We start from the raw sequence: 57671 nt of genomic DNA, 5'->3' as shown, positions 1-57671 counted from the left end.
CTAGGCTTACCTTTAGAGATAAATAATATATTAGATCCACGCATCACTTTAGGAGCTAGCAGCTATCTTGAAGTAATACATGAATTGTCAACTGGTAGGCCACCTGAGATTGATTTGGAATTAGAAAAAGTAACCCAAGCTTTTTTACGTAAAGCAATTATAGATGGTTATATTCTTTCTGCTCATGACGTCTCGGATGGAGGAATTGCTGTTGCTATTGCAGAATGTTGTATGACATCTGATCTAGGTGCTTATTGTTATCTTCCTAATAGTAAAGTACGTTTAGATAGACTGCTTTTTGCTGAAGGTGGTGCTCGTATAATTGTAAGTATTGATTCTAATAAAGAGAATGCCTGGAAGACATTTGTCAGTGAAGTTAATAAAAAGGATTCAGTATTACTTTCTGCTACTAAAATAGGAACAGTTCAATTAGAGAGTGAACTATTGATTACTCAGAGTGAACATGAGCTTATTCGCTTATCTCTCAAAGGCTTAAGAGATTCTTTTGAGAGTGCGATTCCTCGTCGAGTTAATTCTAAAAAGGAGATTTTCTCGTGATTAATTTTTTATATCTATCTTTTTTGGACTTTATTAATAATGGAGATGGATTTTAAATGTGTGGAATAGTTGGAGTTCTTGCTAAAGATCAAATTAATCAGCAAATATATGACAGTTTGCTGTTACTTCAACATCGTGGTCAAGATTCAACAGGAATTGCAACCATGGATGGCAGTGTATTTCATTTGCGTAAATCAAAAGGTCAGGTGCGTGAAGCATATCGAACTCGAGATATGCGAGCCTTAAAAGGTAATATAGGTTTAGGTCATGTCAGATATGCGACAAAAGGTGCTGCAGATAGGGAAGAAGAGGCACAACCATTTTATGTAAATGCTCCATATGGAATTATTCTTGTTCATAATGGGAACCTTACTAATACTCGAGAATTAGAAAAAGATCTTTTTATTAAAGATAGAAGACATACTAATTCTACTAGTGATACTGAAATGCTTTTAAATATATTAGCAACAGAATTACAATTACAAATTTCTGGAAGAGATATTTGTCCTGAATATATTTTTAATGCAGTTAAGTCTATGCATGAAAGAATTCAAGGTTCTTATGCAGCTATCGCCTTAATTGCAGGTCATGGAATTTTAGCTTTTAGGGATCCATATGGTATTCGCCCATTAGTGATTGGTAAAAAAGTTAATTCATCCAACAAAGTAGATTGGATTTTGGCTAGTGAATCATTAGTAATAGAGAACAATGACTATCAAATTGTTAGAGATGTAGAACCAGGAGAAGCTATATTTATAACTTCTAATGGTGAATTTTATTCTCAACAATGCTCTGATAATCCAAGGCTTTTTCCATGTTCTTTTGAGTATGTTTATTTAGCACGTCCGGATTCCATTATGAATGGAATTTCTGTTTATGAGGCAAGATTACGTATGGGTGACTCTTTAGCAGAAACTATAAAAAAACATATTTCATCTGGCGAAGTAGATGTTGTAATGCCTATACCTGATTCATCTCGACCAGCAGCGATGCAGGTTGCTCGTCAATTAGGTATTGAATATCGTGAAGGTTTTTTCAAGAATCGTTATATTGGTCGAACATTTATTATGCCTGGACAATTACAAAGAAAAAAATCAGTTCGACAAAAATTAAATGCTATGGGAACAGAATTTAAAAATAAAAATATTTTAATAGTAGATGATTCAATCGTTAGAGGAACTACTTCTAAACAAATTGTCCAAATGGCAAGGTTTTCTGGGGCGAATAAAGTGATATTTACTTCAGCAGCACCACCAGTTAGATTTCCACATGTTTATGGCATTAATATGCCTAGTAGAGCTGAGTTAATAGCCCATAATAGAACAATTTCAGAGATTGAAGAAAAATTGTCTATTGATCAAATGATTTATCAAGAAGTGCCAGACTTAAAGAACTCTATTATTAAAAAATCTATTGTATCTGAACTTGATTTATCTTGTTTTACTGGTGAATATGTTACTGGAACGGTTACAGATGAGTATTTAGACTGGGTAGAGCGAGAATATTTGTCATGATATTTTTTCTGGTTCAATGAGTGGAATAATTTTTTGAATATATTCATCTTCTTTTAATTGAATAAAATTATTAATAATTTCATTGTTCAACTGATTAGAACTTAATCTAGCATTTCTACCTTTGCTACTGATAATACTTCCTAATAGCTTGCTGTCATAGGCATCTACTACTTCGTCTATAAGATCTTTTGACTTTTTGAGATTTATGCAGATTTCACCAATATCTCCACGTTCACATTGTCTTAGATAATTAAGATTGATTTTTTTTATTTGTCCATACTTGGTTATTATAACTAATTGATTTTCAGGACTGTTTTTCCATGATACTCCTCCTATTATTACTTCCCCTGGAAAGGGTTTCATCGTTATTGGACCTTGCGCTAACTTTCCCATTAAAGGCATTGTTTTTTCATTAACTAAAAGCTTTAATATTCTTCCATAGGAAGTGCAAATTGCTATTTCACCATTTGGATGACATATAAAACCAGCTTTCAGCATTACTCCATTTTTGAGTTTTAAAACGGTCGCTGCTCTTCCAGAGAGCTCTAGTACTTCTTCTATTGGAATTCTTTTAAATCTTCCATCGCTACTTAATAAGCCGAGACTTAGGCTTTCATTTGCTGGTAAAGGAATTAAATTTATTATGGTTTCACCTTCTAAACCACCTGGTAGGAATTTCTCTAATAGGCCAGGTTGTTGGCCAGCAAATTCCCATTTAACTAATGCGACTCGTCCTGTTTTTGTGATTGCTAATATTTTTGGTTTGGCTTCTATAGGCCATATCAATCTTGCAGGTGCAGGTTCTTCGCCAAGTACGCAACTTTCATTTAAATGAAGTCTTCCAAGAATCTGGGGACTTACTATTTTTACCTGATTATCATTTTGAATGAGTAATCTTCCTTCATGTGGTAAGCCAGCATATGCTTGTTGTCTTTGGAGCTCAGCATTAGGTCTTTGATGCGCAATTTTGTCTGCTAATAGTTTATCTCCTCCTTCTACTAGTCGAGTTCGTCTTGGATTACCAAATTGTTTTTTTATTTGCTTTAACTCTTTAATTAAAGTTTCTAGAAGTTGTGTTCTGTTTTTCAGTAATAATTCTAGGCGGTTTTTATTCTCTATCAATTCTTTGATTTCTTTATAAAGACTTGCTTGTTCAAGGTTGGTTAACTTCCTGAGAGGCATTGCTAAAACAGCTTCTGCTTGCTTTTCTGTTATTTTTAATTCGATGACAAGCTTTGCTTTTGCTTCTAATGCATCTTTAGCGTTTTCTATCGTTGTTATTATAGGCCTTAAATTTTTTAATGCTTTAGTTAATCCTTCTACAATCTCTAAACGGTCTAAAGTTTTTGTAAGTAAATATTGGGTTCTTCTAATCAGTGTTAACTCTCTATATTCAAGAAATTTTTCAAGCAATAATTTGAGTGATAGTTGCTTTGGTTGTCCATCAACTAGAGCTAAAAGTATTGCTCCAAAATTACTTTGTAGTGCAGTTCTTCTTTGTAGGTCAGTTAAAACTTTGTTTGGTTCACTATCACGTCTGAGCTCAACGACTATTCTCATTCCTTCTCTATCACTTTCATCTCTAATATCTGCAATTCCATTGATTTTTCCTTCGTTAACTTGCTCTGCCAATTTTTCTATCCAACCGGCTTTACTAAGTTGATAAGGTAATTCAGTAATAATAATTGCACTTCTACGGTGTTTTCCTTTTCCAGGGTGAATTTCTTCTATATGTGCTAAGCCTCTCATGGGAATACTTCCTCTACCTTTGATATATGTTTCTCGAACACCAGTACCTAAAAGAACTTCTCCACCTGTCGGAAAGTCTGGTCCTGGAATTATTTTTAATAGCTGCTCATCTGATAGTTGAGGATTTTTAATTAACGCAATTACTCCATTGATGATTTCGTTCAGATTATGTGGAGGAATACTGGTTGCCATTCCAACAGCAATGCCTGAACAACCATTTAGGAGAAGAAAAGGTAATTGAGCAGGAAGAACGCTGGGTTCTTGTTGAGATCCATCAAAGTTAGGAGTAAAATCTACAGTTTTGGAGCCAATTTCGTTGAGTAATGCTTGATGAGCTATTGATGCCAGTCTGGTTTCTGTATATCTCATTGCTGCTGGAGGATCGTCATCTACAGATCCAAAATTTCCATGTCCATCAAGGATTGGATAACGGCTTGAAAAACTTTGAACTAGTCGGACAAGTGCGTCATAGACTGCTTGATCACCGTGTGGATGATATTTACCTAAAACATCTCCTACTACTCGAGCACATTTTCGATATGGGCGATCTGGCGTAAGTCCAAGTTCATACATCGCAAAAAGGATGCGTCTTTGAACTGGTTTAAGGCCGTCTCTCACATCAGGTAAAGCTCTCCCAACGATTACGCTCATTGCGTATTCGAGGTATGAGCGCTGCATTTCATGATGCAGGGAAATTGGCTGTAGGCGCTCCTCGGCCATCCAGATTAGGGATTAGAGGGCGAATAGCGCACAGCCTACTTAGCTATTTGACTCTTTCCAACTATTTAATCATGATCCATTCTTTTAGTTAGAGTTTGCCAAAGCTCTCTTTACGTCATCATTCAAATTTGGGTGTTTGAGAAGTTCCTGAGCAGCTTGTCTAAGCTTCTTTCCCCAAAGTTGCTCTGCTTGATGTTGAGATGAGACGTAATTTGGATTTTTACTAAGAGCTTTTTTTGCAAGATCTAATGATTCCTGACTTATGCTTTGCATTTGATTTAGTGCTGATGCAAGGGCAAGCATTGGCTCAGAATTCTCTTCTATTTTTAATACATTACGCCACATAATAATTGCTTTTTTTGTGTTTCCTAATTCATAATGCACCAAGGCTTGATTATTCAGTGCTTCCCAAAATTTTGGTTTGATTTTGGTTGCATTTTTAAATGCTTTTAGTGCAAGTATGAATTGAGACTGCATCATTCTTGCATTTCCTAGTTGGAAGTATGCGTTTGCATTATTTGGATCTATTGTTAAGCCTTTTGTGATCATTATTATTGCATTTTTTGGGTTGTTTTGTCGTAAATTTAAAGATCCATCTGCAAACCAAAGTTGTGCATTTTTAGGTTCAATTTTTTTAGCTTTTATTAGTGACTGACTAGCTTCTTTGAATAATTTGTTTCTAGCTTGAGCTTCAGCTAAAATCGACCATAGTCGTGAATCGTTTGGGTTTAACCTTACTGCTAACTTGGCTAACCGATTGGCTTCTTCTATTTGACCAAAATGAATTAATTGAGCCGCTGTTTTGCCAAAATTAATGCTTGCTTCTTCTAAATTATTAGCTTTAGGGTTGAAAACATAAGGAATAAAAGAATTAGCAGGTTTATGTATAAAGAGAGTTGCGTTGAGGCCTATCAGAGAAGCTAGTATCCAAAGTTTATTTCGAGTAAGAAAGTTATTTGTTAGCCCCATTTCATGGCTTCAAGTCTGCCTTAGCTTAGGACTAAATGTCGCTTTGTATTGCTTCGGCATTACGGCGCCACATCCAAGGTTTAATGCGCTTGAGGGCAGAACCATTAAGTTTTTCATTCCATTTGTTATCACTCCAAGAAAGTGCTTGTTCTTTTGTTAGCTTCAGCATCCAATCTTTTGGTTGCATTGCTGGATCTTTAGAACTTTGAAGTTCTTTTTGATTCCATGGGCAGACCTCCTGACATATGTCACAACCTGCGATCCAGTTCCCTAAAGATGCAGTAATTGTTTTTGGTAGTGCTGCACTTCTATTTTCAATAGTGTGATAAGCAAGACAAAGGTTGGAATTGATTACAAATGGCTCACTGATTGCCTTGGTTGGACAAGCGTCAATGCAAATTTGACATTTTCCGCAGAGAGGTTTTGTTGGCGTATCTGGTAGTAAAGGTTCTGTAGAGAGTAGATGACCTAAAACCATCCAAGAACCATGGTGTTGATTTATAAGATTGCTGTTTTTTCCAATCCAACCTAGTCCGGCTTCTTCTGCCCATGCTTTTTCAAGTAAAGGTGCTGAATCAACACAGATTTTCCAAGCTGTATTAGGTCTCTCTTTTTCGAGCCATCTTCCTATACGTTTAAGTCTTTGTTTAATTACTTTGTGGTAGTCCTTACCCCATCCATATCGTGCAATTGATAAGGCTTGAGCCTCTTTGTTTTCCTTGACGTAGTAATTCAGTCCGACTGACAAAAGGCTTTTTGCGTCTTCTAAAAGGGTTTCAATTTTTTGTCTTCGTGGAGCAGCCATCCACTTCATTTCTCCTTGATGTCCAGCATTAAGCCATCTTTGTAAGGCTGCTGTTCTGAGGGCTATGCGATCACTACCTGGAATGGTTGCAATCCCAACTAGGGTAAAGCCTTGGCTTTTTGCTTCTTTTTTAAGTGCTTTACTCAGTTCAGATGGGGTTTTGATCCTTGTCAAAACGAATCAGGGCATAAATGAAAGCTTTTGTATCTTGCCTTGTTAAAAATTCTTTGATTGAGTCTGAGGTAATTTTTTTACTTTCTCATAGCTATAAGTAGGGTTTTAAACGGTTGCTAACAGAATCAATTGCTTTTTTTTGTGTTGCTTAGCTGTACTAATGTTTTTAGAGATTTCTTTTGTAAAGAAAAATTGTTACCTTAGTTACATAAAATTGGAAAAGGCAAGAAAAGATTCTTGGTGCAATCCTCTCCCAGAACTGATCTTTCTCTGGCTTCAAGGCTGCAAGAAGATCTGAAAAATGACCTCATAGCGGGCTTGCTAGTTGTAATCCCGTTGGCCACCACTATTTGGCTCTCTACTGTTGTTAGTCGTTTCGTTTTGGCGTTTCTTACGTCAATACCCAAGCAATTAAATCCCTTTATCACGCTGAATCCACTTTTACAGGATTTAATCAATCTTGCTTTAGGGCTGACTGTGCCTTTGTTAGGAATATTGTTGATAGGACTAATGGCTCGTAATTTTGTAGGTCGTTGGTTGTTGGAGTTTGGAGAAGGAACTCTTTCTCGTATTCCTTTCGCTGGTTCGGTTTATAAAACTCTTAAGCAACTTTTGGAGACCTTCTTGAGAGATAACTCGACAAGGTTTCGGAGGGTTGTTTTGGTTGAATACCCTCGTGAAGGTTTATTTAGTGTCGGCTTTGTTACTGGTTTGGTCGGTCCTTCTCTACAACCTGAGTTGGATGAACCATTACTAAGCGTTTTTATTCCAACTGCTCCCAACCCTACGACTGGTTGGTACACACTGGTTCCAGAGTCTTCTGTTAAGGATTTAAATATTTCAGTGGAGGATGCTTTTAGAACTATTATTTCTGCTGGAATAGTTAATCCTGATGAGCGTGAGGCGTCAACAAATCGGAGTTCTTCCAGTCTGTTTGCTCAGTTGAGAGCGACTGCAGCAACCCCTTCAGCTTCATCTCAAAGTTGATTAGGTTTGTTGAATGTTTTTGTTGAGATGATTCAAACCAGGTCTATTGCTAGAGAAATGGCTCTTTTGGTTTTGGGTCAGATTCCTGAAAATAAGATTCAAGATTTAGAGTCCTTACCATTGGAAGGCCTTTTAAATAAGGCTTTAAATAGCTTGATGGAACATTGTCGTGAAGGATTGGATTCTTCTGCTGGACACCTGGAAAAAGCGCATCAACATTTGCTGGAAACTGGATTACAAGATTTGGATAAAAATTCAGTTGAACGAATACGTAATCATTTAACTACTGGTTTAAATGAGGCGGAACATGTTTTGAATGCTATTTCTGCAAGTTTGGAATTTCCACGCTTGTTAGTTCTTAGTGATCAAGAAGCAATTCGCATGAGTGCTATGCAACGAGTGAGCTTGGTCTTTGAAGAACGTATCAATATTGATGCTGGGCTTGATTCTGTGATGGAAGGGTGGAGATTAAAAAGACTGCCTCGTATTGATAGAGACATATTGAGACTTGCATTTGTAGATTTGAATCATTTGCATACACCTGCTGCTGTCGCTTGTAATGAAGCTGTGGAGCTTGCTAACCGCTATAGCGATGATCAAGGTCGGCGCATGATTAATGGTGTGTTAAGAAGATTACTAAATGCTTGCAATGTTTCTTTTCCAGAATGATTTACGACGAATTTAAGCGAAAAAATATTGAATCTGTGGATCATCCTGTTGAAAATGAAAAGGATGTTTCTAGTCCATTGATTTCTGCTGAGCAAGATTCACTGCAATGGGCAAAAGATGCTTTTGCCAAGTTGAAAGAACAGCAAGAGTTAGAAAAGAAGCTCGACTCTGATGTAATTGATGTTCATGATTTTTCAGCCCAAGTTTTTACAGAGTCATCCAAAAAAGTTTCAAAAGATTTGAATGAAGAACTTATTGATTCATCTAAAGAAATCGAGCCTTCTAATTCTTCTTTATCAACAGATAATTCAAAATCTGATGACTTTGAAGAAGTTTTTACATGGTCTGCAGAGGTGCTTGCAGCCCAAGGCCGTAAAGCAGAAGAAGTCTCTTTGGAAGAACTTGATTGGCTTGGTCGACTGCGCAAGGGATTAGAGAAGTCTCGTCAGAGTTTTGTTGCAGGTTTATTAGAAAAGCTTGGAGATGATCCTCTTACTCCTGAAGTGGTTGATGATTTAGAAACATTATTATTAAGAGCTGATGCAGGAGTTGAAGCAACTGATCAAATCCTTGAGGCTCTTCGACGGCGTTTGAATGAAGAGGTTGTAGATGCTAATGAAGGCTTACGTTTTCTTAAAGAAAAACTTTGTGAATTGCTAGATACTCCTATCAAATTAAGTGGTTCGGATTTGCTTGTTCCTGAAAAGGGGAATTTAAATATTTGGTTACTTGTAGGTGTTAATGGAGTTGGCAAAACTACGACTCTTGGAAAGTTGGCGAATCTTGCAGTTAGGAGTGGTTATTCTGCTTTGATTGCAGCAGCAGATACTTTTCGAGCTGCTGCTGTTGAGCAAGTCAAGATATGGGGTGATCGGAGTGGTATTTCAGTCATTGCAAATACAACTGCAAATGCAGATCCAGCAGCTGTGGTTTTTGATGCAATTGGTGCTGCAAAATCTAAAGGAGTTGATTTACTTTTTGTAGATACAGCTGGGCGATTACAAACAAAACATAACTTGATGGAGGAGTTGCAGAAAGTTAGGCGAATTATTGATCGTCTTGCTCCTGAAGCTAAAGTTGAATCCTTATTAGTACTTGATTCTAGTCAAGGTCAAAACGGACTTCGTCAAGCAATGGCATTTGCTAAGTCAGCAGATTTGACAGGAGTTGTTATTACCAAGCTTGATGGTACCTCTCGCGGTGGGGTTGCATTAGCAGTTTCGTCTGAAGCAAAACTACCTATTAGATTTATTGGTGCTGGAGAAGGAATAAGGGATCTGAGACCTTTTAAAAGTTTTGAATTTGTAGAAGCTTTATTAGCAAAACGGTGACTTATTTGCAGTGGGTGTCTAAAAATTTTTGCTACATTTTTACTTCTGCATTGAGGTTGCAGTGAGTAATAATCGATCAAGGTCACAATCAAAAGCGTCGATTCAAAGTAATCAGAAAGCTCATTCTGCCTCTGATTCATTTAGAGAATTGTTGGATAGTTTGTCCACTGAGCAGCGGTGTAATCAGGAATTGTTGTCTTCTTTGGGCTTTGCTCTCAGAAGTTTTACTAACTTACACAGATTTCTTGAATTGGTTCCAGTTGTAGCTTCTCGTTTGGTTGGCGTAGAAGGAGCTTTGTTGGTACCTTTTCAAGCTGATGGTCGTCTTTGGAGAGAGCAAATACAAGCGCTGCCTTTTGATCAAAATCAAGAGTTGTTGAGGCAAATTGCTTCTTTGGAAGGCGGTTTAAGCATTGGCTTTGGTTCAGATCCAACACAGTTGGTTGATTTGGATCGTTTAGTACAACGTCATATGTCTAAAGCCAACATTTTTGCAACTTCTTTAGTTGCACGCGGCAAACAAAGAGGGCGTTTATATGTTTTTGATACCCAGGGTGCTGTTTCATTAAGTGAAGTACACCGGCGCCATTTGCAATTGGTTGCAGATCTTGCGGGGGTAGCAATTGAAAATGATCAGACTCTTCAAGAAATTCGTCGCCATGAGAGTGTTGATAGGCAATTAAGTATTGGCGCTGAGATTCAAGCTCAATTGTTGCCTGATCGGTGTCCTGAAATTGAAGGAGTCCAATTAGCGGCTCGTTGTAGACCAGCCTTTCAAGTAGGTGGTGATTATTACGATTTTATGTCTACTCGACCAGAGCTGATTGGGAAGACAAGAGAAAAAGGGCGTTGGGCTTTAGTTATTGGTGATGTCATGGGCAAAGGAGTTCCAGCCGGGCTTTTAATGACAATGCTTCGTGGAATGTTGAGAGCAGAAGTTTTGAGTGGATTACCTCCAGATCGCATTCTTCATGATCTCAACCAATTAGCCCAAGTGGATTTGGAGCATTCTCATCGCTTCATAACCCTTTTTTATTCAGATTTCGATCCCTGTACGCGTAGGTTGCGTTATGCAAACGCAGCACATAATCCGCCCTTATTGTGGAGAGCGGAACAGAGAAGTATTTCTCGTTTGGATGCTCCTGGCCTTTTGATAGGTCTGCAATTTGATGCAAATTATGGGTGTGGTTCAATAACTCTTGAACCTGGTGATGTGCTTTTGTATTACACCGATGGTGTAACTGAAGCGCCTGGTATTGCTGGCGATCGCTTTGATGAACCACGTTTAATAAAAAGTTTGGAGGAATCTTGTAGAAATGGTTTAGGAGCACAAGAAATATTGAATAAGCTTTTTGCGCGACTAGATCATTTTGTTGGAATTGATCATCAGTTAGAAGATGATGCTTCGATGGTTCTTTTAAAGGTCAATGATGAATTGACTCTTCCTATTATTGAATAATTTTTTTACCTGACAATTTGGAAGCAAACTGCTTTATTAGGAAAGGTTGCTTATAGGTAAGTTGGTTAAGGCTTGGAGCGATAGGTTCTCAAATGGGTTAAACCCAGCTATTCAGCGTTTTAATGCTTCAATATTTTTTGATATCACTCTTTTAGAGGAAGATTTGGATGGATCGATTGCTCATGCAGAGATGTTGGGGGAATGTGAAGTAATTTCTCAAGACGAGACAAAAAAGCTTGTAGATGGCCTTGAAAGAATTCGTGCAGAAGCTTCTGAGGGCAAATTTAAGGTCAGCGTTGTTGATGAGGATGTTCACTTTGCAGTGGAAAGACGCCTAATAGAATTGGTTGGTTCTGTTGGTAAAAAACTTCATACTGGCCGGAGTCGTAATGATCAAGTAGGCACTGATATAAGGCTTTGGTTAAGACGCCGTATAGATGAACTTGATTTATCTTTAGAACGGTTGCAAGTTGCCTTATTGGTTCAGTCAGAAAATCATCTTGATACTTTGATTCCTGGCTACACACATCTTCAACGTGCACAACCTTTATCTCTTGCTCATCATTTACTTTCTTATATTGAAATGCTGCAAAGAGATAGAGAGCGTTTGTTAGATGTTAGAAAAAGAGTAAACATTTCTCCACTTGGGGCAGCTGCCTTGGCTGGTACTTCAATTCCAATAGACCGTCGTTCTACTGCAAAATCTTTAGGTTTTGCAAAAATTTATTTAAATAGTTTGGATGCTGTTAGTGATCGTGATTTTGCAGTTGAGTTTACGGCAGCTATTTCTTTAGTCATGGCACATTTAAGTCGTTTGGCTGAGGAAGTAATTTTTTGGGCTTCGGATGAGTTTTCATTTGTTCGTTTAACTGATCGATGTGCCACTGGAAGTAGTTTAATGCCTCAAAAAAAGAATCCTGATGTTCCAGAATTAGTTCGAGGTAAATGTGGAAGAGTGTTTGGACATCTTCAGGGTTTATTGACGATGATAAAAGGACTTCCTTTGGCGTATAACAAGGATTTTCAAGAAGATAAAGAAGCATTATTTGACACAGTTATTACAGTGAAAACATCTTTAGAAGCCATGTCAATTCTTTTTGAAGAAGGGTTAGAGTTTTGTTCCGAAAGACTTGCTTCTGCAGTTCGATCTGACTTTTCTAATGCGACTGATGTTGCAGATTATTTAGTGGCAAAAGGTGTGCCTTTTAGAGAGGCATATCAAAAGGTTGGTCGATTAGTGAAGGATTCTCTTGAGCAAGGAATTTTGTTAAAAGACCTTAGCTTTGAACAATGGCAAAAAATAGACGCTTCAATTAACGAGGATATTTTTGAAAAGCTTGCTCCAAAGCAAGTTGTAGCTTCAAGAATTAGTGAAGGAGGGACTGGCTTTGATCGGGTTCAAGAGCAGTTGGTGTATTGGCGTGATCACATTGATTCTTTAAAAGACTGAATAAATGGCTTTGGCGGGTTTACCCTACTGAGGCAGAGGTTAAATGATTCTTCTTTGAGTTATAAACTCTGAAATGTTATTTCTGGTCCAATTAGGTCCATTTCTTTAGGTCCAAAAGTCAAGTGAGTATTTTTGTTGGCAATTTGCCCTTCCGCGCTGAGCAGGAAGATGTAGCTCAATTGTTTGCTCCCTTTGGAGAGGTGGCAAACTGTTCTCTCCCTCTAGAACGAGACACAGGTCGAAAAAGAGGGTTCGCTTTTGTGGAGATGGCTGATGAGACAGCTGAAGCTGCAGCCATAGAGGCCTTACAAGGTACAGAGATGATGGGTCGTCCTCTCAGGATTAATAAGGCTGAACCACGAGGAAGTGCACCAAGAAGAGGTGGCTACGGCGGCGGCGGCGGTTACGGCGGCGGCTATGGCGGCGGTGGTCAAGGTGGCTATGGCGGTGGTGGCCAAGGTGGTTACGGCGGCGGTGGCTACGGCGGCGGTGGTCAAGGTGGCTACGGCGGCGGTGGTCAAGGTGGCTACGGCGGCGGTGGCTATGGCGGCGGTGGTCAAGGTGGTTACGGCGGCGGTGGCCAAGGTGGCTACGGCGGCGGTGGCCAAGGTGGCTACGGCGGCGGTGGTCAAGGTGGCTACGGCGGCGGTGGTCAAGGTGGCTACGGCGGCGGTGGCTATGGCGGCGGTGGCCAAGGTGGCTACGGTGGCGGCGGTCAAGGTGGCCAAGGGAGTGGAGAACGCACTTCAGGTGCTAAGGGTTGGGAGGATCGAAGTTATGGAGGTTCTTCTAATTCGGATTCTTCAGATCGTGATGATGGACGTAGTCGGAGGAGAAGGGGAACTGCGCCTGGAGCCAATGACTTTTCGGGTGATGAAAATACCGATTATGGTGGAGCAGAAGGTTAAATTTTTAAAGCCCAGCATCTTCTAGTTGTTGGGCAGCTTCTTCCAAAATATTGATTTCTGCTTTAGCTTTTTGGCCTTTAATGCCGAGCTCTCTCCTCCAAGTGCGAGCACCTGGTACGCCCTCAACTAATTGCAAGATATGTCTAGCAACATCCCAAAGTTTTCCTCCTTTATCTAGGTGGCTTTGGGTATGAGGTATAAGTGCTCGGATAACTCCTGATGCATTTATGAATCGAGGTGGCTCTTTATAGATAATTTCATCGATTTTTTTCCACAGTAAAGGGTGAGCATAAGCTGCTCTGCCAACCATTGCTCCGTCAAAAATTTTTAATGCTTTTAAGCAGTCATTTGGTGTATCTAAACCACCATTTAATTCAATTTCAAGATTAGGATTTTGCTTTTTGAGTTTGACAACTCGGTCATATTGAAGAGGTGGAATTGTTCGATTTTGCTTTGGATTTAAGCCTTTTAACCATGCTTTTCTGGCATGAACTACAAATCTAGTAGCACCTGCAGATGCGACTTTATTTACAAATCTTTTTAATAATTCATCACTATCTAAATTGTCAATTCCTATTCGATGTTTAACAGTCACTGGAATTTTGCTTCCTTTAGTCATTGCTTCAACACAACGTGCAACTTGATCAGGATTGGCCATTAAAGAAGCACCGAAATTCCCGGCTTGCACTCTTTGACTAGGACATCCCACATTGAAGTTTATTTCGTCATATCCCCAGGCTTCTCCAAGTTGGGCTGCTTCAGATAAGAGTTTTGGATCATCTCCACCAATTTGAAGCGCTAGTGGATGCTCGATTGGATTGAAATTTAGGAGCCGTTCTCTACGATTAGTGTGGTGCAAAGCATTCGCTACCACCATTTCTGTATAAAGAAATGCTTTTCTGCTGATGAGCCTCATGAGCACTCTGAAGTGACTGTCTGTACAGTCGAGCATTGGAGCAACGCTGAAGCGTTGTGCTTTGATACTTAGTAGTGAGGATTTATTAACCATCGCATTATTCTGTCTTCATAGGTGACTATTTCTTGATTAGAAAAGTACGAATAGAACTTTTCGTTTTTATGAAGCGTGTTTTGTTATTTGTTAATCGACGTTTTTTTGTGATGGGTTTATTTACCAGCATTTTTGGATTGTTATTAAAACCTTTCAATGCTTTGGCAGCATCGAAGGCAGGAGATGCTTCTTGGTCTTTGAGCAATGCAGATTGGCGAAAGCGTCTTTCGGCTCCTGTGTACAAAGTACTTCGTGAGGAAGGAACTGAGCCACCATTTTCGAGTTTGCTGAATGATGAAAAACGAGTGGGGACTTTTTTCTGTGCAGGTTGTGATGCTCCTTTGTTTTCTTCTTCTACAAAATTTGAAAGTGGTACTGGTTGGCCAAGTTTTTGGGACTCTTTACCGAATTCTATCGCTACAAAAGTAGATTACAAACTGATTGTTCCACGAACGGAGTATCACTGTCTTCGCTGTGGTGGACATCAGGGACATGTCTTCAATGACGGCCCAAGACCCACAGGTAAACGCTATTGCAATAACGGAGTTGCCCTTACTTTCCAGCCATCAAATTGATTTGATTGTTATTGGCGGCGGCCCTGCTGGTTTTATGGGTGCGATTACAGCTGCTGAAAATGGCCTTGATTCAGTGTGTGTGTTGGAATCCACTGCAAAGACACTTGAGAAAGTTCGTATTAGTGGAGGTGGCAGGTGCAATGTGACCCATGAGTGTTGGGAGCCTAATGAATTAGTGACTAATTATCCACGGGGGCATTTGCCTTTATTGGGATCTTTTAGTCGTTTTGCGACTGGTGATGTAGTTGATTGGTTTAAAAGAAAAGGCTTGGAATTAATTACTGAAGAAGATGGCAGGATGTTTCCTGTATCAAATTCTTCTTTTGAAGTGGTTTCGTGCTTAAGGAATGCTGCAGTAGCAGCTGGTGTTAATTGTTTTACTAAAAGTTCAGTTATCAGAGTTGAATATTTGCCTGAAAAAGGGTTTCTTGTTTACCTTCAAGATAGTCAGATTCTTGAAACACAAAGAGTTTTAGTTGCAACTGGTGGGCATCCAAGTGGACGAAAGATTGCTTCTTGCTTGGGCCATACAGTTTTTATGCCAGTTCCTTCTCTTTTTTCATTATCATTAGAGGAAAATTTTCTGAAAAATTGTTCAGGCCTTTCTTTAAAAAACGTTCGGTTGAAATTATTATCTGGAGGTAAATCTTTTTATCAAACTGGACCTGTTTTGATTACTCATTGGGGTTTAAGTGGCCCTGCAATTCTTAAACTATCAGCTTTTGCTGCTCACGAATTGAACAAAGACACCTATAAAGCTAGATTGCAAGTAAATTGGATAAATGAAAGTAGTGATTTTGTAAATGATTTGTTTAAGAAATTTCGATATAAGGCTGCTCGGAGCACTTTGGCGAATGCTAAACCTTTTAAAGAATTGCCAACACGCTTATGGCGAATTCTCTTGCAACAATCAAGAATTAACATAGATATTCGTTGGTCAGATGTTTCTTCTTTGCAACAACAGCGCTTATGTAATAATTTACTATTCAATTATTATTCTGTTTGTGGACGAGGCCCATATGGAGAAGAGTTTGTTACTGCTGGAGGTGTAAAATTGGCAGAAGTGAATTTTGCAACCATGGAAAGTCGTTTGCTTCCAGGTTTGTACTTTGCTGGTGAAATATTAGATGTAGATGGCGTCACTGGTGGCTTTAATTTTCAACATTGTTGGACTAGTGGTTGGTTGGCAGGTAGAGCTATTGCAAATAGTTGTTGTAATTAAATTTTTTATTAATCAAATAATATTTTGCGCTTTTTTATAATTTATTGTAATGTGATTTCAAATAAGCTTGAAGATCAAAGATTTTGATTGTTTCCATTTTCCATCATTTGCGGCTTGTCTAATTACTCAAATAGAAAGAAGGTGCGGGCTTCCGTAACTTGTCTGATAACCACTTTGCCCTTCAAGATGTATTGATAAGAATGAGTAACAGTGCCTTTCATGAGTGAAGAAGTCTCTGCCTCCTCTCAAGAATCTTCCAATCATGGCTCAGAAGCCTCAGAGGGGGCAGATATTCATTTGAATGCTGATGATGAGCCTGGAAATACTTCTGATGTGAAGATTGGGACTGAACAAGGACAACACAACAACATTCACGACTTGGGAGAGGACTCTTCCGCTGCTGATGCAGATAATTCTGACGAAAAGCTGAGTCAACCAGCTGATAACGAAGCACGTTTGCAGCAATTAGAGAAAGAGCACGACACGCTTAGAAGTCAGTACGTCAGGATTGCAGCAGATTTTGATAATTTTCGGAAGCGTCAAAGTCGTGATCAGGATGACCTTCGATTGCAGCTCACTTGTAGCACTTTGAGTGCAATCCTCCCTGTGGTTGATAATTTTGATAGAGCTAGACAGCAACTTGATCCACAAGGGGAAGAAGCACAGGCTCTTCATAGAAGTTATCAAGGTCTTTATAAGCAGCTTGTAGATGTTCTAAAGCAATTAGGAGTTGCTCCAATGAGGGTGGTTGGTCAATTGTTTGATCCCACTCTTCATGAAGCTGTTCTTAGGGAGCCCAGTGATGAGCATTCGGAAGACATAGTCGTTGAGGAGTTACAGCGCGGTTATCACCTAAATGGAAGGGTTTTGAGGCATGCTTTGGTAAAGGTTTCTATGGGTCCAGGCCCACAAGATGAAAAGCCTGATCCATCTGTTGAGACTTCCAAAGAAGTTCCGACTAGTTTGGACGAGGACTCTCAGGCTGAGGAGTCATGATTGATGCGTTTGGCCTTTACGGTGAAATGGGGTTGATGGGTTGATGGCAGATTTTTACGAGCAATTAGGTGTCAGCAGGGATGCTGATGGCGACACTCTTAAACGTGCTTATCGCCGTTTGGCACGTCAGTATCATCCCGACATCAATAAAGACCCTGGAGCTGAAGATCGTTTCAAAGAAATAGGCCGTGCATATGAAGTACTTGGGGATCCACAAACACGTGCTCGTTATGACCAGTTTGGAGAGGCTGGTTTGGGAGGAGGAGGAGGGATGCCCGATATGGGCGACATGGGTGGATTTGCTGATCTTTTTGAGACCTTTTTTAGTGGTTTTGGTGGTGCAGGCGCGAGTGGTGCTCGCTCACAGCGTAGAGGGCCTCAGCAAGGTGATGATCTTCGCTATGACTTGACAATTGAATTTCAACAAGCTGTATTTGGCCAAGAAAGGGAGATAAAAATCCCTCATCTAGAAACCTGTGATAGTTGCAGGGGGACTGGAGCGAGAGCAGGTAGCGGACCTACAAATTGCAGTACTTGTGGAGGTGCTGGTCAGGTCAGGAGAGCCACAAGGACACCTTTTGGAAGCTTTACGCAGGTAGCAGAATGTCCTGGTTGTTCTGGAACTGGCCAGGTTATTGCAGATCCATGTGGTGCTTGTGGTGGTCAAGGTGTTAAACAAGTAAGGAAAAAGTTGCGTATTAATATTCCTGCAGGAGTTGATACAGGCACGCGTTTGCGAGTTTCTGGTGAAGGAAATGCTGGAGTTAGAGGAGGTCCTTCAGGTGATCTTTATGTTTTTCTGAAAGTTAAGAACCATCCAAAGTTGAGACGTGATGGATTAACTATTCATACTGAAGTTAATATCAGTTACTTGCAAGCAATACTTGGAGATACAATTCAGGTTGATACTGTTGATGGTCCTGAAACTTTAGAAATTCCTATAGGTACTCAGCCTAATTCGGTTTTGACTTTAGAAAATAAAGGTATTCCAAAGTTAGGTAATCCTGTTGCAAGAGGCAATCAATCTGTTGTTGTTAATGTTACCTTGCCAAAACGTTTTTCAGAAGAAGAGCGGATATTGTTAGAAAAGTTGGCTGCACATTATTCAGCTAAAGGCCCACAAAATCATCATCATAACAGTGGTCTTTTTTCGAGATTATTTGGACAAAATGGATGATACCTTCAGCTCCTGCCTCTAGAGCAGTTCTTGATTTGCGTGGCACTCCTTGCCCTGTAAATTTTGTTCGCTGCAGACTTGCTATTGAAGATTTATCACCTAAAGATTGTTTGGAAGTTTTACTAGATATTGGAGAACCTGAAGAGATTGTTATGGCTGGACTTAAGAATGAAGGCCATTGTGTGGAAGTTTTACATAAGCAATCTACATGGGTAAGATTATTGGTGATTTGTGGCGCTAGATGAATTGACTCAATTTAAGGGTATTGTAGTTTCCATTAAGGCTAATTATTATATAGTTGAGATTGACTTCTCCAAACTTCAACCCTTTTCCGTTGATGGCTTGATTCTTGATCAGAATATTCGTTTACTTTGTACACTGCGTAGACGTTTAACCCATCATGGCGATACTATTTATGTTGGAGATATTGTTTTTGTTGAGTCAATTGATTGGAGTTCGCATAGAGCTGTTATTAGTAGTTTAGAGCCTAGAGAAAGTTTTTTAAGTAGGCCTGCAGTAGCGAATGTTACCGATGTTTTTGTATTTCTTTCAGTCAAAAATCCTTTATTAGATTTTGAGCAGGCTAGTAGTTTTTTGTTGACTGCTGAAAAAAGTTCTTTGCGTGTTGGATTAATTCTTTCTAAGAGCGATTTAGTCAATGCTGCTCAACTTAATCAGTTGATTATGCGTATAACAGGTTGGGGGTATAATGCAATACCAGTTTCTGTAGAAAATGGTCAAGGTCTTGATACTTTTAAAAGTCAACTTAAATCTACTAAACTGGCTGTTCTTTGTGGACCTTCTGGAGTAGGTAAAAGTAGCTTTCTGAAATATCTTTTGCCTAACGAATCAATTGTAACTGGTAAACTTTCAGTCAAATTGCAGCGTGGGAGGAATACCACTCGTAATGTTCAACTTTATGCTATAGAAAAAGATATTTTTATTGCTGATACTCCAGGCTTTAGTATGCCTAATTTATTAATTTCCCCTATTAAATTGCAAACTTTATTTCCAGAACTCCGATGTCAATTGAAAGGGACTATTTGTCGCTTTCGTGATTGTTTGCATAGAGATGAGCCTGGGTGTGGAATTGATAAGAACTGGGAAAGATATAGTCAATATAGGAAATTACTTGAGGAAATGATTAGTTCTCATCATTCATGCCGGGTAAGTTGAGGTTTAATCCTCCTGTGAGCTCTTCCATTTTAGTTTTCATGGTTGTAGTGGAATTCTCATATGCTGCTTGCAATGCTTCAAGAATTGCTTGTTCGGTGGCTTCTTGACCTTCCGTAAGAAGAGAAGGTTCTATTTGAACGCGAACTGGTTCCTGATTGCCAGATAGCCAGACACTCACCTTTCCGTTTTTACTATTGCCTTCTAATTCCAACGCTTCTAGTTCCTCTTGGAGTTTTTGTGCATCTTGCTGAATTTGTTGGGCTTTGCGAAAAGCCTCTGTTAACTGTCCGAAATTTGGAAGGCCGAATGCTGCCATGTTTTTTGTGGACCAATAGGCAGATTAGGTGTTTTTATCAAAACCGAGTTGTTTTACTTCGGGATGAAGTAAAAATCCATGTGCTTCTTGCACTGTTTTTTGGATATAAGAAATTAGCTGAGAGATATCTTGAGCTGTGGCTTCTCCTCTATTGACTATGAAGTTTGCATGAAGTTTGGATATTTCTGCACCACCAATACGGTGTCCTTTTAAACCTAAATTTTCAATAAGCTTTCCTGCTTTTAGTGGTTCTGGATTCCTAAAAACACTGCCACAACTAGGAATGTCATATGGTTGGGTTTTTGTTCTATGGTTCAGATTTGCATTGGTTCTGCGACTTAGTTCTCTTTGATCATGTCCTGGTTCCAAGTGGAAACGTGCTGCTAAAACCACTAGTTTTTCTTTTTGAAGAAGACTGTGGCGATAAGAAAATTGCAAGTCTTTTTTTTTGATTTCAAATACTTCTCCACCCTTGAGCGGAAGAACGGTCACAGATTCAAGCAAGTCCCCTGTGCAGCCCCCTTGAGCGCCTGCATTCATAACTACAGCTCCTCCAACTGTTCCAGGTATCCCTACTGCCCATTCCAGTCCTTGTAAGCCTGCTTTGGCTGAGTTTCTTGCTAAAGCAGGAAACGGCTCGCCACTGAATGCTTCTATCAATCCACTTTTTGCATTGAGATTAGAACCATGCATTTTTTTCATACATATGCTTAGTCCTGGTAGCCCGGAGTCATTGATTAAAAGATTTGATCCTGCCCCAATGACTTGGCAAGGAATTTTTGAAGTTTTAGCCCAGGAAATTAATATTTTGACCTCTTCGATGTTTTTAGGCTCTGCAAGCCACTCAGCGGCTCCTCCTACCCGTAGCGTTGTGAATTGAGATAGAGGTCTTAATGTTGTTAGCTTGAGCCCTTGTAAGGGGCTTAGGCCGCAAGAATTGAGGCCTGCCATGGATTAGGTGTTGTGTGATTTCGTAGGTTTTCCCAAAGCTGGTTTATGTCTCCCGCTCCTAGAGTCAAAACGAGGTCATCTGGGATGGTGTGGGTTTTCACGAAGTTAGTAAGTTCTTCGAGATTTTCAGCGACGAATACAGGCATGTTTGGAAAAGATTTTTTTATAGAAGTTGCAAGGGCTTGATGGTTAGCGCCTTTTATTGGCATTTCCCCGGCTGAATAAATTGGAGCGATGAAAACCAGATCTGAGTGACCAAGTGCTATTGCGAAGTCTTTTAGAAATTGGTTTGTTCGGCTATAACGATGAGGCTGGAAGATCACTACAAGTCTTTTAGGAGTTTTTGGTAAGGGACTTTGTTTGCTATCGATCATTAAACGAGCCATCTTCAGTGTTGCTTTAACTTCACTTGGGTGATGGGCATAATCATCCACAATTTGGCGTCCTTTCCAAACTCCTTGGAAATCGAATCTTCGACTAGGAGCTTTCAGATGAGAAATATTTTTTTGCAAAATGTGGAATGGAATTCCTGCCATGCGGCATGAAGCAATTGCTGAGATGGCATTGCTTAGATTGTGTAGTCCAGGTATTGGCAAGTCAATTTGGCCAATGTGTTGCCCTCTTTCGTAGATATCAGCAATTGTTTGATTGCCATTGATTTCAATTGGCAATCCTGCAAAATCAACACCTTGAGCTGTTTGTGTTGACCACCAAGTTGAGGCGTTGATGTTTTTTCTAAGAGTCGGGCAGTCGTAATTAGCCAGTAAGCGTTTGCAGTTCTTACTGAAAATTTGCATGGTTTTAATCAATGCATTTAGGTCTGGGTAATGGTCGATATGATCGAGCTCCAGATTTGTAATGACTCCAATATTTGCTTGAAATTTGATAAGGCTGCCATCAGATTCATCAGCCTCTGCTACAAGCATTTTCCCTTTACCGGCATGGCCATTGGATTTGTAGCAAGGAATAACACCACCAATGACAGCAGTTGGATCTTGATTGCTTTTAGCTAGCAAAGTTGTAATGAATGTGCTTGTGGTTGTTTTTCCATGACTGCCTGCCACTGCTATCGAAGGCTGTCTTTGAATTAGAGCAGCAAGGATGTCAGAGCGATGACAAATTTTTAATTTTGCTTCTTTGGCTGCTTGGAGTTCAGGATTACTTTTTGAGACTGCTGTACTAACAACTACAAGAGTTGGCAAGTGGTCTTTTTGACAAATTGCTTTGATATTTGAGGCATTTTGCTGTTGAAATATTGTTATTCCATGTGATGCCAATCGTTTCAGAGTGTTGCTGCTTTTTTGATCTGACCCTGAGATTGAATAACCACGTTTTACCAGAATCACTGCTAATGCAGACATACCAATGCCTCCAACTCCTATGAAGTGGATGTGCTTTTGATTAGCGAGGTGATTTGCCAATGAGGTTTTAGACGCTGAAAAGATAGAGCATTGATGTTGTTATCGCTTGTTCTTTGAATTTTTTCGAGGGTTCAGGCATGTTTTGTTGGGTATTGATATCAAATTTTTGGTAATAGGACATGCAAAAGCTTAAGGGTGAGGCCCAGGTCTGTATGATCAGCGGCCAATAACCCTGCGGTTTGCCCGCTTTTGATATGACCCTGCGCGTCGCGATAAATGGATTTGGCCGAATTGGGCGCAATTTTATGCGTTGTTGGTTGAGCAGAGGTGCGAATACAGGCATTGAGGTGGTGGGAATCAATGTCACCTCTGATCCCAAAACATGTGCTCATTTATTGAAATACGACTCAATTCTTGGGCAAATTAAAGATGCAGAGATTAGTCATACTGATGATACTTTTGTAATTAATGGCAAAACAATAAAATGTTTTTCAGATAGAAACCCTTTAAATCTTCCTTGGAAAGAGTGGGGGATAGATATAGTTATTGAATCTACTGGTGTTTTTAATACTGATGTAGGAGCTAGTAAACATATTCAGGCTGGAGCGAAAAAAGTGATTCTTACTGCTCCTGGAAAGGGTGACGGTGTAGGAACTTTTGTAGTTGGAGTTAATGCAGATCAATATCGTCATGAAGACTTTGATATTTTAAGCAATGCAAGTTGTACAACCAATTGCCTGGCCCCCATTGTTAAAATTTTGGATCAAACTTTTGGTATTAACAAAGGTTTGATGACAACTATTCATAGTTATACAGGGGACCAAAGGATTTTGGATAATAGTCATAGAGATCTCAGAAGAGCTCGTGCAGCGGCTATGAACATTGTTCCCACTTCTACTGGTGCAGCTAAAGCTGTGGCATTAGTTTATCCACAAATGAAGGGCAAACTTACAGGTATTGCGATGCGGGTTCCTACTCCAAATGTTTCAGCTGTAGATTTAGTTTTTGAATCTGGTCGACCTACAACTGCAGAAGAAGTTAATGCTGCTCTAAAGACTGCTTCAGAGGGCACAATGAAGGGAATTATTAAGTATGGAGATCTACCATTGGTTTCTACCGATTATGCAGGAACTAATGAATCAACCATTGTTGATGAAGCTTTAACAATGGGGATAGGTGGAAATATGATTAAAGTACTTGCTTGGTATGACAATGAGTGGGGCTATAGTCAACGTGTTGTTGATTTGGCTGAGATTGTCGCAAAGAATTGGAAATAAAATTATTTTCAGATTAGCCTCTTTTCTTTTATATACCCTCTTATCTTAAAATTTTAGGAGGGTATAAGAGGTTAATAAAAATGTTTGAAACCAGAATATTTAGAGTTGGTTATTTCTTTTCCATTGTTCCAATAAACTTTAGGCATGCCTGTTTGCATCCTGCCAATTTGTTTACTTGAAGGGAATACTTGAAGTAGTGCTTTTCCCCATTCTGGAGGCAAGCTTAGAACTAGCTCAAAGTCTTCCCCACCACTCATGCACCAATTATCCCAATGAGCGCCTAACGGCCAGTTTTTATCCCTAGGTAATTTGTTTGGATCTAGGATTGCTTGGCAATTACTGCTTGCGCAAAGGTTTTGTACGGCATCTAAAAGTCCGTCACTGCTATCAGTGCCTGCCGCTCTCCATGACAAGTGGTTAGGCTTACATGTTTCAAGAGCTCTTAGAGCTTCAAGTGGTGGTTGAGGTCTTTGATGAGCATAAATTGCTTGTGCTTTCAGCTCTTTAGATAATTGATTGGTGTTGATTAAAGGGTCTGAAAGTAATAGCGCTAAGCCCAATCGACTTAGCCCATGAGAGCCACTAGTGATCAGTAAATCTCCATCTATTGCTTCCGATCTATGAAGGCGCAGTGGACCCACTGTTCCAAATGCAGTTATTGCAACAACTTTTTGCTTGCCACTTGAACAGTCTCCGCCCAATATTTGGCCACCGAATTCTTTTAAAGCTTGTTCCAACCCTATATAAACATCTTCTATCCAGGTCCATTCTGTACTTGATGGTGCAATTATTCCGACCGTAACGCCAAGAATTTCTTTTACCCCACTACAGGCAAGGTCAGAGATATTGGTGGCTATTGCTCTCCATCCAACATCTTTTGGAGAGGTTGTCTCATTGCTGAAGTGGACCCCTTCGACTAGCACATCAGTATTGATCAGTACTTCTTTTCCGTAAGGATTGATCTGTGCAGTGTCGTCTTCAAGTTGACCGCTTGGTAAAAACTTTTTAAGGCGATTAAGAATTTCTCTTTCGCCAATTTGATTTAGCTTTTCTATCAAGCTTTATGGCTCCTTTTATGCATGGGGTTTCAGCAAATTTTCTCCATTGTCGATTTTGATAGAAATAATTTGATCATCGACTTCTAATTGATTGAGTATTTCGCTGCCTTCAGTGACATATCCAAAAGCTGCATTGTTGCCATCAATTAAATTTCGACCTGCCGGATTTAGTTCGGCATCATATAAAAAGAAAAAGAATTGAGATGATCCATCATCTACAGCTGTCCCTGAGTGTGACCAACCTAAAGCGCCTGGAGCAGCAAATGGGAGGACAGGAGTTTCTGTATAAAGACCCAATTCTTCAAATGTATTGTTATAAATAGTGTCTGCTTTTTTGGGAACTCTGATTTCTAATGGCACATGTCGCTCTTCATTGGTTTCAGGGTTTATATAGCCCGTGTTTGGACCATCAGGATCTCCAGTTTGTAAAACGAAAAATTCCTCTGCTCGATTAATTGGTAATCCGTCATAGAAACCTTTGAGCGCTAGGTCTACGAATGCTCCAGAAGTTAAGGGAGCATTGTAACCATCAATAACTGCCTTCATACTTCCTTTATTTGTTTTAATTGAAGCATTTGCTCTGCCAAGTAGGCGAGGAAGATTATCAAACTCTTTTGGAATTGAGTAAGGAAATTGATCACCTAATACAAGTGCTTCTAAATCACCGACTTGTTTAAGACTTTTGCTTCTCTCTTCAAGGAACGCTGCTTTGTTTTTGCTATTTGCTAATTCACCAAGACTCGTCAGGCTGATTTTTAGGTTATTGATAATATTTTCTCCTTTCTTTCTATCTCCAGTAGGCATAGAATTGAGAATTTCATTTTTGCGGTTACTTATTCGAAATTGACCAGATGAAACGGATTTGATTACAGCAGGCCAACGACTTCCTCGTACTAGTGCACCAGTATCTTCAATTTTATGTTGTATTTCTCGTAGATCTGTTTGCTGGATCGGTAAAGCATTACGCAAAATTTCATAAGGATCGTTAACTGCATTTCCTGGCGGCAATGCAGCGATTACAGGATTGATCCATGTCAGCCCTATTGCCGTAAATAGCGCTAAAAGGGTTCTAAAAATATGCTTCTTAACCATTGGAGGCCAAACCAAGGGGATGCATGACTTTCGCACAGTCTTATGATCACAGGGTATGAATCACAGAAATGATTTCCAGTAACGACTTCCGTACTGGGACCACCATTGAGCTAGATGGTGCAGTTTGGCGTGTTGTTGAGTTCCTACATGTTAAGCCTGGTAAGGGTTCAGCTTTTGTTCGTACCAAGTTGAAAGCTGTTCAGAGTGGAAATGTTGTTGAGAAAACTTTCAGAGCGGGTGAGATGTTGCAACAGGCTTTGCTTGAAAAGTCCACGCTGCAGCACACTTATATGGAATCAGGTGATTATGTGTTTATGGATATGTCCACTTATGAGGAAACCAGGCTTACAGCTGACCAAATTGGTGTTAGTCGTAAGTATCTAAAAGAAGGTATGGAGGTGAATGTGGTTTCTTGGAATGGAAAGCCTCTTGAGGTGGAATTGCCCAACTCAGTAGTCTTAGAAGTCAAGGAAACAGATCCAGGAGTTAAAGGCGATACTGCTACTGGTGGAACAAAGCCTGCGATACTTGAGACTGGTGCACAGATTATGGTTCCTTTATTTATTTCTATTGGTGAGAAAATTAAAGTTGATACACGCAATGATAGCTACCTCGGTCGAGAGAACTAATGTCCATACAGCTTGATCACGACGAACTCCATCGCTTATTAGCTGCTTTAGCTGATAGTGATATCCAGGAATTTCGCTTGGAAGGCGAAGATTTTCGCTTGGAAGTGAGGCGCAATTTGCCAACTTCTGTAAATAACCTCACTTCACCGCCTGTTAATGCAGTTGCCGAAGTGCAGGCTCCACAAACGCCTGCAATTAAAGTTGAAGCGTCTGTTCCTAGCAATCCCCCTCCTGCGGTCCCTGCTGCACGAGCAGATTTGGTTGAAGTCACTGCACCTATGGTTGGAACCTTTTATAGGTCTCCAGCGCCAGGAGATCCCTCTTTCGTGGAAGTGGGAAGTCGCATAGGAGTAGGCCAAACAGTTTGTATTCTTGAAGCGATGAAATTGATGAATGAATTGGAATCAGAGGTTAGTGGGGAAGTAATTGAAATTCTTGTTGAAAATGGGACCCCTGTCGAGTTTGGAGAAGTTTTGATGAGGGTTAAGCCCCTTTGATTATCCTTTTTCTTCTGTAAGGTCCCATGATGCTTTTAGAGCGGCAAGCATGCTATGGGCATCTGCCACGCCTTTCCCGGCGATATTAAAAGCAGTCCCATGATCAGGCGATGTGCGAATAAACGGAAGTCCCAGAGTGGTATTTACTGCTTGATCAAAAGCAATTAATTTCATAGGAATTAGACCTTGATCGTGATATAAAGCCAAAATTCCATCTGGGCTTTCTGATGAAGGCACTTTTTGCCATGCTTTTGCAGCGGAGAGCCAACAAGTATCTGGAGGCATTGGACCATCAAGCTTTATTTCTGGATGCTTGGCTTGCCATTCTTTCAGAAGAGGAATAAGCCATTGAATTTCTTCTGTTCCGATTTTTCCTGCTTCACCTGCATGTGGATTAAGGCCTGCAACAGCAATCCTTGGAGTATCTTTGAATCTTTTGCAGAAGGTTAAAAGTGTATTGAGTTTGGTATTAATAAGTTGTGAGTTGAGTTTCCTGTGAACTTCTTGGAGTGGAATATGAGTTGTAGCAAGTAAAGTATTGAATCGCCAATTATTTATAGGCGAAATTGCTGTGAATAGCATTGACGGATTATTGGTGCCTGCAATTTCAGCTAACCTTTCTGTTTGCCCTGGATATATATGGCCCGCTTGATGCCAAAAGTGTTTGGAAATAGGTGCTGTAACTAGAGCCCTTGCTTGACCTTGTATTAGTAAATTAGCGGCATGAGTTAACCATTGAAAACTTGCTTCGCCTGCTTGTTTGTTTGGTTGCCCTGGTTTTATTATTTCATTGATAGGTAAGTCTTCGATTTCTAAATCCTTTGGATTTACTAGTGATCTAATTCCTTGCGATTCGAGCTGTAAATAAATTGTTTCTACTGTTTTCTTGCAGCCAACTAATAATGGTTGCATCTTTGACGGTAACTTTTCTGAAGCCAAGGCTTTTAAGATGACTTCTATCCCAATTCCAGTTGGGTCTCCTAGGGAAATCACAATACGATTTTTGTTTTGAGAGCATTGATTGCTAATTGTCATGTTTAAGGTTGAATTGCTCTAGTTGAGAATGAGGAGTGTTGACTTAACACAATTGTTGGATTGGCTTAAGGTGCTGATGAGAAGTTAGATTTTGTATACAATGAGTTTAATTGGTTGAGCTTTTAAGAACTATTAATTGCTAGATAATACTTTTTATACCTCAAAAAGATTTTGTCAATTCATAAAGTAATTATTAGAAAAAATGTTTGATTTATTTTGTAGCCAACAGTCTTTTAGGCCAGACTTATAATCTGAGTGTATTAGGCGATAACCAAGTTCATTGCAGAGCTTATTGTTGCTAACCTTGCGATTTTCTTGCCAAAAGGATAAAGCCATAGAACTCATTGTTGGGGCTGCTATTTGAAATGGCTCTATAGGTGGCAATGAAATATTCATTAAAGATGCTGCATACTGCATTACTTCTATGTTTGTAGATGGAAGGTTATCTGCCACATTGACAATTGTTGGTTTTATATTTTTCTTGGTTGACAAGTTGATTAGGTGAAAGATCGCGCCAGCAATGTCGTCAATATGGATTCTCGAAAAAACCTGACCTGGTTTGTCAATCATTTTAGTTTTTCCAGCTTTGATGTTTTCTATTGCTGATCGTCCTGGTCCATATATTCCAGGTAAGCGAAGAATTTGTATTGGTAGCCCAGAAGTTTGCCATGCTTGCTCGCATCCAAGTCTCCTTGTGCTTCTGGCAAGTTGCGGCTTAGGCAGATCAGACTCTGTAACCCATTGACCTTTGCAGTCTCCATAAACGCCTGTAGTGGATAAATAACCCACCCATTGCAGCGGCATATTCTTGAGTTCCTTCTTAAGACTGATAAGTACAGGATCTTCGCCCTCGGCATCTGGAGGGATGCAACTAAGCACGTGAGTCACTTCGCTAAGTGCTTTTTCCGAAGGAATTTTTTGTTTAGTGCTGTCAAAAATGCAATCTGCACCTGGAGTTCCTTCTTTTCTACGGCTGCAGATTACGTTTGCTCCCATTTGTTTCGCCAGATTAGCTACATGTTGCCCACTGAATCCTGCACCCAAAATAAGCAGCTTGGAATTGCTGGGTAGCGGTTCGCATTGGTTGACAAGATCCTTGATCATGAGTACAAATGTATTACTAGCTGATTGAGATCATGGTCAGTACTCCTGTAAGGCTTCCTGTAGTTTCTCGCGTCATGTTGTCTTCTCAAGTGTGCACGAGGTCTATCTCTGGATTGCAAAGTGGATTTAGTTTTTTAATGGTTCTTACGTGTTTCACCTGTATTACCATTTTTGTGCCAGAGAGACCTAACGAATTAGCTTCCATTTGTGAAAAGCACAACTCAGCTATAGCTTGCCGCGTGTGGTGATTTATGCAGCTTGTATTTGCCAACTCTTGTTTGAATGATTTGCGGTAGTTTGTTTGTCATTGCTTATGTTTGGTTTTGCCCATTCAAGTAGTCTCAAAGCAAGACTTAGATCTCCATCCATCCAGGCACGTATTGCCATAGCACGGCGAGGATCATAAAAGCGTTGACGTCTATACCATTCAAATGCATCTGTGTCGGATTTGTCCCCATTGCAAGAAAGGCAGGCAGGCACACAGTTTTCTGTGATACTTAATCCTCCGTGACTGCGTGGAAACACATGGTCAATTGATTCAGAAGGCTTGCCACAGTAGATGCAGCTTTTACCAGTAAATGTGTGTAGGGATTTTCGCCAGCGCCTTACACGTAACTTGGGACAGAGATCTTCCAAGAAAACCGCATCCCTTTGGTGCATCGGAGTGTCTCGGTTAGTAGCAGTTTGCCGCGCCTTAAAATCTCGTCAATGTTTTTAAGGATGCATTGGTCCATTATTTTCAATGTTTTTGTAATCTCCAAAAAATTACAAATGGTTTCAAGTAAATTAATATTCAATTAGTTTAATTTTTAAATTTAAGGAGCGAAGCAGTTTCTAGTTGTTATTTGTGTTTAACTTCTTCAGGGCTGATAAAGGTTTCTTTTCCTTTTGATGCTGTTACTCAGGCACAACTCCAAAAAATAAAACCTCGAGGTTGCTGGCGTGGAATTAAGACAGGTTGGGAGTTTCCTCTATCTGCCGCGAAGGCTTTGATAGATCTTTTAGGTAGTCGGTTTGAAATTAAACAAGACCTTGCTGATTGGGTGCATTGGTTTCAATATCCTTTACCGCCTTTGCCTCCTCATCGTGAGTTGGTAGCCAATGCAGCTCTCGATAGTGTTTTGAGAGATGGGAGAAGTCCTTTCCCTCATCAACAAGTCGGTGCACGTTGGCTTTTGGCAAGAAGGGGAGCTTTACTTGCTGATGAGATGGGGTTAGGAAAAACTCTTACGGCATTGCTAGCAGCCAGAGCGATGGCTCTTGTTGCAGGTGTCCGTGTAATGGTTGTTGCTCCAGCTGGGTTGCATTCTCATTGGCTCAATGAAGCTAATGCACTTGATTTAGAGATTGATTTGCATAGTTGGGCGGCTTTACCGCACAATTTGCCTCCAGTTGGAACTTTGCTAGTTGTAGATGAGGCACATTTTGCAAAGTCTTTAAAGTCAAAACGAACTCAACATTTGTTGAGACTTGCTCGTCATCCTTGTTTGAGAGCTATTTGGATGCTGACGGGAACTCCTATTAAAAATGGTCGACCTATTGAGCTTTACCCTTTATTGGCTGCTATGAATCATCCGTTAGGAGAGGATCAGCGTGCTTTCGAGGAAAATTTTTGTCAAGGTCATTGGCGAGAGCATGGAGCTCATCGAATTTGGGATTGTTCTGGTGCGAGCAATATGCAGGAATTAAGAAAATTAATTAGACCATTAGTTTTGAATAGATGTAAGGATGGATGTTTTGGATTGCCTCCAAAGATTAGGGAAGAACATTTCATAAGTCTTTCAGCTTCTGAGGCAAGAGGTTTTGAGCATCGATTATCTTTAGTACTCGATGAATATAGAAGTCGAGTACAAAAAGGTTTAGTTAAATCTGATTCTGAGTCATTGGTAATTTTATCAGCTTTAAGACAGATATCTGCCGAATTTAAATTACCAAGTGTTAGTAATTTTACAGAAGAGTTAATCAAAAGAGGTAATGCAATAGTACTATTTAGTAGCTTTATTAAACCTTTGGAATTGCTAAATAATTATTTAGGTGGAGTCTTGTTGACTGGAAAAACGTCTTTAGAAGAAAGAGAATCTGCAGTTAATTCTTTTCAGAAAGGAGAAGAAAATTTGATACTAACAACTTATTGTACTGGTGGACTCGGATATACATTACATCGTGCAAGGCATGTCATTTTACTTGAAAGGCCTTGGACACCGGGTGATGTGGTTCAGGCAGAGGACCGTTGTCATCGGATTGGCATGAATGGTCATTTGATTAGTCATTGGTTTAAGTTGGGTCCAGCTGATGATTTGGTAGATAAGTTATTAACGAATAAGGCTCGAAATATTGATTTCTTAATGAATACTGAAATAGATAAGGAGCTGCCTTTTTCTAAGCTAACTTATCGTTTCTTGCAAGAATTATGACGGATTTGGCTTTGATATTTTACTAACGGATCTATACTTAACTTTTCATCTTGAATTATCTTTAATGCCTTTTTGATGTCTAAGCATGCCAGAGTATTTTGACCATTGATAGTATATAGTAAGGATCTTTCACTAAGAGCAGTAGCATTATTGGGGAATTTCTCAATTACTTTAGAGCAAGTGTCAATTCCTTTTTGGAGCTTTCTCCCATCAAGAGATTCCAAACAGGAACCAATATTAACTTCTGACTTTAAATATGCTTCATCTTCATCAGTTTTTAACATGCAGCTAAAACTAGAAACACTTAAAGTGAAAAGAATAAATTTTGCAAAGAAGCGATAATTAATAGCTATATCGATCACCTTTTTTAATTTCTGATGGAGTCTCTTTTGTTTCTGGTGGTGTTTCTTCTGGGATAGAATTTAAATTCGTTGATCCATAAAGATCTCCTAGATATGCACCACAATTTTTATATATATCTGGATTTTGAACTACTGTTTCAGTAATCATTACAGCAGCATGTTTAGGTGAGGTTTTAAATAAACTACTTTTTTGACGTTTGATAATTTGATAAGCTGCTTCCCAGCTTACTGAGTGGCTGTTTCCACTATTTCGCATAAAGCAGTAAACATTGGCTCCTTTGCTCCCAACGTCAGCTGGTGCTGCATAGGTAGCAAGCCCTAAGCAGCTTGTTACAAGCATTCCTATTGTTGTGAGGGGCAATAAGATTAGACGTTTATTTTTGGCCATGGCCTTAAAAGGAAGCATTTTTATAAATTATCGATTGATTAGTCTGTGTCCAGGCCTTTATTAGGAAATGCTTAGCTCCAAGGGTAACTTTCTCTTATTTATTGAGCATAGTCTAATCAGTAAAAATAATTTCCTTGATACCTAGTTGTGAACTGTACTTTCTGGGGATTTTACTAAGTGAAGCATATTGTTAAGAGTTCTCTAGTAGTCTTGATATATAAGGGTCCTAATTGATTTGCAAAGTTTGGAGTTAATTGAGTTGTAGTTAAATCCAGTAAAAAACACAGCTCACTAGAAGAAATCGAAATATTAGATGGAGTCGAAAAGTTGTTAATAGAATGCCAAGAGCATTTAAAAAGTGACGCAAAAGATAGCCATCCTCATGTGCAATAGTGGTGTGCGAACAAAATTGGGACCTATTTGCTTGTGAAAGGGATCAGAGAACTGTTCTATTAAAAATTCAGAAAGATGCAGGGCCTTCTTTTAGTAAGTCACAACACTCAACGCATGGTTTTTTTATAGTGACAATTATTTTGAGAAGCTTGTATTTCCTTTGGCTTTTTGCTCAGATTAGTGGTGATGAGCAGAGTTTTCTTTTGTTGCATCAGGACTTTGTAGCTTTAGGTGCTAAAATTTAGTTGCCAGTCACTTGAATTTTTTTCTTTAAATAATCAATATTTATTTTGTCAAATTGGATTATTGTTTATTTAAAGACTGCTTTACAAGCCAAATTGCGTTAATATTTAATCTAATGACCTTTCAAAGATAGGTAATCAGACAACTAGTTTTATTGTGAGATCACCAAAATGAACGCTTCGCATACGAAACGTGAGGCTTTTTTAAAAACAGCTCTTAAATTCTTTGAATCTGCTTGCATACATGCCGAAGCAGGTGATTTAAAAGCTGCAGCTACTTTAATTCTTAAAGCCCTTGATCAAGAAAGAAGAGCAGGTGTAATTGGCCCACAAGTTTTGCAACTAATAAAACCGAGATAAAGTTATTGTTTGAATTGGATTAATTTTTGTTGGCGTTTTTTACCTTTCAAGTAATACTTTAAATGTCCTTCTAGATGATTGTTAGGGCTTAATAAATCATGTCAAAATATCTATTAACTATGATCAATAATTTTTTAAGAAGCGGGTGACCGGACTCGAACCGGCGACGTTCAGCTTGGGAAGCTGACATTCTACCGCTGAATTACACCCGCATTTCAAATATTCTAATTTATTTTTCTTTGATATTGCATCAAGATTCTATTGAAGAATTTTCGCTGCTGCTGCTACTCCAGCTCCCATTGGAGTAGTTAGGAGATTAAGAGATTGGAGGCTTGCTTCAATTGATGAGATTGCTGTTAGGACATCTCGATCGCTAACAAAGCCTAGATGTCCAATTCTGAAGATTTTTCCTTTTAAATGATCTTGTCCACCAGCTAAGAGAATGTCAAACTTTTGCTTGACAATTTTCCTTATTGTTTCTGAATCAATTCTTTCTGGCAAAACTGCAGTAATGGCTGGACTACCGTGACCTTCTTTTGCAAAAAGGGTAAGTCCCATTGCTTTAATACCAGCTTGAGTTGCAGACCGGTGTCGAGCATGCCGAGTAAATATTGCTTCTAATCCTTCTTCTTGCATCATTTCTAATGCCGCTTCCAAAGCGAAGTAGAGATTGACTGCTGGAGTAAAAGGATTGCTGTTGTTTGCAGCTGTTTTTCGATAAGGCTCTAAATCGAGGTAAAACTTTGGGAGATCTGAAGTTTGTTGTGCTTGCCAAGCTCTTTCGCTCATTGCAATGAAGCTGAGACCTGGAGGAATCATGTAGCCCTTTTGCGATCCTGATGCAACAACATCTAGGCCCCATTCGTCCATGGGAACATTGCAAGCACCAAGACTCGTGACACAATCAGCGATTGTGATTGCACGGCCGTGAGTTTGCACATATTTGCTGATTGTTTGCAGATCGTTGATTACACCTGTTGATGTTTCAGAGTGAGTGAGAATTACTGCTTGAATTTCTTTATTTTTATCTTCATTCAGAGCTGTTTGAAACTTTTCAGGATCTAGTGGACACCCCCATTCTGCTTTCACCACTTCAACCTGGAGTCCGAAAGCTTTTGCAACTTTTACCCATCTTTCTCCAAATTTTCCATTATCTCCACAAAGCACTTTGGCCCCACGGCTCAAAGTATTGATTATTCCTGCCTCCATCGCGGCAGTGCCACTACCAGTGATTGTTAGCACTTCATTATTGGTTTGATGCAACCATTTGAGTTGTTCGGAAGTATGGCTAACTATTGATTGAAATTCTTTACTGCGATGTCCAATTGGGTGCTTACCTAATGCTCTGAGGACTTTTTCTGGTACTGGTGTGGGTCCCGGGATCATCAGGGTGAGTTTGTCCTGCATGGTCAAGGGATTCATAATGCGTCATCCTAAAAAACTAACTGAGCAGGTTCCTTTTATCGTCAATTTGTCTTCTGGCTCTAGCGGCTTAACTCTGCCTGTATGGGTCACAGCTGCTGCAAAGGCTGCAACTCAAGTGTTGGTTGGTCAGCAGTTCTTGCCATCACTAACTATTGTTTTGCCTGATCGAAAGGAATCATTAACTGTTCCTGTGAGCTCTGCTGCATTAATTGCTGGGGGTAACCAAGCGATTGGCATTAGCTATGCCGATTCTCATAAAGGGCTTGACATAACAAGGAATTTAGAAATTTGGGCATGTGTGAAATTACAGCAAAAGCCTGAAGACACAGATGGATTGCCCGACTCTTTTTCTGATTCGTGGTTAAAGCTTGTTGCAGGTATGGGTGTAGGTAAACATGAGTCCACTGGTGACCTTTGTTTATCTGGCTTTGCACGGGAGTTATTGCATTGCAATTTGCGATCTTTGGTGCCCACTGGGCATACTTTGAGAGTAGAGATTGTTTTTCCCGCAGGGCGTGAGTTAGCAAAACGAACTAGTAATGAGGCTTTTGGAGTGGTTGAGGGCCTTGCACTTATAGGGACACAAGCAGAGGCTCAAATAAGTGCTTCTCCTGAACAATTGCAAAGCACTATCGAGTCACTTCGCTCTAAGTGTGCTGTTTCAAATTTCGCTGACGTTTTCATATTTGTGATTGGGGAAAATGGTTTTGATTTGGCTTTGAAGCTAGGTTTTTCTCCTACACAAATTCTGAAAGTTGGTAATTGGGTGGGACCGCTGTTAATAGTTGCTGCTGAGTCTGGAGTAAAAAAACTTTTGTTATTGGGCTATCACGGCAAGTTGGTAAAGCTTGCAGGTGGAATTTTTCATACACATCATCATTTGGCTGATGGACGATTAGAAGTGCTTACAGCTTTAGCTGTGGCTGAGCGAATTCCATTGCACTTGATTCAATCCATTGGTGAGGCAGCTTCGGTAGAGGCAGCTTTATTGAGTTTGGAATTGACTGAACCAGAATTTGCTCAAAACCTTTGGGACAGGGTTGCATTGGTTGTTGAGCAAAGAAGTAATGCTTATGTTGCTCGTTACGGCTCATGGCCTATGGAGATAGGAGCAGCATTATTTGATCGTCAGCGCCAAATACGATGGGCTGGACCTTGTGGATGTCAACAGCTTGATGTTTTAGGGGTGACTCTCGAGAAGTAGATTTGATTTCTTCTCTAGTCTGAATGTTCTTAAATTTTTATTGAACGCGTTCTTTTGTTCATATGCCTTCTTTCTCTGTGGATACTCAGCGCAAACCGACAATTATCATCCTGGATTTTGGTTCACAGTATTCCGAGCTAATTGCCAGAAGGATCAGGGAAACTGAGGTTTTTTCCTTGGTGATGAGTCACCGAACTTCTGCAAATGAACTGCAGGAATTGTCTCCGAAAGGAATCATTCTTAGTGGGGGACCAAACTCTGTGTATGCCCCAGGAGCGCCGCTTTGTGATCCTTCTATATGGAATTTGGGCATTCCTATTCTTGGAGTTTGTTATGGAATGCAGTTAATGGTCCATCAGTTAGGCGGGGCTGTGGATATTGCTTCGGGGAAAGCAGAATATGGTAAGGCTCCTTTGCAAGTTGATGATTCAACTTCATTGCTAAATAAAGTTGTTAATGGCTCAACTATGTGGATGAGTCATGGAGATGCAGTTAAAGAGTTACCTGAAGGGTTTGTTCGATTAGCACATACAGCCAATACTGCTGAAGCAGCTATTGCTGCTGAAAAGCTGAGACTTTATGGTGTTCAGTTTCATCCTGAGGTAGTGCATTCGACTCATGGCATGACCTTGATTAAAAATTTTGTTTATGAAATTTGTGGTTGTCGGCCAGATTGGACTACAACGACATTTATTGACGAAGCTGTTTCTCAGGTTCGCGCTCAAGTGGGTCAGAAAAGGGTGCTTCTTGCTTTATCAGGGGGAGTTGATTCATCCACCCTAGCTTTTCTCCTTCATAGGGCGATTGGAGATCAGTTAACTTGCATGTTTATCGATCAAGGCTTTATGCGCAAAGGGGAACCTGAGTTCCTTATGCAATTTTTTGATAAACAGTTTCATATTAATGTTGAATATATTAATGCTCGTAAAAGATTTATCAACAAACTTCAAGGCATTACAGACCCTGAAGAGAAGAGAAAGGTTATTGGAGCAGAGTTTATAAGAGTTTTTGAAGAAGAGAGTGTTCGTTTAGGCCCTTTTGATTACCTTGCACAAGGCACTCTTTACCCTGATGTCATTGAGAGTGCGGGTACTAATGTTGACCCTGCTACAGGTGAAAGAGTAGCGGTAAAGATAAAGAGTCACCATAATGTTGGTGGCTTGCCAAAGGATTTACAATTTAAATTAGTAGAGCCACTGAGACGATTATTTAAAGATGAGGTTCGCAAGGTTGGTAGATCTTTAGGTCTTCCAGAGGAAATAGTAAGAAGGCATCCTTTTCCAGGGCCAGGTCTGGCTATACGTATTCTTGGTGAAGTAACGAATCAAAAACTTAATTGTTTAAGAGATGCTGATTTAATTGTTCGAGAGGAAATTCGACAAGCTGGTTTTTATAATGATGTTTGGCAAGCTTTTGCTGTTTTACTACCAGTTTGCTCTGTAGGAGTTATGGGTGATCAACGCACTTATGACTGGCCAATTGTAGTTCGTTGTGTCTCTAGTGAAGATGGAATGACAGCTGACTGGTCTCGTTTGCCTTATGAAACTTTAGAATGCATTTCTAATAGAATAGTCAATGAGGTTGAAGGGGTAAATCGAGTGGTATTAGATATAACAAGTAAGCCGCCAGGTACGATTGAGTGGGAATAAAAGCAATCAATTAATTTTTATTTTCTTGGAGCAAAGAAATTTTCTTTTGGATTGCTTTAGCTATTGCTCGAAGAGCAAAATATCTTCTTTTGTAATGATCTTTTGACTTTTATATAGAATATATTTTCGACCTCTTATCGTTGCTTTTAGAGGAAAGTAATTGTATTGCCAATTCATGCAATTAATTGATTTTTAGGAATGACCTTGCTTGCTTGGCTACAAGTTTAATTAGGAGATTATGACATTGCCAGTATTAATTAATTTGTAAAGCTTGATAAGAGGTATATGTGCTGATGCTGGAAGATAGCGTCCCTGTGCGATAGGAAAATACTTCTACGCTATAGTAGGTAAGCTAATCCCACTCAATCATTAGACTACTAATCTAGAAATCGTTAATGGGAATAGCTTTGAATTATGAGTTAACCGTGTCTATTGAATTGGTTTTTAAAAATGTTTTTATTAAAATCTTCTGTCTTGACGAATAAATATCTTTTCTCTTTCATACTTTTGCTACTTCAAACTTACTGTTCTGTCGCTTATGCGCAGAATGCTTCGTTATATATAAACTCTGGCATTGAAAAAGCAAAGCGAGGTGATTTTAAATCTGCAATTATTGATTTTAATAAGGCAATAAAAGTTGATCCGCAGAATTCCTTTGCTTACTATAATTTAGGTACTGCCAAAGGAAAAGGGATTGGAGATATGGAAGGTGCAATTAATGCTTTTACTAAAGCAATAGAATTAAATCCAACTTATGCTCTAGCATATAATAACCGCGGTAATGCAAAGAAGAAATTAGGTGATTACAAAGGAGCTACTTCTGATTACACTAAGGCAATAGTAATTAACCCTAACTATGAGATTGCTTATTATAATCGAGGTATTATAAAGAAGGATTTAGGTGATTTGAAAGGAGCCAATTATGACTATAATAAGGTTCTGCAGCTTAACCCAACTAATGCACTTGCTTTTGGTAAACTGGCAAATTTAAAGTATGAACTTTTAGATTATAAAGGCGCTATTGCTGATTATACAAATGCATTACAATTAAAACCTAATTATTTCAGCGCTTATCAGAACCGTGGAAATGCTAAGAATAATTTAGGTTATTATCAAGGTGCGATTGATGATTTTAGTGAGTTGATCAGGCTTAACCCTAATAGTGCTATTGCCTATTACAATAGAGGTAGTGTTAGGAGTCAAGCATTATTAGATAATGAAGGTGCGATTGATGACTTTAATCAATCTATAAAATTAAAGCCTGACTATTTTCAATCATATAATAATCGTGCAAATGCTAAAAAAAAATTAGGAGATGTCGATGGTGCAATTGATGACTTTAATAAAGCAATAAGTATCAACCCAAAGTATGCAATTTCTTATTATAATAGAGCTTTAGCGAGGTTAGAGTTAGGAGATAATCTTGGTGCTTGTATTGACTATAAACTTGCTAGGAATTTTTCGAACTTTGATTTGCTTCAATGGATTGACTCGCAAATGAAAAATTGGTGTGAATAATATAAGGATCAAATATTTACTCTCAAAAGGTTTTTCTCACATTAGTAAAAAGATGTTGTTTTATATTTATTTTGAGATGATACCTGTAGATAGGAATTCATTGCTTTTTGTGCTCGGCTAGAGATCAAGGGCTGGTGCAAAAGGGGATAGCTCGATATTCTGGGCCACTGACTTGGATTTCCTTGACCTCTGCTTTAGAACAGGATGTGAAGTTGCAACGTCGTTTGCACCAGGACAGCATCCAGCTTGCAGGTAAAACTATTTATATAAACCCTTTCCTTTATTGGCGGCGGTTTGATACCAATACTGATCGTTGGTTGAGAGAGCCAGGCCAACTTGGTGAGGACCAAATACAGCTAAATCGCAGTCGTTTTTATCCTGAATTGGACTGGAGTGCTTTAGATGAGGAAGAAGGTGCAATTAAGGATGCTTCTGTTGAGATGTTTCTTAAGAGTCTTGAGCTTATTAGCACTTTCAATCCTGAGTTGAGCTCTGGTCAGCTTCTGGAGGTAGAGCGAAAGATGGCTGTTACTAAAAAACGATCTTTTGAGCGGTGGGTTGAAAAATCATTTCGAAGAAGGTGGAATCAAGAATCTAGAGAAAGGAAGCGTTTTGAGAGGGAACGTTTTTGGCGTTCATTAAAGGAATGGGTCTGTCATGAGACAACTCAACAAGCTGTTGTGCCTTTTGTTGCGGTTGTCTTTTTGGCAGGGTTTACTGGCTGGTCATTAGGTGTTTCAAATGTGAATTGTCCACCATTTTTGATGCCTTCCGAGCAAACTGGAGTTAGGTAGATATTTCAGCCTCAGCTTCTGATGGCGGATGATCCAATAGACAAACTTCGTCTTTCTCTTATGCAGGATGTTCTGCCTATTGGAATGGCTATGGTTGAACGGGCCAGGCAGGGTGGTCCCAGCAAGGTTGCTGAAGTTTTTACTGCTTCAGATGCTCCTTTAGCAGATTTAAAAATAGAAGGAGAGCCTGCAGCAAAAATTTTGCGAGAACAATTGGATCAGGTCAGTCCAGGCCTTGGGAACCCTGTTGTGCCTGTAAAGGTTGCTATTGAGGTCACAACAAATCCTCAGAATGAGCAGACGTTGGATCAAGAGTCTTTAATGCAGTTTTTAGACATGATTGAAGATGATATGAATGAACTAGAGCAGTGCCTATTTGAAGATTGTTCTGATACGAAAAACCTTACTTCTGAATAAGGGTCTACTAAATGAAGGAAACTGTTCAGCAGGATGTAAGCAATAATCGAACAATTGGCCTGAGTAATCAGCCAAATGTTTTTGTTCTGCTTTTGCTTATTGTTTTTGGCGCAATGGCAGGACGTCTTTTTTGGTTACAGGTTTTGCAGGGCGCTTTTTATAGAAAGCTTGCAGATGAAAATCGAGTGCGCTTGGTTTCCAGGCCTCCAATTCGTGGCCGTTTATTAGATCGTCAAGGCAAAATATTGGCTGATAGCAAGCTGACATATTCCCTTTCTGTTCAACCAAGACTAGTGACTGACTCAAAATGGCCTTTACTACGTGATCGTCTTTCTGAGCTTCTTCAACTTCCTAAAGAATCTTTAGACACGCGTTTTCGGAGAGGTGTTTGGAATGATCCTTTTAGAATTACTTTGTCTAGAAACCTAAAACCAGAGCAGGTTTTGCGCTTTAAGGAAAGAGATCGCAGCCTTAAAGGTGCTCAGGTGGATGTGGAGTTGGTTCGTTATTACCCACATGGGACGCTCGCCTCTCATGTGTTGGGTTATACCCAACCAATTACTCCACAAGAATTCAAAGTTTTAAATGAGAAAGGTTATGAAATATCAGACCGGATTGGAAGAACTGGGGTAGAGGCAGCTTATGAAGAGATTCTTCGAGGGAAATGGGGAGGAGAGATGCTGGAAGTTAATGCTTCTGGCAATGTTCAGCGGAGTCTTGGTTTTAAATCTCCAAAAGCAGGTAAGGATCTTGTTTTGACAATTGATTTGGGCTTGCAATTGGCAGCTGAAGAGGCCTTGGCTGATAAGTCTGCTGGAGCAGTAGTCGTACTTGATCCACGTACAGGAGCTATTCGTGCTATGGCAAGTAGGCCAACTTTTGATCCTAACTTCTTTTCAAAACCTTTTACGCCTCAAAAGGAATATGACGAACTTTTTTTGTCGCCATCCATGCCTTTATTTAGTAGGGCAATTAATGCTTATGACCCTGGCAGTACTTGGAAACCTGTCACAGCAATGGCTGGTATGGAAAGCGGGAAGTTTCCATCTGATGTTCGTTTGAAGACGTCGCCTTGTATTAAATATGGTAGTCATTGCTTTCCTGAGCATAATCGTAAAGGGTATGGATGGATTGGATATGAGGATGCTTTGCGTTTTTCAAGCAATACTTTTTTTTATCAAGTAGGTGTAGGTGTAGGTGCAAGGGCTTTATATAACGCGGCTACTGCATTAGGGTTTGATGCTCTTACGGGTATTGAAATTGGTTATGAAGAAAGCAAAGGTATTGTTGGTAATAAGGAATGGGCGGCAAAAGGTCGTGGGTGGGGTAGACCTGGTCAAACCCCTTGGATTCCAGAAGATATAGCCAGTGCGTCTATAGGCCAAGCTGTTGTGCAAATTACACCTTTGCAACTTGCACGTGCCTATGCAGTTTTTGCGAATGGTGGTTATTTGGTTACTCCTCATTTGGCAGATTTAGATATTGATTGGACTTCTTCTAAGCATCGTAAGAAAGTGAATATTCAACCTACAACTTTGGAGACATTACGTCGTGGCCTTAGAAAAGTTGTAGAGGCAGGAACTGCCTCTACTCTCAATTTACGTTTGCCCAATCTTCCTCCAGTAGCTGGAAAAACTGGGACCGCTGAAGATAGTACTGGTGGTTCGGATCATGCTTGGTTCGTATGTTTTGTTCCATATCAAGCAACTGAGATAGTCATTGTTGCTTTTGCCCAAAATACTCCTGGTGGAGGCTCTGTTCACGCTTTGCCAATGGCGCTCAAGGTGCTTGAGGCATGGAACCAAAATCGTGCCATTCCCAGATGATATACGTTAGCTTGGCTTTCCTTATCTAAGCTTTAAGCGGCTTGAGGTATATCGATTGTTTGGGATAGTTTTTTTTCTAATATCTCTTTTACTTCTGCGAGTGAACAATTATGTGTTCTAAATGGAAGCAATAACATTGGGCTTCTTTCTGGTCTTACTAGCCATGTTTTGTTGGGTTGTTTGAGGAGTAGAAATCCTCGATAACGAAACACAACGTTCTTAGAGGGTTGAAATCCCATTTCAGAGGGGACTTGAATTATTCATGTAAACATTACATAACACTATATGTAGTGTTTGGCCACTATATATAGTGTTTGTAACGTCTAGTTTGTTTATTTGAAATTAAAATTTGCGGCAGTTCTTTCTGAGTTTTTAAAGTTGTAGTGGTTTCATTTGCAAAAGACGATGCAATAGGTCTTCTATTGACTCATCTTGGGCTGGTTTGTTGTTATTGCTCATTAGTTGACGTCCAACGACTTGTGCCCCTAAATGTGTGAGTTGTATTCGTAGTGAGAGTAATAATTCCATGCCACCACCTCCAGAAAAACTGGCCATAGCAATTGGTCTTCCATTAAATAAATTTCTAAAGTCGTCTCCTTGTACTGAGAGCCAGGCGAGAGCGCTTGTAAAAACTGGCGGAATAGATCCGTTGTATTCAGGTGCACATATGACCCAATGTGAGATACCCTCCATTTGATTAGATAATGATTTTGCTACAGGAGGAATTCCTTCTTGTGCATGAGTGCGGGGATTGTAAAGAGGCAGATCGAGGGTGGTTAGGTCAAGTAGTTCTGTCGTAGCCCCGAGCTTTCTCCCTGTTTGGATAAATCGTTGGGCCAGCTGTAGATTTTCGCCATTACTTGCTGTGATAACTAGGAGTTTTGTTGGAGAGCTCATTGGGATTTCTATTAAGATAATTGTGCAGGAAAAGTTGAGTTTGGAGTATTAATAATTGGCTCCACTGCGCCTTTGATGCACTGCTGTAATTCCTTGTAAATCTATAACCTTGCCATTAGTGATCTCTGCATAAATTAGCCAATGATCGCCACATTCCATGCGCTGTTTTACCGAGCCTTCTAGCCAAGCTAATGCGTCTGGGAGTATTGGCTGCCCTTGAGGACTGTTCTCGACATTTATATCTGCAAATCGGTCTGCACCAGGTGGAAAAGGCTGTAAGAATTTTTTCATGATTGAGGTATGTCGTCCTTGGGCAAGCACATTAAGCGTGAAAATATCTCCACTATGAAGCAGGCTCCCTACAGCTCGATCTTTGGCTACAGCAATACTTAGGCCTGGCGGATTAAAACTGGCCTGGCTGACCCAACTTGCGACCATGGCTCCACTTAATTGTTCTTCTTTATGTCCCTTTCGAGTAGTTAATACACTTAATGATCCAACGATTCTGCCTAGAGCGAGTATTGCAGGATCACTCCGACTTGTAGTCATACCACCAGTGGCACGACGTTGTTGACGCTTTTGTGTGTTAAGAAGGCCTCTACCAAACAGTGATCCTGTTTCTTCCAGGGTTTTGACCATTGCGGTATCTGGGCTGAATTTGATTTTGATTGGCGCAAACCCAAACTTGAAGCCTCCATTGCGAAGTTTGTTTTCTAGAAGATCCAAAGCTTCGCCACTCCATCCATAACTTCCAAAAATTCCTACAGGTTTTTCTCTATCTCCTTCTGCTAATAAAGCACCCAGGGCTGAGACGATCGGAGTGGGGGCGTGTCCTCCGAGTGTTGGAGAGCCAATGAGATATGCGTCAGCTTCTTGGATCGCCTGGTTTAGCTCCTCTGGGGAAATAAATTCACAATTTAGGCTTTCGACACGTACTCCAGTTTTGGCAATTCCATTGGCTAGTGCGTCAGCAATGGCTGCAGTATTACCATATGCGCTGGCGAATAATAAAATTACTTTGATTGAAGCTTGTTGTTGCCCTTCTCCCCATCTACGGTAGTCGTTAAGTAGGCTACGCCAACTTGTTTCTATCGTTGGCCCATGACCAGGTGCAATACTTTTGATATCTAGTTCTTCAAGTCTGTCCACAATAGAAGTTACTTGATTTTGCATAGGTGCCATCAAACAGTCATAGAAGTGACGTCGCTCTTCTTCAGTACTACTCCTGTTCGATTCTTCCCATTTTGGCGTACATATATGAGCAGCAAAGAGCTTGTCGCTCATTAATAAACCGAGCTGTTCTTCGAATGCCAGTAGACCTCCTGGCCAATGGGGTGTAGGTGCTGGTATCAGTTTGAGTTGGTAATTGTGATTGATATTTATTGTTTCTTCTTGCCTGACAATGTGGAGTATTGGGAATGGGGGACCTAATGAATCATTCTCCTGTTGTTTTCCAGGTGGTATAGGTTTGCGTTGATTCCAGAGTTCTTTTAGTAATTTTGCAGCTGGATTTGAACTGATTAATTGAAGATTTGGGTAAATTTCTTTTAATTGTTTGAGGAGTTTTACCCTGTTGGGATTGACATGGCCAACTATGACTTTTAATTGGCTGTTGTTATCCTTTAGGGCATTAGCAAGTGCTGGCAAGAATACTTGAGAATAGATCGCTCCTGGTGGATGCACCAGTATTGCAATTTGGTGATCTGTTTTGGATTTTTTGTCGCTAGTAAAAAGGAAGCTGTTGTCTGTGCTACCTCTTTCAAGTCCATATTCAAGTTCAAAACGTAAGCGTTTGGGGCTTAAGCCTCGAAGGCTTACTAGCCCTTCCTCTATAGGAATACTTACTAGCTGTAGCATGTCTGCTTGATTATCAGACTCTTGGCGAATAGGACTTTTCATTAGTAGTGATTACCAACCTTTCGATGATGTACAGCTGTATTAGCTTCTGTGTCTGCCACACTTCCTTCCTCGACAATTGCGTAAATGATCCAGTGATCTGGACCTTCCAGGCGTTGTGCAACCTGACAACCTAGAAAAGCTAATGCGTCTGACAGGACTGGACCGCCTTGAGCAACATCTGTCAAAATATTGACCCCAGCAAAGCGATCGGCTCCAGGTGGAAAGCGTTTTAGAAAATGTCGGAGTAGAGGTTGATAGTTGTCTTCTTTTAAAATATTGATGACAAAACGATCACCGACTTGCATCAAAGTTTCTATCGCTCTGTCTTTTGCAACAGCAACAGTTAGTCCAGGTGGTTTGAAACTGGCTTGGCTAACCCAACTCGCAATCATTGCACTACTTCTTTTAGTTGTTCCTTCTTCTTGGCTAGCTGTTACTACATAGAGCCCACCACTTAAACGGCCCAAAGCTTTATCTAGATCGCCATCTAGGCTTTTCATTGCGGCAATACTTTGTTTCTTATTGAGCAATTGACCTAGATCAGTTCCTGCTTCTTCGAAGCGTTGGAAAGTATTACCATCTGGGATTGTTTTGACTCGTAAAGGAGAGAATGCTTCTTTTTGGCCTAGTTTTCTTAGTTGACTTGCCAAAGTATCTATAGGCTCATCGTTACCTCCAAACGAGTCGTAAAGCGCTATCCATTGTTTTTGCTTTAAGGCCGCAAGGAGGGTTCCGATTGAACTTCGTAATTCTGGATTTACTTCGTTTGGCCATGTTGGCACTACAACTGCGTCAGCTGCACTGATGAGAGCACTGAGTTCCTGAACATCAGTTGCGCGTAGATCTACGAGTTGCACATGTGCATCTGCTTTGCTAATTCCGTGTGCAATTGCTTGGCTAAGTCGATCGCAAAATCCGTATTGACTTAGATAGCAAACGGCTGCATACCGTTCACCTTTACTTCGTTGGTTACTCCATTCACGATAATTATTTGTCCATAGGCTTATGTGATGATGCAAGAGTGGGCCATGGCCTACTGCGATTGTGTTAATCGTGGGCAATGTTTCTATGCGCTTTAACGCCTGTAAGACGCTGCGTGCATTTGGCCCCATTAGGCAGTCATAATAGAAACGAAAATCTGAGGCAATTGCTTCTGGCTCATCGTCATATAGATGATCCGAGCAATAATGAAGCCCAAATGCATCACACGTATAGAGAATGCCAGTTCCGTGATCGAATGAAAAAATTGTATCTGGCCAGTGAAGATTGGGTGTGTTGAAGAACTCAAAGCTGTGATCAACTCCGCTCAATGGGTTGATACCAAGATCAAGCTTATTACCATTTTTGATAGTTATTGATTTAAAAGGTCTGTGTATTTGATTTTTAAGGAATTGTATTGCTACTTTTGAAGCTACAATTTCGATTTCAGGATTTAGATTAAGTACATCGCTTATTAGGCCTGAATGGTCAGGTTCTGTATGACTAACTATTAGATAATCGATTTCTTTTGGATTAATTGTCTCTTTTAGTCGATCAAGCCATTTGCTTCGGAATTTGCTGTGACTGGTATCTATGAGTGCTGTTTTGGTTCCTTTGATCACAAAGCTGTTGTAAGTCGTTCCATTGCGGAGACCAAATTCAATATCGAAACGACTGCGGTCCCAGTCAAGTGATCTGATTGCACTAGTGTCTTTGCCAATGATTTTGCATTGCAAAGACAACCTGGCTACTTGGGTTTTTGTTGTAACCGTGGCAATGGATTCATTCGCTGCCATGGGATCCTGTTACCAATAGTGAGACTTTAAGAAAGAGATTTTGCAAAATGAAGGTGATTGCTTAAGACCAAGACAAACTTGGAAGCCAGTTCACAAGAGCTGGAGCAACTATTATTAAGCATAAAATGCCAATTTGAATTGCTACGAATGGTAGCGCCCCCATATATATTTCTTTAGTTGTAATCGATTTCGGTGCCACTCCTCGCAAATAAAAAAGAGCGAAGCCAAAAGGAGGAGTTAGAAATGATGTTTGGAGGTTTGCTCCGATGACTACACCTAGCCAAAGGAGAGCATCTGGTCCAAGGAGTTGACGCGCCGCAGGCAGGAGTAGTGGAACAGCAATAAAGGCAATTTCGAAGAAGTCAATAAAAAAGCCCAAAAAGAAAATAATGAGCATGCTGAATGCCATGAAACCGACTTTTCCCCCTGGAAGGTTGAGTAAAACGTTTGCGATTAGTTCATCGCCTCCTAAACCTCGGAAAACCAAACTAAATGCAGTTGACCCAAGTAAAATTGCCATAACCATTGATGTCGTTTTCAGGGTTTCGTCACACACTTTGGAGAGGGCTGTTCGACTGAAACCTCTGTGTATTGCAGCTAAGACAATTGCTCCAATTGCACCTAATGTTCCTGCTTCTGTGGGCGTTGCGATCCCGAAAAAGATGCTTCCAAGGACCACCATGATTAGGCCCAATGGTGGAATCATTATTTGTACAAGCTTTATAAGTTCAATTGGCGCAAGATCTATTGAACGTTCTTGGGGAGCAAGTTCTGGCTTAAGAACACTAATTATGATTACGTAAACTGCAAATGCGCTGGCCATTAATATTCCTGGGATCAGAGAACCGAGAAATAAATCTCCAACTGAAACTCCGAGTTGGTCTCCAAGTACCACTAGCACAATGCTTGGTGGAATAATTTGTCCCAGTGTTCCTGATGCTGCAATAACACCGGTTGCTAGAGAGCGGTCATAGCCTGCTCGTAACATTGCAGGAAGAGAAATTAGCCCCATAGTTGTTACGGTTGCTGCAACGACGCCTGTCGTTGCAGCAAGTAATGATCCAACGAGCACAACGGCAAGGGCTAAGCCTCCACGGAGCCTCCCTAAGATTTTGCCCATACTTTCTAGTAGTCGTTCCGCGATGCCTGAGGTTTCGAGCATCGCTCCCATGAAGATAAAGGCCGGGATAGCAAGCAATGTGAAGTTGGCCATGATCCCCATTATTCTTTGTGGCATGGCAGTGACAAAAATGGGGTCGATTACACCGAGTGCCATCCCAAATAATGAGAAGATCACTGCAATGCCACCTAAACAGAAAGCCACTGGAAAACCACTTAATAGGACGACTACTAGTGCCAGAAACATTCCTGGTCCAAGCATTACTGTTAGATTTAGACTGATTACATAACCAAGTAGTTCAATTTCAATCAAGATAATTCTCCTTATTTATGTTGTCTGGCGGTGTAGTTCTCGAAGATGAGTTTTTGACTTTTCCCCAGTTTTGAATTGCTTCTGAAAATCCTTGTAGAGCTAATAAAAGAAAGCCTATGGGAATCAGAGTTTTTACCCAATAGCGAGGCAGTCCATTTGGATCAGGTGAGACTTCAGCAATACTCCAAGAATGAAGGGTGGGTTCAATAGATATAGCCATGATTCCAAGTGCAAAAGGTAACAGCAGAAGCAGAGTACCTAATAGTTCGATTTTTGCTTTTCGTCGTTCACTCCAACGTCCTTGCAGTACGTCTACTCTTACATGCCCTTGATTTTGTAATGTCCATCCTAATCCCAACAAGAAAGCCAAATCAAATAAATACCATTGCGCTTCTATGAGTCTGTTTGAGCTTAGATTGTGACCTATAGCTACACCTACATACCGACCAATTACATTCCAAAGGCCTAATCCAAGCATTAAGAATATGGACCAACGTGCAATTACTGCAACCTTCTTGTTGAGATTGTCTATCCGCGTGCTAAAGGCTAGCCATTGTTTCATCTTTCTGTATAACTAAAGCTTGACAATGAAAATTCATTGACTTTGTTCCATGAGGAAACTTCCTTACGGAATTTTTGCCATTCGTTAAAGAGCAAACGAAAGCTTGGATTTTTTGCAGAGAGGTCTGCATATAGTTGGAAGGATGCCTCTTCCGCAGCCTGAAGAATTTTTTGTTCATAGGGAACTAGTTCAGTTCCACTTTTAAGAAGTCGTTGAAGGGCAGCACCATTGAGAGTATCGTAACGGCTCAGCATAGTTAGGTTTGCTTCGTAGCAAGCTGTGGTGAAAATTGCTTTGTATTCACTAGGCAACTTGTTCCAAGCTTTTTGGTTTACTAGAGCATTGAGAGTTGGTCCCGGTTCCCACCATCCCGGGTAGTAATAGAAACGAGCTGCTCGCGCAAAACCAAGTCTTTCATCGTCATAGGGACCTGTCCATTCAGCTGCGTCAATTGCTCCACGATCAAGTGCTAGATATACCTCACCCCCTGGCAAAACTTGAACATTTACACCTAACTCAGCCATTACTTCACCACCAAGTCCTGGGATACGCATTTTGAGTCCTTGTAGCGATTGGAGGCCTTCAAGTTTTTGTTTAAACCAGCCTCCCATTTGTGCTCCTGTGTTTCCAGCTGGAAAACTGATTACCCCAAAATCGGCAAATATTTGATTCATTGCTTCTATGCCACCTGCTTCATAAAGCCAGGCATTTTGTTGTTGTGCAGTGAGACCAAATGGTACGGAAGTTCCAAAAGCAAAAGACGGATTTTTCCCTTTGTAGTAGTAACTGGCAGTATGACCACATTCCACTGAACCAGTTTGTACGGCATCTAGTACCTCTAGGCCAGGAACTATTTCGCCTGCAGCATAAGGTTTGATTTGGAAGTTCCCACCGCTTAATGCATTAACTCTTTCGCTGATGGTTTCGGCGCCACCATAGATTGTGTCTAGTGAAATCGGCCAGCTAGTTGCCATGCGCCATCTGGTTTGGGGTAAAGAGATGGCGTTTTTTGGGCTTTCTTGACGAATTGTGCAAGAGCTGAGGAAACCTGTACCTACTGCTGCAGTAAGGGCAGTAGCACTAGTTGCAAGTAGTTTTCTACGTTGCATGATCTATTAATTTGAACAGACTCTTCTCTATTTAAGTTCTGATTTGCCCAAAGAAGGGATTTTCTTTTAGTTGTTTTTTAGATTTTCTGCCACCAATCGAAGGTTGCGGCTTGACCACGGAGTTCACCATTTTCGTCAAAAATTGTCCATATACGTGCATTTTTTATCATGAAAACTTCGCCTTTACTGTTAATTCTGATGCCTTCATAATCTTTGACCGCATGTTTTGTAATTGCCTTATTTAAGGCATATTGTCGTTCTTCACGCTCTTCTATTGGGGCTGTTAGTCGAGAAGGCATGCCGATCATTTCGTCCCAACCTCTACCCCATAGTTGTAGCGCTGCAGCATTTGCATAATTTAAACAAGGATCTTTCTCATTGTTATGTGCGATGACAGGCTCTTTTAGAGCAAACAATATCTTGGCTTGTTGTAGCTGTGAACTCAACTCTTCAGGAGAGTTTAATAAACTTTGTTTAAAGGCATTTTGATATGAGGTTAATAGTAGATGTATCACCCTTAATGTCTTTTTTGTATGCCATGGGGCTTGAGCTTTATTCACCGGTTGCCATTGCTTGAAGCATTGCTTGCTGCGCGATTTTTGCACCTTGCTTATGTAAGTGATTAAGGAAGGTTTTGCGAGCTTCAGGGAAAAGTGGTTCCTCTGCAAGAGGGAGTTCTCCTGCGGCATCTAGGCCAGTTTCTCCATCCATTGCTGGTGTGATTACGACTAGATCGGAATTGAGACTGCCTTCATACTTCCACCAAAGACTTGGGTCTATTACGGCTGGATGAGGCGAGCTAGGAGTCTCATCGTTGTCATTTATTTTCTTACTCTTTGCATTCTCTTTTTCATTGGCTTTTGTGATATTTGCGAGTACCTCTAGACGTTGTTCTGCTAAGTCTTGCAGTAATTTTGTTCTGGTGCGTCCTCGTAATTGAAATAGAACAAAGGGATCTTCGCTGAAGCGATCTCCCATAAGGAAATAGATAGCACTGATATGTTTACAGGGATTAGCTTTATCAGGGCAATTACATTCACTACGAACTTCTTGTAGCTTGAAGGGGAATAAGCGACGTCCACTTGCAGCGAAAGCTCTTTCTATATCTGCTGGCATAATTCCTGCTAATAATTGGGCAGACCAACGTGCTTTTTGGGTTAGGGCTTCAAGAACGTAGCTCCAATCTTCGTCATTTAGAACGTCAAGCCAGAGTTTGACTTTGTATGGGTCTTCTTCAGTCCCTTGAACTCTTGCATGGACTCTTCGGCCCTCGAAACGGATCGAGGTTACGTTCCCTTCTCTCGCGTAAGTCCATGCTCTTTCGAGTCGTTTTTTAAACCTATACGAATTAATAAGTTCCATCCATTGTTCAACCCACCAGGGTTGTTGCCCTAGACCTTTTTCACTGAGGGCAGTTGTAATTTCTGAATTGTTGATGGACGAATTTGCCATGAAATTAATTGTCTTCTAATTGGACTAATTCACGCAATTCACTAACACCTAGACTTCCAAGCCAATCTTCACCAGAACCAATAATGTCTTCGGCTAGTCGAGACTTTTCTCGAATCATTTGATCAATTTTTTCCTCAACAGATCCGCTTGTAATAAATTTGTGAACCATGACTCTATTTTCCTGACCTATACGGTAGGCACGATCTGTTGCTTGATTTTCCACGGCAGGATTCCACCACCGATCTATGTGAAAAACGTGACTGGCTCGTGTGAGGTTAAGACCTATGCCTCCAGCTTTCAGAGAAAGTAAGAAAATTTGTGGTCCACGAGGATCTTCTTGGAATCGATCGACCATTGCTTGTCGCTCAGTTTTGGTGGTACTGCCGTGTAAAAAGGGGACATCAAAAAGCCATCTTTGCTGGAGATATGCTTGTAGTAGATGTCCCCACTCTGCAAATTGGGTAAATAGCAGTGCTCGATCACCTGCTTCGATAACTTCTTCCAAAATTTCTTCAAGTCTTTGAAGCTTGGCTGAGCGTGTTATAAAACCTTCTTCAACAATTTTCTCTTTAAGTGCTAAGGCAGGATGATTACAGATTTGCTTTAGACGTGTGAGTAGTCCAAGCACTTTGCCATGACGTTGACCTCTTGGAGCTTTTGCAATTGCATCTAGGGTGTCTTCAACTGTTTTGCGATAGAGACTTTGTTGTTCTTTGCTAAGACCTACCCATTCACTCAGTTCCACTTTTTCTGGAAGATCTGAGATGATTGCCTTGTCTGTTTTAAGTCTACGAAGGAGAAAAGGACTTACACGAGCTTTTAGATCTTTTAATGAAGACATGTCCCCATATCGCTCAATTGGTAGGCGATAGCGTTGACGAAAAAAGTCTTCTTCTCCAAGAACTCTAGGGTTAAGAAAATCCATGAGTGCCCATAACTCACTAACTCGATTTTCTACAGGTGTACCTGTTAAGGCGATTCTGAAACGGTTGCTTTTAGCAGCTCTTGCAATATCACGTGTTGCTTGACTTTGCTTTGCCTGAGGATTTTTTATGGCTTGAGCTTCATCGATTACCACTCCTTGCCAATCGACTGTTTCAAGTAGCTCACTATCTCGTTGCATGAGGCCATAGCTTGTTAAGACTAGGTCTATATTTTTTAGTGCTTGTTTGAGCTGAGGGTTAGTAGTAGGTCGTTTCGGTCCATAGTGTTCACGAACTTGTAGGTCTGGAGTGAATGCATGAGCTTCTCTTTTCCAATTTGTTAGTACAGAAGTTGGAGCAACAAGTAATACTGGTCGCTTGAGTTCTTGCTCGGCTTTCAGATGTTGTAAGAATGCAAGTAGTTGGATGGTTTTACCCAGACCCATATCGTCGGCCAAACATGCACCTTGATCGAATCGATGAAGAAAAGCTAACCATCCCAACCCTCGCTCTTGGTAAGGTCTTAATTGACCACTAAATCCATCTGGTGCAGGTAACGGATCGGGAGCTTTTTTTTGGTGATATTGCTCTAAGACTCCTTGAAGTCTTGGTCCAGACTCAAAGCGATGCACAGGAAGTTTCATCAGCGTATTACCTTCAGTTGCTGTAAGTCGCAGTGCATCATCGAGACTTAGTTCTGTATTACTACTGCAAAAGCGCTCTGCATTTTTTAGATCATTTGGCCGCAATTCAATCCAGGCGCCTTTGTGTAGTACAAGTGGACTTCGCTTGCCAGCCAGTCGCTCTAGTTCATGGAGAGTTAAAGTCACACCTCCAATCATTAGCTCCCATTTCCAGTCAAGGCTTTCACCAAGAGTGAAACCGCGTGAGGTCTCAGAAAGTTCTGCCTTAATTGCTAACCCAAGTCGACTTGCTAATCCACCTGAGAGGCTTTGTGGTAGCTCTACACCTACTCCAACATCACGCAGTTGAGACGCAGCGGTTCGTACCAGTACAAAAGCCTCTGCTGGAGATAGTTGCATTGAATTTGGTGTCGCGCTCTCAAGACCTCTTTCAATTGGTTCAAAAACAGTGAGTGCGCGCCCTAAACCTTCTAAAAGGACTTCACCAGGATGCTCTACTCGAATTTCTCCAAGTTGAAGAACTTGTGAGCCAGCTCCCCAGGCTGTGGCTGCAGGTACTTTGAGCGTTGGGTCTGCTTCAGCTTGTAATGCGAAGCGTAATTCCCAGAGATCTTCACCTTTAGAAGGTGTAAACAATTCCAGACAAGCTCTGGCTGCAGCAACATTTCCTGCCACCCCTTCTCGCCAGTGACTACTTGCTGTGGCTAGGCGCTTGGCTTCTTCATCGGGGAGTGTAATAACACCTGTCTCTGATGCAAGCGCTTCCTGCCAAGTAGCAAGTAATGGGTCAAGGTTCGGCGCATTGGCTTCAAAATCTTTTCTTAGTTGTGCATCTACGAGTTCTTCTAAAAGATTTGCCACTCGAAGACGACCACTGCGAGGTCTGCATGAGGCAATTGGATTGGCGGCTCTCATTGCCTCTGGTCTGAGTCGGGTTGTTCGATTGCTTCTTTTACCAGTTGGTTCTCGCCATGGAAGGGCACAAGTTGCGACGAGAGGAAGCCGTGCTGCCAGCTCTTCTAATCTGCGTCTATCATCTTCACGATTTAATAGTGGCACCCATCTAGCGCGATGGGGATAGCCTTCACCTCTACTTAGTTCAACTTGTGGTAGCCAACGTTCACGGGCAATGAGACTAAGAGCCCATCGTTGCAAATGGCTCCACCATCTTAGTTCTTCACCTAGATCTGGATGACGTCCGGATAGAGGAAGTTTTGCAAGCCAGGCTGTGGCTTCAGCAGGCTCTATAGCTAAGCCTTGTACTTGCCAGGGCCACCATTCACATTGCTTAGGAATAGGTTCTCCTGCTTGCAAGGGTAGACCAGTCCATTGTGGTTCGCTTATGCTTTCTTTTGCTTTTTGGGTTGTCTTTCCTTTGCCTTTGAATTTCAGAGCTCTACTTGGAAGAGTTAGACACGCAGTTGCATCAATAATGCCCGCTGGCAACAAATCTTTTTCATTCAGCCATGTTCGCAGATTTTCCGGCGTAAGGGTAAAAGGATGTAGCGCTGGAGTTGCGTTTGGACCTGCTGGAGTTGCAACTTGCCATTTATCTGCCCACACAAGAAGTGCTGGCCGACCTGAGCTGGTCGGGGTTCTAATGGCTGGAAGCCAGGTAGCGTGCAGCAGGCTCATGGCCGCGACGCAAAATTCATGACTTGGGTCTCTTGAAGTTGGAATGCGCTGCTAAGTAGCAGCAACCACCACTAGAGGGGTTCCATAACTAATGATGCCAGTAGATGAGCTTGCGAGTCAGTTCATTGAAGGTTTATTTCGTGAATATATGATCCAACAAACACATCTTTTAGGCTATAAGCCGTCTTGGGACAGGATCATTGAAGTGATATCGAATGTTATAAGACTCTGAGAAGATGTAGAGCAATTCTTGCAAGGAGGGTGTTCCCTGAGATTGCACGCCTATTTACTCTTACTCATTGGATTTAGTGGGATGATGATTAACTTCTGGACATCTTTAAAGGCCATCATGACTGTTGGATCTTTTTCTTATCTTCAGGTGCGTTATGACCGTTGAACGATCATCGCCTATTGAAATGTCGCAAACTTGGACTGGGGGCCAGATTCGAAATGCTTTTTTAGCGTTTTTTGCTGAGCGACAACATCAGATTTTACCTAGTGCTTCATTAGTACCTGAGGATCCAACGGTTCTTTTGACTATTGCTGGGATGTTGCCTTTTAAGCCTGTTTTCCTGGGGCAAAAGGAGCGGCCGGCAGCTAGGGCAACTACTAGTCAGAAATGTATTCGTACTAATGACATTGAGAATGTGGGTCGTACTGCTAGGCATCACACATTCTTTGAGATGCTTGGAAATTTCTCTTTTGGTGATTATTTCAAGAAGGAAGCAATTCAGTGGTCCTGGGAACTGAGCACTCAGGTATTTGGTCTAGATCCTAAAAATCTTGTTGTTAGTGTTTTTCGAGAAGATGATGAAGCCGAAGTGATTTGGCGTGAAGTAGTGGGTGTGAACCCTAATCGAATTATTCGGATGGATGAGGCAGATAATTTTTGGGCTTCTGGGCCTACAGGACCTTGTGGGCCTTGCTCTGAGATCTATTACGATTTCAAGCCTGAGTTGGGTGATATAGGAATTAATCTTGATGATGATACAAGATTTATCGAGTTTTATAACTTGGTATTCATGCAATACAACCGGGATGCTTTAGGAAAGCTGACACTTCTTGAGAAATGCAATATTGACACAGGTTTGGGTTTAGAGAGAATGGCACAAATCTTGCAGGGAGTTCCTAATAATTATGAAACGGATCTTATTTATCCTTTGATTCAAAAAGCTGCATTGCTTGCAGACATTGACTACAAAAAAGTTGATATTCAAAGAAAAACGTCTTTAAAGGTTATCGGGGATCATAGTCGAGCTGTTACTCATTTGATTTGTGATGGTGTGACTGCCAGTAACTTAGGCCGTGGATATATTTTGAGGCGATTGGTCCGTCGAGTTATTCGCCATGGACGTCTGATTGGTATTGCGAAGCCATTTCTTGTTGAGATGGGGGAGACAGCGATTAATTTGATGGAGTCTGTTTATCCACAACTATTGGAACGACGAGATGTGATATTGCAAGAGTTGCAAAGGGAAGAAGCTCGTTTTTTAGAAACCCTTGAGCGTGGAGAAAAGTTGTTGGTGGATTTACTAAGCGAGAAACCAAGTAGGATTAGCGGAGAAAAGGCCTTTGAGTTATATGATACTTATGGCTTCCCATTAGAACTCACGCAGGAAATCGCCGAAGAAAATAATCTTTCTGTTGATGTTGAGGGCTTTGATAGGGCTATGGCTGAGCAACGGCAACGTGCAAAAGCTGCGAGTATCAGTATTGATCTCACTGTCCAAGATGCGGTTGATCAAATGGCTATTGATTTAGAAAGTACGAATTTTTTGGGCTATGAATTGTTGGAGTCCCGCTGCACAGTTCAAAGGCTCTTAGTTAATGGCAAACCTGCTAAGATAGCTAGTATTGATGATAGTGTGCAGATAGCACTCGATACGACTACATTTTATGGCGAGGGTGGTGGTCAAGTAGGAGATTGTGGAACGTTAGTTGGCGTTGATTTTGGAAATAATAGTGCTTTAGTTGAGATTGAAACGGTTACTCGTAACGATAATGTATTTGTTCATGCAGGCCGCATTACACGAGGAACTTTGAAGGAGGGTGATACAGTTGATTGTCGAGTTGACCATATCGCTCGCCGCCGAGTTCAATCAAATCATACGGCTACTCATATGTTGCAATCGGCTCTGAAACAGGTTATTGATCCTGGTATTTCTCAGGCTGGCTCATTAGTAAATTTTGATCGGTTACGTTTTGACTTCCATGCCCCTAGAGAGATTAATCCTGCTGAATTAGAGCAGCTTGAAAAGCTTGTGAATAGTTGGATTGCTGAGGCCCATCCTCTTGTTATTCAGGAGATGGAGATAGAAGAGGCTATGGCGAGTGGAGCTGTTGCGATGTTTGGCGAGAAGTATGGAGATCTAGTTCGAGTTGTTGATATTCCAGACGTATCCATGGAATTATGTGGTGGTACACATGTTAAGAACACATCTGAGCTAGGTATTTTTAAGATTGTTTCTGAGTGTGGCATTGCTTCTGGTATTCGTCGAATCGAAGCCCTTGCAGGTCAAGGAGTTTTAGACTATTTGCAGGAGAGAGATGGAATAGTGAAGGAACTTGGTGAACGTTTTAAGGTTAAACCAAACCAAATAGTGGGGCGAGTTGCATCCCTTCAGAATGAAGTCAAGTCGACAATGAAGGCTCTTGCAGTAGCGCATGAGGAACTTGCCCTTGTAAAGGTATTGTCATTATCTAATGAGTCAATAACTATAAAGGATAGTCAATATCTAGTAAAACGTCTAGATGGAATTGACGGTAATGCGCTTCAAAATGCAGCTCAGAGTCTAGTTGATAAACTTGGTAAAAATGCAGCAGTAATTCTTGCTGGACAGCCAGATCTTAGTGATCAAAAGAAAGTTATATTTGTTGCTAATTTTGGCTCGCAGATTGTTACTGGAGGCCTCCATGCTGGCCAGTTTGTTGGCTCTATAGCCAAACTTTGTGGCGGTGGTGGTGGTGGCAGATCTACATGTGCTCAAGCTGGTGGTCGTGATGTAACCGCATTAAATAGCGCACTAGATTTCGCGCGCGAAGAGTTTATCTCTGCATTGTCCTGATTGTGTTTAGTCATGTAGGTATGTACTTTCCCTTAGACTTGTTTCAAGATGATCCATAAGGCGTTGTGCATCACTGATTTTTAGGCTGCCATGTTGGATTGCTTCTTCACTTGCTATACGTAACCGTTCGAGTAATTCTTCAGGGTCATGTTCCATGGCTTCTAGAACATCTGATTTTGTATTAGCACGTACTACGTGATCTAATTTATAACTACCAGTATAAGATAATCTGAGATGTACTGAGTTTGTGCTCCCAAATAGATTATGTAGATTACCCATCACTTCTTGATAGGCACCTCCAAGAAACATACCAATTACATATTGTTCAGCTTCTTTAAGCTTGTGCAGTTCTAGTAGTGGTTTAACTTGGCCATTATCAATAAACCGTGCAAGCTTGCCATCGGAATCACATGTAAGGTCTGCAAAATGACCTAGTTGGTTTGGTTTTTCATTGAGGCGGTGTATTGGCATGATTGGGAAGAGTTGTTTGATTGCCCAGGTATCTGGTGCTGATCGAA

At 40.6% G+C, this 57671-nt stretch carries 52 protein-coding genes and 1 tRNA gene (2 of these 53 cut by a window edge); 26 read left to right on the top strand and 27 right to left on the bottom strand.

Annotation, left to right across the window (positions count from 1 at the left end; genetic code table 11):
- Together purL and purF are read left to right on the top strand one after the other, a co-directional pair.
- A protein-coding gene (gene purL / locus SOI82_RS06785; RefSeq protein ID WP_320666695.1) for a phosphoribosylformylglycinamidine synthase subunit PurL crosses the window boundary here: on the top strand, nt 1–558 show its final stretch. The gene continues 1875 nt to the left of window position 1, outside the view; 558 of the gene's 2433 nt are visible here — the last part of the coding sequence; the start codon falls outside the window, past its left edge; it ends in the stop codon at nt 556–558.
- Between the two features lie 56 nt (nt 559–614).
- A complete protein-coding gene (purF, locus tag SOI82_RS06780; RefSeq protein ID WP_320666694.1) occupies nt 615–2072 on the top strand; it encodes an amidophosphoribosyltransferase in 1458 nt (485 codons plus the stop codon).
- Here purF and SOI82_RS06775 read toward each other — a convergent pair.
- From SOI82_RS06775 to queG, 3 genes are all read right to left on the bottom strand, one after another.
- On the bottom strand, nt 2067–4541 hold the full coding sequence (locus SOI82_RS06775; protein ID WP_320666693.1) for a DNA topoisomerase (ATP-hydrolyzing): 2475 nt from the start codon (nt 4539–4541) through the stop codon (nt 2067–2069). The genes purF and SOI82_RS06775 overlap by 6 nt on opposite strands.
- An 84-nt stretch (nt 4542–4625) precedes the next feature.
- Complete coding sequence (locus SOI82_RS06770) at nt 4626–5510, bottom strand: tetratricopeptide repeat protein (protein WP_320666692.1); 885 nt, start codon at nt 5508–5510, stop codon at nt 4626–4628.
- Nucleotides 5511–5541: 31 nt separating this feature from the next.
- Nucleotides 5542–6480 (bottom strand): tRNA epoxyqueuosine(34) reductase QueG, encoded by a 939-nt coding sequence (queG, locus tag SOI82_RS06765; RefSeq protein WP_320668371.1) that lies wholly within the window; start codon nt 6478–6480, stop codon nt 5542–5544.
- 246 nt (nt 6481–6726) lie between these two features.
- On the opposite strand from queG, the gene SOI82_RS06760 reads away from it, so the two are divergent.
- The 6 genes from SOI82_RS06760 (at nt 6727) to SOI82_RS06735 (ending at nt 13293) form a co-directional block, all read left to right on the top strand.
- Entirely contained in the window at nt 6727–7476 is a 750-nt protein-coding gene (locus tag SOI82_RS06760) for a DUF502 domain-containing protein (RefSeq protein WP_320666691.1), read from the top strand.
- Nucleotides 7477–7506: 30 nt separating this feature from the next.
- Nucleotides 7507–8145: a transcription antitermination factor NusB gene (gene nusB, locus SOI82_RS06755; RefSeq protein WP_320668370.1), complete on the top strand. Its 639-nt coding sequence runs from the start codon at nt 7507–7509 to the stop codon at nt 8143–8145.
- Nucleotides 8142–9476, top strand: coding sequence for a signal recognition particle-docking protein FtsY (ftsY, locus tag SOI82_RS06750; protein WP_320666690.1), 1335 nt, complete (start codon nt 8142–8144; stop codon nt 9474–9476). The genes nusB and ftsY overlap by 4 nt, the downstream gene beginning before the upstream one ends.
- A gap of 100 nt (nt 9477–9576) precedes the next feature.
- Nucleotides 9577–10935, top strand: coding sequence for a PP2C family protein-serine/threonine phosphatase (locus SOI82_RS06745; protein ID WP_320668369.1), 1359 nt, complete (start codon nt 9577–9579; stop codon nt 10933–10935).
- A gap of 61 nt (nt 10936–10996) precedes the next feature.
- The gene (gene argH, locus SOI82_RS06740; RefSeq protein WP_414153495.1) at nt 10997–12385 is read left to right on the top strand and encodes an argininosuccinate lyase; all 1389 of its coding nucleotides are present in this window, start codon (nt 10997–10999) and stop codon (nt 12383–12385) included.
- Nucleotides 12386–12507: 122 nt separating this feature from the next.
- Entirely contained in the window at nt 12508–13293 is a 786-nt protein-coding gene (locus tag SOI82_RS06735) for an RNA-binding protein (protein ID WP_320666688.1), read from the top strand.
- A gap of 4 nt (nt 13294–13297) precedes the next feature.
- Here the strand turns inward: SOI82_RS06735 and dusA are convergent, their stop codons facing one another.
- Nucleotides 13298–14302 (bottom strand): tRNA dihydrouridine(20/20a) synthase DusA, encoded by a 1005-nt coding sequence (dusA, locus tag SOI82_RS06730; RefSeq protein ID WP_320666687.1) that lies wholly within the window; start codon nt 14300–14302, stop codon nt 13298–13300.
- 68 nt (nt 14303–14370) lie between these two features.
- Here dusA and msrB point away from each other — a divergent pair, with 68 nt between their 5' ends.
- The 6 genes from msrB to rsgA all read left to right on the top strand — a co-directional run bounded on the left by msrB (nt 14371) and on the right by rsgA (nt 19448).
- Nucleotides 14371–14877, top strand: a complete 507-nt coding sequence (gene msrB / locus SOI82_RS06725) for a peptide-methionine (R)-S-oxide reductase MsrB (protein ID WP_320666686.1) — start codon at nt 14371–14373, stop codon at nt 14875–14877.
- Nucleotides 14795–16099, top strand: a complete 1305-nt coding sequence (locus SOI82_RS06720) for an NAD(P)/FAD-dependent oxidoreductase (RefSeq protein WP_414153494.1) — start codon at nt 14795–14797, stop codon at nt 16097–16099. Before msrB ends, SOI82_RS06720 begins: the two co-directional genes overlap by 83 nt.
- Before the next feature lie 219 nt (nt 16100–16318).
- The gene (gene grpE, locus SOI82_RS06715; RefSeq protein WP_320666685.1) at nt 16319–17095 is read left to right on the top strand and encodes a nucleotide exchange factor GrpE; all 777 of its coding nucleotides are present in this window, start codon (nt 16319–16321) and stop codon (nt 17093–17095) included.
- Nucleotides 17096–17138: 43 nt separating this feature from the next.
- Nucleotides 17139–18272 carry a molecular chaperone DnaJ gene (gene dnaJ / locus SOI82_RS06710; RefSeq protein ID WP_320666684.1) on the top strand — a complete coding sequence of 378 codons (1134 nt, stop codon included), beginning with the start codon at nt 17139–17141 and terminating at the stop codon, nt 18270–18272.
- Entirely contained in the window at nt 18269–18517 is a 249-nt protein-coding gene (locus SOI82_RS06705; protein WP_320666683.1) for a sulfurtransferase TusA family protein, read from the top strand. The genes dnaJ and SOI82_RS06705 overlap by 4 nt, the downstream gene beginning before the upstream one ends.
- Nucleotides 18504–19448 (top strand): ribosome small subunit-dependent GTPase A, encoded by a 945-nt coding sequence (gene rsgA, locus SOI82_RS06700; RefSeq protein WP_320666682.1) that lies wholly within the window; start codon nt 18504–18506, stop codon nt 19446–19448. The genes SOI82_RS06705 and rsgA overlap by 14 nt, the downstream gene beginning before the upstream one ends.
- On the opposite strand, the gene SOI82_RS06695 is transcribed toward rsgA, so the two are convergent.
- From SOI82_RS06695 to murC, 3 genes are read right to left on the bottom strand one after another with little or no spacing between them, the layout of a single operon-like run.
- A complete protein-coding gene (locus tag SOI82_RS06695) occupies nt 19417–19764 on the bottom strand; it encodes a YbaB/EbfC family nucleoid-associated protein (RefSeq protein ID WP_320666681.1) in 348 nt (115 codons plus the stop codon). The genes rsgA and SOI82_RS06695 overlap by 32 nt on opposite strands.
- 24 nt (nt 19765–19788) lie before the next feature.
- Nucleotides 19789–20715 carry a UDP-N-acetylmuramate dehydrogenase gene (gene murB / locus SOI82_RS06690; protein WP_320666680.1) on the bottom strand — a complete coding sequence of 309 codons (927 nt, stop codon included), beginning with the start codon at nt 20713–20715 and terminating at the stop codon, nt 19789–19791.
- Nucleotides 20688–22136: a UDP-N-acetylmuramate--L-alanine ligase gene (murC, locus tag SOI82_RS06685; protein WP_320666679.1), complete on the bottom strand. Its 1449-nt coding sequence runs from the start codon at nt 22134–22136 to the stop codon at nt 20688–20690. The genes murB and murC overlap by 28 nt, the downstream gene beginning before the upstream one ends.
- 194 nt (nt 22137–22330) lie before the next feature.
- Here murC and gap point away from each other — a divergent pair, with 194 nt between their 5' ends.
- Nucleotides 22331–23353 (top strand): type I glyceraldehyde-3-phosphate dehydrogenase, encoded by a 1023-nt coding sequence (gap, locus tag SOI82_RS06680; RefSeq protein ID WP_320666678.1) that lies wholly within the window; start codon nt 22331–22333, stop codon nt 23351–23353.
- A 71-nt stretch (nt 23354–23424) separates the two neighbouring features.
- Here the strand turns inward: gap and thiL are convergent, their stop codons facing one another.
- Entirely contained in the window at nt 23425–24411 is a 987-nt protein-coding gene (gene thiL / locus SOI82_RS06675) for a thiamine-phosphate kinase (protein WP_320666677.1), read from the bottom strand.
- Between the two features lie 15 nt (nt 24412–24426).
- A complete protein-coding gene (locus tag SOI82_RS06670; protein ID WP_320666676.1) occupies nt 24427–25503 on the bottom strand; it encodes a peptidylprolyl isomerase in 1077 nt (358 codons plus the stop codon).
- 68 nt (nt 25504–25571) lie between these two features.
- Here SOI82_RS06670 and efp point away from each other — a divergent pair, with 68 nt between their 5' ends.
- The gene (gene efp / locus SOI82_RS06665) at nt 25572–26132 is read left to right on the top strand and encodes an elongation factor P (protein WP_320666675.1); all 561 of its coding nucleotides are present in this window, start codon (nt 25572–25574) and stop codon (nt 26130–26132) included.
- Nucleotides 26132–26629, top strand: a complete 498-nt coding sequence (gene accB, locus SOI82_RS06660; protein ID WP_320666674.1) for an acetyl-CoA carboxylase biotin carboxyl carrier protein — start codon at nt 26132–26134, stop codon at nt 26627–26629. The genes efp and accB overlap by 1 nt, the downstream gene beginning before the upstream one ends.
- On the opposite strand, the gene pdxA is transcribed toward accB, so the two are convergent.
- The 3 genes from pdxA to SOI82_RS06645 all read right to left on the bottom strand — a co-directional run bounded on the left by pdxA (nt 26630) and on the right by SOI82_RS06645 (nt 29428).
- Entirely contained in the window at nt 26630–27664 is a 1035-nt protein-coding gene (gene pdxA, locus SOI82_RS06655) for a 4-hydroxythreonine-4-phosphate dehydrogenase PdxA (protein WP_320666673.1), read from the bottom strand.
- 174 nt (nt 27665–27838) lie between these two features.
- Complete coding sequence (locus tag SOI82_RS06650) at nt 27839–28768, bottom strand: SDR family oxidoreductase (protein WP_320666672.1); 930 nt, start codon at nt 28766–28768, stop codon at nt 27839–27841.
- 249 nt (nt 28769–29017) lie between these two features.
- The gene (locus SOI82_RS06645; protein WP_320666671.1) at nt 29018–29428 is read right to left on the bottom strand and encodes an HNH endonuclease signature motif containing protein; all 411 of its coding nucleotides are present in this window, start codon (nt 29426–29428) and stop codon (nt 29018–29020) included.
- A gap of 185 nt (nt 29429–29613) precedes the next feature.
- Here SOI82_RS06645 and SOI82_RS06640 point away from each other — a divergent pair, with 185 nt between their 5' ends.
- Entirely contained in the window at nt 29614–31182 is a 1569-nt protein-coding gene (locus SOI82_RS06640; RefSeq protein ID WP_320666670.1) for a DEAD/DEAH box helicase, read from the top strand.
- Here SOI82_RS06640 and SOI82_RS06635 read toward each other — a convergent pair.
- On the bottom strand, nt 31158–31544 hold the full coding sequence (locus SOI82_RS06635; protein ID WP_320666669.1) for a hypothetical protein: 387 nt from the start codon (nt 31542–31544) through the stop codon (nt 31158–31160). The two genes, SOI82_RS06640 and SOI82_RS06635, sit on opposite strands and share 25 nt — an antisense overlap.
- A complete protein-coding gene (locus SOI82_RS06630) occupies nt 31525–31932 on the bottom strand; it encodes a DUF6554 family protein (RefSeq protein ID WP_320666668.1) in 408 nt (135 codons plus the stop codon). The genes SOI82_RS06635 and SOI82_RS06630 overlap by 20 nt, the downstream gene beginning before the upstream one ends.
- Before the next feature lie 806 nt (nt 31933–32738).
- On the opposite strand from SOI82_RS06630, the gene SOI82_RS06625 reads away from it, so the two are divergent.
- Entirely contained in the window at nt 32739–32927 is a 189-nt protein-coding gene (locus tag SOI82_RS06625; protein WP_320666667.1) for a hypothetical protein, read from the top strand.
- 140 nt (nt 32928–33067) lie between these two features.
- Here SOI82_RS06625 and SOI82_RS06620 read toward each other — a convergent pair.
- A tRNA-Gly gene (locus tag SOI82_RS06620) sits at nt 33068–33139 on the bottom strand.
- Nucleotides 33140–33185: 46 nt separating this feature from the next.
- On the bottom strand, nt 33186–34334 hold the full coding sequence (locus SOI82_RS06615; RefSeq protein WP_320666666.1) for an alanine--glyoxylate aminotransferase family protein: 1149 nt from the start codon (nt 34332–34334) through the stop codon (nt 33186–33188).
- A 16-nt stretch (nt 34335–34350) separates the two neighbouring features.
- Here SOI82_RS06615 and cbiD point away from each other — a divergent pair, with 16 nt between their 5' ends.
- From cbiD to mrdA, 6 genes are all read left to right on the top strand, one after another.
- Nucleotides 34351–35556 (top strand): cobalt-precorrin-5B (C(1))-methyltransferase CbiD, encoded by a 1206-nt coding sequence (gene cbiD / locus SOI82_RS06610; protein WP_320666665.1) that lies wholly within the window; start codon nt 34351–34353, stop codon nt 35554–35556.
- Between the two features lie 62 nt (nt 35557–35618).
- Nucleotides 35619–37205, top strand: coding sequence for a glutamine-hydrolyzing GMP synthase (gene guaA / locus SOI82_RS06605; protein WP_320666664.1), 1587 nt, complete (start codon nt 35619–35621; stop codon nt 37203–37205).
- 432 nt (nt 37206–37637) lie between these two features.
- The gene (locus tag SOI82_RS06600) at nt 37638–38723 is read left to right on the top strand and encodes a tetratricopeptide repeat protein (RefSeq protein WP_320666663.1); all 1086 of its coding nucleotides are present in this window, start codon (nt 37638–37640) and stop codon (nt 38721–38723) included.
- Between the two features lie 182 nt (nt 38724–38905).
- The gene (locus SOI82_RS06595; RefSeq protein WP_320666662.1) at nt 38906–39517 is read left to right on the top strand and encodes a hypothetical protein; all 612 of its coding nucleotides are present in this window, start codon (nt 38906–38908) and stop codon (nt 39515–39517) included.
- A gap of 21 nt (nt 39518–39538) precedes the next feature.
- Complete coding sequence (locus SOI82_RS06590; protein ID WP_320666661.1) at nt 39539–39934, top strand: hypothetical protein; 396 nt, start codon at nt 39539–39541, stop codon at nt 39932–39934.
- Nucleotides 39935–39945: 11 nt separating this feature from the next.
- On the top strand, nt 39946–41760 hold the full coding sequence (gene mrdA / locus SOI82_RS06585) for a penicillin-binding protein 2 (RefSeq protein WP_320666660.1): 1815 nt from the start codon (nt 39946–39948) through the stop codon (nt 41758–41760).
- A 32-nt stretch (nt 41761–41792) separates the two neighbouring features.
- Here mrdA and SOI82_RS06580 read toward each other — a convergent pair whose 3' ends face one another.
- The 10 genes from SOI82_RS06580 to SOI82_RS06535 all read right to left on the bottom strand — a co-directional run bounded on the left by SOI82_RS06580 (nt 41793) and on the right by SOI82_RS06535 (nt 54088).
- Entirely contained in the window at nt 41793–41999 is a 207-nt protein-coding gene (locus SOI82_RS06580) for a hypothetical protein (protein ID WP_320666659.1), read from the bottom strand.
- A 133-nt stretch (nt 42000–42132) separates the two neighbouring features.
- Nucleotides 42133–42657: an NAD(P)H-dependent oxidoreductase gene (locus SOI82_RS06575; RefSeq protein WP_320666658.1), complete on the bottom strand. Its 525-nt coding sequence runs from the start codon at nt 42655–42657 to the stop codon at nt 42133–42135.
- Between the two features lie 48 nt (nt 42658–42705).
- The gene (locus SOI82_RS06570) at nt 42706–44556 is read right to left on the bottom strand and encodes a diflavin flavoprotein (protein WP_320666657.1); all 1851 of its coding nucleotides are present in this window, start codon (nt 44554–44556) and stop codon (nt 42706–42708) included.
- Complete coding sequence (locus tag SOI82_RS06565; protein WP_320666656.1) at nt 44556–46331, bottom strand: diflavin flavoprotein; 1776 nt, start codon at nt 46329–46331, stop codon at nt 44556–44558. Before SOI82_RS06565 ends, SOI82_RS06570 begins: the two co-directional genes overlap by 1 nt.
- A gap of 61 nt (nt 46332–46392) precedes the next feature.
- Entirely contained in the window at nt 46393–47712 is a 1320-nt protein-coding gene (locus tag SOI82_RS06560; RefSeq protein ID WP_320668367.1) for a TRAP transporter large permease subunit, read from the bottom strand.
- 43 nt (nt 47713–47755) lie between these two features.
- Complete coding sequence (locus SOI82_RS06555) at nt 47756–48325, bottom strand: TRAP transporter small permease subunit (RefSeq protein WP_320666655.1); 570 nt, start codon at nt 48323–48325, stop codon at nt 47756–47758.
- On the bottom strand, nt 48322–49434 hold the full coding sequence (locus tag SOI82_RS06550) for a TRAP transporter substrate-binding protein (RefSeq protein WP_320666654.1): 1113 nt from the start codon (nt 49432–49434) through the stop codon (nt 48322–48324). Before SOI82_RS06550 ends, SOI82_RS06555 begins: the two co-directional genes overlap by 4 nt.
- A 77-nt stretch (nt 49435–49511) precedes the next feature.
- The gene (locus tag SOI82_RS06545) at nt 49512–49994 is read right to left on the bottom strand and encodes an MEKHLA domain-containing protein (RefSeq protein ID WP_320666653.1); all 483 of its coding nucleotides are present in this window, start codon (nt 49992–49994) and stop codon (nt 49512–49514) included.
- Nucleotides 49987–50886 carry an SWIM zinc finger family protein gene (locus SOI82_RS06540; RefSeq protein ID WP_320666652.1) on the bottom strand — a complete coding sequence of 300 codons (900 nt, stop codon included), beginning with the start codon at nt 50884–50886 and terminating at the stop codon, nt 49987–49989. The genes SOI82_RS06545 and SOI82_RS06540 overlap by 8 nt, the downstream gene beginning before the upstream one ends.
- A gap of 4 nt (nt 50887–50890) precedes the next feature.
- Entirely contained in the window at nt 50891–54088 is a 3198-nt protein-coding gene (locus SOI82_RS06535; protein ID WP_320666651.1) for a DEAD/DEAH box helicase, read from the bottom strand.
- A 386-nt stretch (nt 54089–54474) separates the two neighbouring features.
- On the opposite strand from SOI82_RS06535, the gene alaS reads away from it, so the two are divergent.
- Nucleotides 54475–57153 carry an alanine--tRNA ligase gene (gene alaS / locus SOI82_RS06530; RefSeq protein ID WP_320666650.1) on the top strand — a complete coding sequence of 893 codons (2679 nt, stop codon included), beginning with the start codon at nt 54475–54477 and terminating at the stop codon, nt 57151–57153.
- A 6-nt stretch (nt 57154–57159) separates the two neighbouring features.
- Here the strand turns inward: alaS and speA are convergent, their stop codons facing one another.
- Nucleotides 57160–57671: the end of a biosynthetic arginine decarboxylase gene (gene speA, locus SOI82_RS06525; RefSeq protein WP_320666649.1), read on the bottom strand. Its footprint extends 1435 nt past the window's final position; the window shows 512 of its 1947 coding nt (coding positions 1436–1947); its start codon lies beyond the right edge, outside the window — the gene reads right to left on this strand; its stop codon occupies nt 57160–57162.

This window comes from Prochlorococcus sp. MIT 1307 (assembly GCF_034092395.1).
GTDB lineage: Bacteria > Cyanobacteriota > Cyanobacteriia > PCC-6307 > Cyanobiaceae > AG-363-K07.
The sequence above is the reverse complement of the archived record's forward strand: the minus strand, read 5'-3'. Positions and strand labels throughout refer to the sequence as shown.

Coding starts and splice junctions, on each gene's coding strand:
- grpE (WP_320666685.1), top strand. CDS start 16,319: ATGAGTGAAGAAGTCTCTGCCTCCTCTCAAGAATCTTCCAATCATGGC.
- SOI82_RS06695 (WP_320666681.1), bottom strand. CDS start 19,764: ATGGCAGCATTCGGCCTTCCAAATTTCGGACAGTTAACAGAGGCTTTT.
- accB (WP_320666674.1), top strand. CDS start 26,132: ATGTCCATACAGCTTGATCACGACGAACTCCATCGCTTATTAGCTGCT.
- SOI82_RS06535 (WP_320666651.1), bottom strand. CDS start 54,088: ATGAGCCTGCTGCACGCTACCTGGCTTCCAGCCATTAGAACCCCGACC.
- SOI82_RS06630 (WP_320666668.1), bottom strand. CDS start 31,932: ATGGCCAAAAATAAACGTCTAATCTTATTGCCCCTCACAACAATAGGA.
- efp (WP_320666675.1), top strand. CDS start 25,572: ATGATTTCCAGTAACGACTTCCGTACTGGGACCACCATTGAGCTAGAT.
- ftsY (WP_320666690.1), top strand. CDS start 8,142: ATGATTTACGACGAATTTAAGCGAAAAAATATTGAATCTGTGGATCAT.
- SOI82_RS06645 (WP_320666671.1), bottom strand. CDS start 29,428: ATGCACCAAAGGGATGCGGTTTTCTTGGAAGATCTCTGTCCCAAGTTA.
- SOI82_RS06625 (WP_320666667.1), top strand. CDS start 32,739: ATGAACGCTTCGCATACGAAACGTGAGGCTTTTTTAAAAACAGCTCTT.
- SOI82_RS06705 (WP_320666683.1), top strand. CDS start 18,269: ATGATACCTTCAGCTCCTGCCTCTAGAGCAGTTCTTGATTTGCGTGGC.
- SOI82_RS06590 (WP_320666661.1), top strand. CDS start 39,539: ATGGCGGATGATCCAATAGACAAACTTCGTCTTTCTCTTATGCAGGAT.
- mrdA (WP_320666660.1), top strand. CDS start 39,946: ATGAAGGAAACTGTTCAGCAGGATGTAAGCAATAATCGAACAATTGGC.
- SOI82_RS06540 (WP_320666652.1), bottom strand. CDS start 50,886: ATGGCAAATTCGTCCATCAACAATTCAGAAATTACAACTGCCCTCAGT.
- msrB (WP_320666686.1), top strand. CDS start 14,371: ATGAAGCGTGTTTTGTTATTTGTTAATCGACGTTTTTTTGTGATGGGT.
- SOI82_RS06720 (WP_414153494.1), top strand. CDS start 14,795: ATGTCTTCAATGACGGCCCAAGACCCACAGGTAAACGCTATTGCAATA.
- SOI82_RS06615 (WP_320666666.1), bottom strand. CDS start 34,334: ATGCAGGACAAACTCACCCTGATGATCCCGGGACCCACACCAGTACCA.
- SOI82_RS06570 (WP_320666657.1), bottom strand. CDS start 44,556: ATGAAAAGTCCTATTCGCCAAGAGTCTGATAATCAAGCAGACATGCTA.
- guaA (WP_320666664.1), top strand. CDS start 35,619: ATGCCTTCTTTCTCTGTGGATACTCAGCGCAAACCGACAATTATCATC.
- SOI82_RS06580 (WP_320666659.1), bottom strand. CDS start 41,999: ATGGGATTTCAACCCTCTAAGAACGTTGTGTTTCGTTATCGAGGATTT.
- cbiD (WP_320666665.1), top strand. CDS start 34,351: ATGCGTCATCCTAAAAAACTAACTGAGCAGGTTCCTTTTATCGTCAAT.
- purF (WP_320666694.1), top strand. CDS start 615: ATGTGTGGAATAGTTGGAGTTCTTGCTAAAGATCAAATTAATCAGCAA.
- SOI82_RS06575 (WP_320666658.1), bottom strand. CDS start 42,657: ATGAGCTCTCCAACAAAACTCCTAGTTATCACAGCAAGTAATGGCGAA.
- alaS (WP_320666650.1), top strand. CDS start 54,475: ATGACCGTTGAACGATCATCGCCTATTGAAATGTCGCAAACTTGGACT.
- pdxA (WP_320666673.1), bottom strand. CDS start 27,664: ATGACAATTAGCAATCAATGCTCTCAAAACAAAAATCGTATTGTGATT.
- SOI82_RS06770 (WP_320666692.1), bottom strand. CDS start 5,510: ATGGGGCTAACAAATAACTTTCTTACTCGAAATAAACTTTGGATACTA.
- SOI82_RS06670 (WP_320666676.1), bottom strand. CDS start 25,503: ATGGTTAAGAAGCATATTTTTAGAACCCTTTTAGCGCTATTTACGGCA.
- dnaJ (WP_320666684.1), top strand. CDS start 17,139: ATGGCAGATTTTTACGAGCAATTAGGTGTCAGCAGGGATGCTGATGGC.
- murB (WP_320666680.1), bottom strand. CDS start 20,715: ATGGCAGGCCTCAATTCTTGCGGCCTAAGCCCCTTACAAGGGCTCAAG.
- dusA (WP_320666687.1), bottom strand. CDS start 14,302: ATGGTTAATAAATCCTCACTACTAAGTATCAAAGCACAACGCTTCAGC.
- SOI82_RS06550 (WP_320666654.1), bottom strand. CDS start 49,434: ATGCAACGTAGAAAACTACTTGCAACTAGTGCTACTGCCCTTACTGCA.
- SOI82_RS06650 (WP_320666672.1), bottom strand. CDS start 28,768: ATGATCAAGGATCTTGTCAACCAATGCGAACCGCTACCCAGCAATTCC.
- SOI82_RS06775 (WP_320666693.1), bottom strand. CDS start 4,541: ATGGCCGAGGAGCGCCTACAGCCAATTTCCCTGCATCATGAAATGCAG.
- SOI82_RS06555 (WP_320666655.1), bottom strand. CDS start 48,325: ATGAAACAATGGCTAGCCTTTAGCACGCGGATAGACAATCTCAACAAG.
- SOI82_RS06560 (WP_320668367.1), bottom strand. CDS start 47,712: ATGCTTGGACCAGGAATGTTTCTGGCACTAGTAGTCGTCCTATTAAGT.
- SOI82_RS06565 (WP_320666656.1), bottom strand. CDS start 46,331: ATGGCAGCGAATGAATCCATTGCCACGGTTACAACAAAAACCCAAGTA.
- gap (WP_320666678.1), top strand. CDS start 22,331: ATGACCCTGCGCGTCGCGATAAATGGATTTGGCCGAATTGGGCGCAAT.